General features: G+C 68.6%; 55 protein-coding genes, 2 rRNA genes and 1 riboswitch (2 of these 58 cut by a window edge). Of the genes, 16 read left to right on the top strand and 41 right to left on the bottom strand.

Annotated elements, in window-relative coordinates; genetic code table 11:
• Positions 1–143 carry the beginning of a magnesium transporter gene (gene mgtE / locus LPH33_RS02400; RefSeq protein ID WP_229566919.1) on the bottom strand. It extends 1210 nt beyond the left edge of the window, so the window shows 143 of its 1353 coding nt (coding positions 1–143); it begins with the start codon at positions 141–143; the stop codon falls past the left edge of the window.
• Between the two features lie 86 nt (positions 144–229).
• On the opposite strand from mgtE, the gene LPH33_RS02395 reads away from it, so the two are divergent.
• Positions 230–1102, top strand: a complete 873-nt coding sequence (locus LPH33_RS02395; protein ID WP_064061071.1) for a biotin-dependent carboxyltransferase family protein — start codon at positions 230–232, stop codon at positions 1100–1102.
• A 17-nt stretch (positions 1103–1119) separates the two neighbouring features.
• On the opposite strand, the gene LPH33_RS02390 is transcribed toward LPH33_RS02395, so the two are convergent.
• The 6 genes from LPH33_RS02390 to carD all read right to left on the bottom strand — a co-directional run bounded on the left by LPH33_RS02390 (position 1120) and on the right by carD (position 6311).
• Positions 1120–2163, bottom strand: coding sequence for an alpha/beta hydrolase (locus tag LPH33_RS02390; RefSeq protein WP_006550481.1), 1044 nt, complete (start codon positions 2161–2163; stop codon positions 1120–1122).
• 70 nt (positions 2164–2233) lie between these two features.
• Positions 2234–3202, bottom strand: a complete 969-nt coding sequence (rlmB, locus tag LPH33_RS02385; RefSeq protein ID WP_229566918.1) for a 23S rRNA (guanosine(2251)-2'-O)-methyltransferase RlmB — start codon at positions 3200–3202, stop codon at positions 2234–2236.
• Positions 3202–4596, bottom strand: coding sequence for a cysteine--tRNA ligase (gene cysS / locus LPH33_RS02380; RefSeq protein WP_088899040.1), 1395 nt, complete (start codon positions 4594–4596; stop codon positions 3202–3204). The genes rlmB and cysS overlap by 1 nt, the downstream gene beginning before the upstream one ends.
• 11 nt (positions 4597–4607) lie before the next feature.
• Complete coding sequence (gene ispF / locus LPH33_RS02375) at positions 4608–5084, bottom strand: 2-C-methyl-D-erythritol 2,4-cyclodiphosphate synthase (RefSeq protein WP_026061385.1); 477 nt, start codon at positions 5082–5084, stop codon at positions 4608–4610.
• A 5-nt stretch (positions 5085–5089) separates the two neighbouring features.
• Positions 5090–5797, bottom strand: coding sequence for a 2-C-methyl-D-erythritol 4-phosphate cytidylyltransferase (ispD, locus tag LPH33_RS02370; protein WP_088899041.1), 708 nt, complete (start codon positions 5795–5797; stop codon positions 5090–5092).
• A 25-nt stretch (positions 5798–5822) separates the two neighbouring features.
• A complete protein-coding gene (gene carD, locus LPH33_RS02365) occupies positions 5823–6311 on the bottom strand; it encodes an RNA polymerase-binding transcription factor CarD (protein ID WP_006550486.1) in 489 nt (162 codons plus the stop codon).
• A 276-nt stretch (positions 6312–6587) separates the two neighbouring features.
• On the opposite strand from carD, the gene LPH33_RS02360 reads away from it, so the two are divergent.
• The 3 genes from LPH33_RS02360 to dinB all read left to right on the top strand — a co-directional run bounded on the left by LPH33_RS02360 (position 6588) and on the right by dinB (position 10013).
• The gene (locus LPH33_RS02360; protein ID WP_026061386.1) at positions 6588–7220 is read left to right on the top strand and encodes a hypothetical protein; all 633 of its coding nucleotides are present in this window, start codon (positions 6588–6590) and stop codon (positions 7218–7220) included.
• A 90-nt stretch (positions 7221–7310) separates the two neighbouring features.
• Complete coding sequence (gene radA / locus LPH33_RS02355; RefSeq protein ID WP_229566917.1) at positions 7311–8702, top strand: DNA repair protein RadA; 1392 nt, start codon at positions 7311–7313, stop codon at positions 8700–8702.
• A 57-nt stretch (positions 8703–8759) separates the two neighbouring features.
• A complete protein-coding gene (gene dinB, locus LPH33_RS02350; protein WP_088899044.1) occupies positions 8760–10013 on the top strand; it encodes a DNA polymerase IV in 1254 nt (417 codons plus the stop codon).
• Between the two features lie 27 nt (positions 10014–10040).
• On the opposite strand, the gene LPH33_RS02345 is transcribed toward dinB, so the two are convergent.
• Positions 10041–10604 carry a PaaI family thioesterase gene (locus LPH33_RS02345; protein WP_229566916.1) on the bottom strand — a complete coding sequence of 188 codons (564 nt, stop codon included), beginning with the start codon at positions 10602–10604 and terminating at the stop codon, positions 10041–10043.
• A 94-nt stretch (positions 10605–10698) separates the two neighbouring features.
• Between LPH33_RS02345 and disA the strand changes: the two genes are divergently transcribed.
• Positions 10699–11781 (top strand): DNA integrity scanning diadenylate cyclase DisA, encoded by a 1083-nt coding sequence (disA, locus tag LPH33_RS02340; protein ID WP_060653564.1) that lies wholly within the window; start codon positions 10699–10701, stop codon positions 11779–11781.
• A 24-nt stretch (positions 11782–11805) separates the two neighbouring features.
• On the opposite strand, the gene LPH33_RS02335 is transcribed toward disA, so the two are convergent.
• Both LPH33_RS02335 and LPH33_RS02330 read right to left on the bottom strand, forming a co-directional pair.
• A complete protein-coding gene (locus tag LPH33_RS02335) occupies positions 11806–12543 on the bottom strand; it encodes a hypothetical protein (protein ID WP_016693346.1) in 738 nt (245 codons plus the stop codon).
• Between the two features lie 102 nt (positions 12544–12645).
• Positions 12646–13275 (bottom strand): carbonic anhydrase, encoded by a 630-nt coding sequence (locus tag LPH33_RS02330; RefSeq protein WP_016693347.1) that lies wholly within the window; start codon positions 13273–13275, stop codon positions 12646–12648.
• A 93-nt stretch (positions 13276–13368) separates the two neighbouring features.
• Here LPH33_RS02330 and LPH33_RS02325 point away from each other — a divergent pair, with 93 nt between their 5' ends.
• Positions 13369–14253 (top strand): A/G-specific adenine glycosylase, encoded by an 885-nt coding sequence (locus tag LPH33_RS02325; protein WP_229566915.1) that lies wholly within the window; start codon positions 13369–13371, stop codon positions 14251–14253.
• Here LPH33_RS02325 and LPH33_RS02320 read toward each other — a convergent pair.
• A complete protein-coding gene (locus LPH33_RS02320) occupies positions 14250–15005 on the bottom strand; it encodes an alpha/beta fold hydrolase (protein ID WP_229566914.1) in 756 nt (251 codons plus the stop codon). The two genes, LPH33_RS02325 and LPH33_RS02320, sit on opposite strands and share 4 nt — an antisense overlap.
• A gap of 33 nt (positions 15006–15038) precedes the next feature.
• Here LPH33_RS02320 and LPH33_RS02315 point away from each other — a divergent pair, with 33 nt between their 5' ends.
• Both LPH33_RS02315 and LPH33_RS02310 read left to right on the top strand, forming a co-directional pair.
• Entirely contained in the window at positions 15039–15344 is a 306-nt protein-coding gene (locus LPH33_RS02315; RefSeq protein ID WP_006550495.1) for an antibiotic biosynthesis monooxygenase family protein, read from the top strand.
• Position 15345: 1 nt separating this feature from the next.
• The gene (locus LPH33_RS02310; protein ID WP_229566913.1) at positions 15346–15876 is read left to right on the top strand and encodes a DUF1990 family protein; all 531 of its coding nucleotides are present in this window, start codon (positions 15346–15348) and stop codon (positions 15874–15876) included.
• Here the strand turns inward: LPH33_RS02310 and LPH33_RS02305 are convergent.
• The 3 genes from LPH33_RS02305 to LPH33_RS02295 all read right to left on the bottom strand — a co-directional run bounded on the left by LPH33_RS02305 (position 15866) and on the right by LPH33_RS02295 (position 18470).
• Positions 15866–16552, bottom strand: a complete 687-nt coding sequence (locus LPH33_RS02305) for a DsbA family oxidoreductase (RefSeq protein ID WP_120281270.1) — start codon at positions 16550–16552, stop codon at positions 15866–15868. The two genes, LPH33_RS02310 and LPH33_RS02305, sit on opposite strands and share 11 nt — an antisense overlap.
• Before the next feature lie 61 nt (positions 16553–16613).
• The gene (locus LPH33_RS02300; RefSeq protein ID WP_160876955.1) at positions 16614–17054 is read right to left on the bottom strand and encodes an OsmC family protein; all 441 of its coding nucleotides are present in this window, start codon (positions 17052–17054) and stop codon (positions 16614–16616) included.
• 117 nt (positions 17055–17171) lie between these two features.
• Entirely contained in the window at positions 17172–18470 is a 1299-nt protein-coding gene (locus LPH33_RS02295; protein WP_229566912.1) for an oxygenase MpaB family protein, read from the bottom strand.
• Positions 18471–18590: 120 nt separating this feature from the next.
• Here LPH33_RS02295 and LPH33_RS02290 point away from each other — a divergent pair, with 120 nt between their 5' ends.
• Positions 18591–19217 (top strand): TetR/AcrR family transcriptional regulator, encoded by a 627-nt coding sequence (locus LPH33_RS02290; protein WP_229566911.1) that lies wholly within the window; start codon positions 18591–18593, stop codon positions 19215–19217.
• A gap of 23 nt (positions 19218–19240) precedes the next feature.
• On the opposite strand, the gene LPH33_RS02285 is transcribed toward LPH33_RS02290, so the two are convergent.
• Positions 19241–19885 carry an MBL fold metallo-hydrolase gene (locus LPH33_RS02285; protein WP_229566909.1) on the bottom strand — a complete coding sequence of 215 codons (645 nt, stop codon included), beginning with the start codon at positions 19883–19885 and terminating at the stop codon, positions 19241–19243.
• 137 nt (positions 19886–20022) lie between these two features.
• Here LPH33_RS02285 and LPH33_RS02280 point away from each other — a divergent pair, with 137 nt between their 5' ends.
• A complete protein-coding gene (locus tag LPH33_RS02280) occupies positions 20023–20613 on the top strand; it encodes a TIGR03086 family metal-binding protein (protein WP_229568244.1) in 591 nt (196 codons plus the stop codon).
• Positions 20614–20719: 106 nt separating this feature from the next.
• On the opposite strand, the gene LPH33_RS02275 is transcribed toward LPH33_RS02280, so the two are convergent.
• The 20 genes from LPH33_RS02275 to dacB form a co-directional block, all read right to left on the bottom strand.
• Complete coding sequence (locus LPH33_RS02275; RefSeq protein ID WP_219129870.1) at positions 20720–23263, bottom strand: ATP-dependent Clp protease ATP-binding subunit; 2544 nt, start codon at positions 23261–23263, stop codon at positions 20720–20722.
• 270 nt (positions 23264–23533) lie between these two features.
• Positions 23534–24964 carry a phospholipase D-like domain-containing protein gene (locus tag LPH33_RS02270; protein WP_229566908.1) on the bottom strand — a complete coding sequence of 477 codons (1431 nt, stop codon included), beginning with the start codon at positions 24962–24964 and terminating at the stop codon, positions 23534–23536.
• A gap of 150 nt (positions 24965–25114) precedes the next feature.
• Positions 25115–25474: a histone-like nucleoid-structuring protein Lsr2 gene (locus tag LPH33_RS02265; protein ID WP_006550504.1), complete on the bottom strand. Its 360-nt coding sequence runs from the start codon at positions 25472–25474 to the stop codon at positions 25115–25117.
• Between the two features lie 95 nt (positions 25475–25569).
• On the bottom strand, positions 25570–27036 hold the full coding sequence (gene lysS, locus LPH33_RS02260; protein ID WP_202400301.1) for a lysine--tRNA ligase: 1467 nt from the start codon (positions 27034–27036) through the stop codon (positions 25570–25572).
• Between the two features lie 98 nt (positions 27037–27134).
• Positions 27135–27620 (bottom strand): rhodanese-like domain-containing protein, encoded by a 486-nt coding sequence (locus tag LPH33_RS02255; RefSeq protein WP_160876943.1) that lies wholly within the window; start codon positions 27618–27620, stop codon positions 27135–27137.
• Positions 27621–27713: 93 nt separating this feature from the next.
• Positions 27714–28547, bottom strand: a complete 834-nt coding sequence (locus tag LPH33_RS02250) for a type III pantothenate kinase (RefSeq protein WP_088899059.1) — start codon at positions 28545–28547, stop codon at positions 27714–27716.
• A 2-nt stretch (positions 28548–28549) separates the two neighbouring features.
• A complete protein-coding gene (gene panD / locus LPH33_RS02245) occupies positions 28550–28987 on the bottom strand; it encodes an aspartate 1-decarboxylase (RefSeq protein WP_016692992.1) in 438 nt (145 codons plus the stop codon).
• Positions 28988–29031: 44 nt separating this feature from the next.
• The gene (gene panC, locus LPH33_RS02240; RefSeq protein WP_229566906.1) at positions 29032–29970 is read right to left on the bottom strand and encodes a pantoate--beta-alanine ligase; all 939 of its coding nucleotides are present in this window, start codon (positions 29968–29970) and stop codon (positions 29032–29034) included.
• Entirely contained in the window at positions 29963–30898 is a 936-nt protein-coding gene (locus LPH33_RS02235) for a Rossmann-like and DUF2520 domain-containing protein (protein ID WP_159416839.1), read from the bottom strand. Before LPH33_RS02235 ends, panC begins: the two co-directional genes overlap by 8 nt.
• Before the next feature lie 159 nt (positions 30899–31057).
• Positions 31058–32254: a DUF6779 domain-containing protein gene (locus LPH33_RS02230; protein ID WP_229566904.1), complete on the bottom strand. Its 1197-nt coding sequence runs from the start codon at positions 32252–32254 to the stop codon at positions 31058–31060.
• A gap of 74 nt (positions 32255–32328) precedes the next feature.
• Entirely contained in the window at positions 32329–32805 is a 477-nt protein-coding gene (locus tag LPH33_RS02225; RefSeq protein WP_060653526.1) for a DUF3180 domain-containing protein, read from the bottom strand.
• A gap of 11 nt (positions 32806–32816) precedes the next feature.
• Entirely contained in the window at positions 32817–33341 is a 525-nt protein-coding gene (folK, locus tag LPH33_RS02220) for a 2-amino-4-hydroxy-6-hydroxymethyldihydropteridine diphosphokinase (protein ID WP_229566903.1), read from the bottom strand.
• Entirely contained in the window at positions 33338–33721 is a 384-nt protein-coding gene (gene folB, locus LPH33_RS02215) for a dihydroneopterin aldolase (protein ID WP_016692986.1), read from the bottom strand. The genes folK and folB overlap by 4 nt, the downstream gene beginning before the upstream one ends.
• Positions 33718–34539: a dihydropteroate synthase gene (gene folP / locus LPH33_RS02210; RefSeq protein ID WP_229568242.1), complete on the bottom strand. Its 822-nt coding sequence runs from the start codon at positions 34537–34539 to the stop codon at positions 33718–33720. Before folP ends, folB begins: the two co-directional genes overlap by 4 nt.
• A 32-nt stretch (positions 34540–34571) precedes the next feature.
• Positions 34572–35258, bottom strand: coding sequence for a GTP cyclohydrolase I FolE (gene folE, locus LPH33_RS02205; RefSeq protein WP_202400287.1), 687 nt, complete (start codon positions 35256–35258; stop codon positions 34572–34574).
• A 49-nt stretch (positions 35259–35307) separates the two neighbouring features.
• Entirely contained in the window at positions 35308–37872 is a 2565-nt protein-coding gene (gene ftsH, locus LPH33_RS02200) for an ATP-dependent zinc metalloprotease FtsH (RefSeq protein ID WP_088899064.1), read from the bottom strand.
• 252 nt (positions 37873–38124) lie between these two features.
• Positions 38125–38679 carry a hypoxanthine phosphoribosyltransferase gene (gene hpt, locus LPH33_RS02195; protein WP_016692982.1) on the bottom strand — a complete coding sequence of 185 codons (555 nt, stop codon included), beginning with the start codon at positions 38677–38679 and terminating at the stop codon, positions 38125–38127.
• Positions 38680–38691: 12 nt separating this feature from the next.
• Complete coding sequence (tilS, locus tag LPH33_RS02190; protein WP_088899065.1) at positions 38692–39741, bottom strand: tRNA lysidine(34) synthetase TilS; 1050 nt, start codon at positions 39739–39741, stop codon at positions 38692–38694.
• On the bottom strand, positions 39717–40766 hold the full coding sequence (locus LPH33_RS02185) for a zinc-dependent metalloprotease (RefSeq protein WP_172415018.1): 1050 nt from the start codon (positions 40764–40766) through the stop codon (positions 39717–39719). The genes tilS and LPH33_RS02185 overlap by 25 nt, the downstream gene beginning before the upstream one ends.
• Positions 40763–42106, bottom strand: coding sequence for a D-alanyl-D-alanine carboxypeptidase/D-alanyl-D-alanine-endopeptidase (dacB, locus tag LPH33_RS02180; RefSeq protein WP_016692979.1), 1344 nt, complete (start codon positions 42104–42106; stop codon positions 40763–40765). Before dacB ends, LPH33_RS02185 begins: the two co-directional genes overlap by 4 nt.
• Positions 42107–42368: 262 nt before the next feature.
• Here dacB and LPH33_RS02175 point away from each other — a divergent pair, with 262 nt between their 5' ends.
• The gene (locus LPH33_RS02175) at positions 42369–42860 is read left to right on the top strand and encodes an inorganic diphosphatase (protein WP_229566901.1); all 492 of its coding nucleotides are present in this window, start codon (positions 42369–42371) and stop codon (positions 42858–42860) included.
• Between the two features lie 66 nt (positions 42861–42926).
• On the opposite strand, the gene LPH33_RS02170 is transcribed toward LPH33_RS02175, so the two are convergent.
• Positions 42927–43757 (bottom strand): crotonase/enoyl-CoA hydratase family protein, encoded by an 831-nt coding sequence (locus tag LPH33_RS02170; RefSeq protein ID WP_088899067.1) that lies wholly within the window; start codon positions 43755–43757, stop codon positions 42927–42929.
• A 113-nt stretch (positions 43758–43870) separates the two neighbouring features.
• Here LPH33_RS02170 and LPH33_RS02165 point away from each other — a divergent pair, with 113 nt between their 5' ends.
• Entirely contained in the window at positions 43871–44344 is a 474-nt protein-coding gene (locus LPH33_RS02165) for a YbaK/EbsC family protein (protein WP_088899068.1), read from the top strand.
• Between the two features lie 219 nt (positions 44345–44563).
• Positions 44564–45094, top strand: a complete 531-nt coding sequence (locus LPH33_RS02160) for a winged helix-turn-helix domain-containing protein (RefSeq protein WP_088899069.1) — start codon at positions 44564–44566, stop codon at positions 45092–45094.
• Positions 45095–45156: 62 nt separating this feature from the next.
• Here the strand turns inward: LPH33_RS02160 and LPH33_RS02155 are convergent, their stop codons facing one another.
• The gene (locus LPH33_RS02155; protein WP_229566900.1) at positions 45157–45789 is read right to left on the bottom strand and encodes a hypothetical protein; all 633 of its coding nucleotides are present in this window, start codon (positions 45787–45789) and stop codon (positions 45157–45159) included.
• 208 nt (positions 45790–45997) lie between these two features.
• A complete protein-coding gene (locus LPH33_RS02150; RefSeq protein WP_088899071.1) occupies positions 45998–47311 on the bottom strand; it encodes an aminotransferase class V-fold PLP-dependent enzyme in 1314 nt (437 codons plus the stop codon).
• A 68-nt stretch (positions 47312–47379) separates the two neighbouring features.
• Positions 47380–47497, bottom strand: a riboswitch (SAM riboswitch).
• A gap of 165 nt (positions 47498–47662) precedes the next feature.
• Between LPH33_RS02150 and LPH33_RS02145 the strand changes: the two genes are divergently transcribed.
• A complete protein-coding gene (locus LPH33_RS02145) occupies positions 47663–51568 on the top strand; it encodes a Pls/PosA family non-ribosomal peptide synthetase (RefSeq protein WP_145692868.1) in 3906 nt (1301 codons plus the stop codon).
• Positions 51535–52914 carry a M1 family metallopeptidase gene (locus LPH33_RS02140; protein ID WP_229566898.1) on the top strand — a complete coding sequence of 460 codons (1380 nt, stop codon included), beginning with the start codon at positions 51535–51537 and terminating at the stop codon, positions 52912–52914. The genes LPH33_RS02145 and LPH33_RS02140 overlap by 34 nt, the downstream gene beginning before the upstream one ends.
• Before the next feature lie 12 nt (positions 52915–52926).
• On the opposite strand, the gene LPH33_RS02135 is transcribed toward LPH33_RS02140, so the two are convergent.
• Positions 52927–53172 carry a hypothetical protein gene (locus tag LPH33_RS02135; RefSeq protein WP_088899779.1) on the bottom strand — a complete coding sequence of 82 codons (246 nt, stop codon included), beginning with the start codon at positions 53170–53172 and terminating at the stop codon, positions 52927–52929.
• A gap of 159 nt (positions 53173–53331) precedes the next feature.
• Here LPH33_RS02135 and LPH33_RS02130 point away from each other — a divergent pair, with 159 nt between their 5' ends.
• Positions 53332–54897: an IS1634 family transposase gene (locus tag LPH33_RS02130; protein ID WP_229566897.1), complete on the top strand. Its 1566-nt coding sequence runs from the start codon at positions 53332–53334 to the stop codon at positions 54895–54897.
• Between the two features lie 178 nt (positions 54898–55075).
• On the opposite strand, the gene rrf is transcribed toward LPH33_RS02130, so the two are convergent.
• Both rrf and LPH33_RS02120 read right to left on the bottom strand, forming a co-directional pair.
• A 5S ribosomal RNA gene (gene rrf / locus LPH33_RS02125) occupies positions 55076–55192 on the bottom strand.
• A 106-nt stretch (positions 55193–55298) separates the two neighbouring features.
• Positions 55299–56400: ribosomal RNA gene (locus LPH33_RS02120) — 23S ribosomal RNA — on the bottom strand; it runs 2030 nt beyond the window's last position.

Raw genomic sequence — 56400 nt, 5'->3', positions numbered from 1 at the left:
GTCCGACCGAGCCGTTCGAGCACGTCGACGACCTGTTCGACGCTCAGTTCCGCGACAGCGTCGTGCGCGGCCTGAAGGTCGTCGGCCTCGACGGCCTTCTCGATCAGTCGCGTCGTCGCCGCCCGGACGTCTGCTTCATCCATGATCGTCACCTCCTTCCTCATGATCTTCAACCTAACGCGATCGTTCGGCCGGAGTGCGGACGTGCGATCGAAGCCGGTGAGTGAGAATGAACATCGTGGCGTGGTTCGAGGTGCTCTCCGGCGGAATGCTCACGACGGTCCAGGATCGCGGACGTCCCGGTTACGGTTCCTCGGGCCTCACCCGGTCCGGTGCCGCCGACCGGCGCGCACACGACGCCGCGAACCGGCTCGTGGGGAACCAGCCGGACGCGGCGACACTCGAGGTGACCGGCGGTGGTCTCGCCGTCCGCAGCGTCGGCGAGACGATCGTGGCCGTGACCGGTGCCCGCGCCGACGTGACCGTGTGCGACCGGCCGGTCGGCGACTGGGCGCGCATCACCCTCCGCAACGACGACGTGCTGCGGATCGGCGTCCCGAACGAAGGCCTGCGGATTTACCTCGCGGTACGCGGCGGCATCGACGTGCGGGAGGTACTCGGCAGTAGATCCACCGACATCCTGTCGCACACCGGACCGGCACCCGTTCGCGCCGGCGACAGTCTGCTCGTCGGGGCGATGTCGGGTCACCTGCCCGACGAGGAGCAGTTCCCACCACCACCGCCGATGGACGACCCCGTAGAGATCCGGGTACGGTCCGGCCCGCGCGACGACTGGTTCACGCCCGGATCACTGCGGGCGCTGTTCCACGAGACGTGGACGGTGACACCGGAACTCGACCGGGTGGGTATCAGGTTCCACGGTCCCGGCCGACTGCACCGGGCACGGCACGAGGAGATGCCCAGCGAGGGCATGGTTCCCGGCTCGCTGCAGATACCGCCGGACGGGCATCCGGTGCTGTTCCTCGTCGACCATCCCGTCACGGGCGGCTATCCGGTGGCCGCGGTGGCGGTCGCCGCCGATCTGCCGGTCGCGGCGCAACTGCGTCCCGGACAGCGGGTGCGGTTCGTGCCGGTACGGTGATCGCTGCTGGGTGACCGTCAGGCGCGTGACGGCACGGAGGTGTCGTCCTCGTCGGTCGGGTCGGTAGCCGTCACCCGACGTACGAAGGTGATCGCCTCGTCGAGTGCGTGTGTCGCGGGCGGAGAGATGCCGGGCAGGCTGAGATAGCCGTGCACGGTGTCGGGATAATCGGTCTCCGCGACGTCGCCGCCCTTGGCCCGCAATGCTTCGGCGTATCGAACGGCGTTGTCGCGCAACGGGTCGTGCCCGGCGATCTGGACGAGGGCCGGTACGGCGGCACCGGCGAGCGTGCCGCGCAGGGGAGCCGCGGTCGGCGCATACGGATCGGCTCCGGCCAGATACAGGCGCACGAACGCCCGCATACCGCGGGAGGTGAGCACGGGAGCGTTCGCGAACTGCCGCTCCGACGGGAACTCCTCCTCCATCTCCGTCGCCGGATAGATCAGCACCTGACCGGCCGGCAGCGGACCACCCGAGCGGCCGGCCACGTCGGCGACGACCGCGGCGAGGTTGCCTCCGGCACTGTCACCGGCGACCACGACGCGGGACGGATCACCGTCGAGTTCCGCAGCGTGTGCGACGACCCACCGGAACGCCGCCCAGCAGTCCAGCACCGCTGCGGGATAGGGATGTTCGGGGGCGAGCCGGTAGTCCACCGACACCACGACGCTCGGGGTCCGCGCGGCGGTGTGGCTCGCCCACCACTCGTTCTGCTCCGGATTGCCGAGCACCCACCCGCCGCCGTGGAACAGCAGCACGACCGGCAGCGGACCGCTCGTTCGCGCCGAGGGCCGATAGATCCGCAGACGGGTCCGGACCGGGGAGTCCTCGGGGGCGAGATCGTCGATCACCTCGTGCTCGAGATCGACCCATCGGTCCTCGATCCGCACGCCGGGATGCGTCCGGCCCGAGATCAGCCGTCCGACCGGGGACGACAGGAGCTTCGTGCGCGCAGCACGACGTGCCGGGATCTCGTCGACGGACGCGTCGGCAATGGACTTGTCGGCGAAGCGTTCGAGGAAGGCGAACACCTTCGTACGGAACGGCAGGGATGCGACCACGAGGACAGACTAGGCCCTCGCGACCGCAGCTCGGGCAGTCCCGATCAGACCCGACTGCGGTGCAGTCCGATCAGGCCCGGCGCTGCCGCGCGATGTCGGCGAGAACCACGCCCGCCGCGACGGAGGCGTTGAGCGACTCGACGTCTCCGGCCATCGGGATGGAGATAACGGAGTCGCAGGTCTCCCGCACCAGGCGCGAGAGTCCCTTGCCCTCCGACCCCACGACCACGACGACGGGATCGGTGCCGTCGAAATCGTCGAGGTTGGTGTCGCCACCGGCATCGAGACCGACGACGCGGACACCGCGGGACTGCCAGTCCTTGAGCGTGCGCGTGAGGTTGGTGGCACGCGCGACGGGCAGTCGCGCTGCGGCACCGGCGCTCGTGCGCCATGCCACGGCCGTCACCGACGCCGAACGGCGCTGCGGGATGACCACACCGTGGCCGCCGAAGGCCGCGACCGAACGGATCACCGCGCCGAGATTGCGCGGATCGGAGATGTTGTCGAGGGCCACGAGCAGCGGACGCTCGTGGTTCTCCGCGGCGCGGGCCAGCAGGTCGTCGGGGTGCGCGTAGCGGTACGGCGGCACCTGCAGGCCGATGCCCTGGTGCATCCCGTTCGACGACAGACGGTCGAGTTCGGAACGCGAGACCTCGAGGATCGAGATGCCCATCTCGGCCGAGCGCTGCACGGCTTCCTTGAGCCGCTCGTCGGCCTCGGCGCCGAGGGCGACGTACAGAGCGGTCGCGGGCACACCGGCACGTAGGCACTCGACGACCGGGTTGCGGCCGAGCACCATCTCCGGCCCGTCTTCGGCCTTGCGACCGGCGGCGGGGCGACGACCGCCGCCGCGCGTGTCGGCGGCCTTGGCCGCGGCCCGGGCACGCCGTGCGGCGGGGTGGTAGGGCCGGTCCTCGGCCTTGGGGGTGGCGCCACGCGCTTCGAGGCCGCGTCGCCGCTGTCCGCCGGACCCGACGACCTGACCCTTCTTCGTGCCGCCCTTACGAATAGCGCCGCGACGCTGGGAATTGCCTGCCATCACTGTCCTGCTTTCAGAGACCACTCGGGTCCGTTGGGCGTATCGGTCACTTCGACCCCCGCGGCTGCGAGGCGGTCCCGCACCTCGTCGGCCACCGCCCAGTTCTTCTCGGCCCGGGCGGTCGTGCGGCGTTCGAGATCCGCGCCGACCAGCACGTCGAGTGCCGCGAGTGCGGCCGATCCGGAATCGTCGGTGGAGCACCAGTGCTCGTCGAGCGGGTCGACACCGAGGATGCCGAGCATGCTCCGGACCTGCGCGGCGATCTGCACGGCCGTGTCGAGATCACCGTTGTCGAGCGCCTTGTTGCCCTCGCTGCGCTTGCGGTGGATCTCCGCGAGCGCCTTGGGGACACCGAGATCGTCGTCGAGTGCTTCGGCGAAGCCTTCGGTCCACTCGCCCACGGGCACCTCGCCCGCGCGGTCGCGGGTCTTGAGCACGAACGACTCGAGTCCCCGGTACGCAGCGGCCGCTTCGGCGAGCGCGTCGTCGGAGTATTCGAGCATCGAACGATAGTGGGCGCTGCCGAGGTAGTAGCGCAGTTCCTGCGGACGGACGCGGGCGAGCACGTTGGGGATCGACAGCACGTTGCCGAGCGACTTCGACATCTTCTCGCCGCCCATCGTCACCCAGCCGTTGTGCAGCCAGTAGCGGGCGAAGCCGTCGCCGGCGGCGCGGGACTGGGCCATCTCGTTCTCGTGGTGCGGGAAGACGAGGTCCATGCCTCCGCAGTGGATGTCGAAGGTGCCCCCCAGATAGAAGCCCGCCATCGCGGAGCACTCGAGATGCCAGCCGGGGCGACCGCGTCCCCACGGGGTCGGCCACGACGGCTCGCCGGGCTTCTCGGCCTTCCACAGCGTGAAGTCGCGGGGGTCGCGCTTGCCGAGTCCGGCGCTCTCGCCCTGGTGGACGTCCTCGATGCGGTGTCCGGAGAGGGCGCCGTATTCCGGGTAGCTCAACACGTCGAAGTAGACGTCGCCGTCGGCCGCGTAGGCGTGCCCGGCGTCGATGAGGCGCTGGATGAGTTCGACCATCTGCGTGATGTGGCCGGTCGCGCGGGGTTCCACCGAGGGGGGAAGCACACCGAGCGCGTCGTAGGCGCGGTTGAAGGCCCGTTCGTAGGTCGCGGCCCACTCCCACCACGGACGGCCTGCCTCTGCGGCCTTGCGGAGGATCTTGTCCTCGATGTCTGTGACATTTCTCACAAACAAGACATCGAGACCCTTGGTAGAGAGCCACCGACGGAGCACGTCGAACGCAACGCCGCTGCGTACGTGCCCGATATGGGGTTCGCCTTGGACGGTGGCCCCACACAGGTACACCGAGGCCTGGCCGGGGACCAGCGGTTCGAAATCCCGCACGGCCCGCGATTCGGTGTCGTATAAGCGCAAGGTCACGACCGTCGATCCTACCGCTCGTCCTGCTGCGCCAGGACCAGTGCGGTCGCAACCGCGGCCACACCTTCTCCCCGACCGGTGAGCCCGAGACCGTCCGTGGTGGTCGCCGACACGGAGACCGGACCGCCGAGCGCCTCGGACAGCACCGCCTGTGCCTCCTCGCGCCGCGGCCCGATCTTCGGGCGGTTCCCGATCACCTGCACGGCGGCGTTACCCACCACCCAGCCGGCGTCGGCGAGCAGGCGACGTACCTCGCCGAGCATGGCGACACCGGAGGCGCCGGCCATCTCGGGGCGTCCCGTGCCGAAGACCGATCCGAGATCACCGAGACCGGCGGCCGAGAGCACCGCATCGCACAGCGCGTGCGCAGCGACGTCCCCGTCCGAGTGACCCGCGCACCCGTCGGCGTCCTCGAACAGCAGACCGGCCATCCAGCACGGCCGTCCGGCCTCCACGGGATGTACGTCGGTTCCGATGCCGACACGCACGATGCTCACATCTCCTTCTCGGTGCGGACGCCGGACGCGAGCACGGTCCGTGCCAGCACCAGGTCCAGCGGGGTGGTGATCTTGAAAGCGAGCGGGTCGCCCGCGACGGTGGTGATCCGCTCCCCCAACCGCTCGACGAGTCCCGCGTCGTCGGTCGCGTCGGCCGCGTCCCGGTTGGCTCGCTCGAGCAATTCGACGTCGAATCCCTGCGGGGTCTGCACCGCGCGGAGGGTCGACCGGTCGGGAGTCCCGGTGACGACTCCGTCCTTGTCGACACTCTTGATGGTGTCGACGACGGGCAGGACGGGGATCACCGCGTCGCTGCCGGCCCGCAACGCGTCGACGACCCGGACGAACAGCTCGGCCGGGGTGAGCGCACGCGCGGCGTCGTGGACGAGCACGAACCGCGCGCCCGATGCCGCCGCAAGACCGGCGCGCACCGAGTCGGCGCGTTCGGCGCCACCCGCGACGACGGTGACCCGGTCGGCGAACGACTCGCCGACGAGCCGGTCCGCGGGCGTCGCAGCCAGTTCGGGCGGCGCGACGATCACCACTCGATCGATGACCGCTGAAGCGAGCATCGCCTCGACCGAGCGGTCGAGCATCGTGCGGCCGTCCAGTTCCACGAACGCCTTGGGCAGTGGTTCTCCCAGGCGAACACCGCGGCCGGCCGCCGGAAGGATTCCGACGACCGGCCCGTTGCGATCGCTCATGTGCAGTTTGCCGATGTCTCGCGCGTCAGGAAGCGGCGGCGAGAACCTCGTCGAGCATGGTCTCCGCCTTGACGTCGTCGGTGCCCTCGGCGAGCGCGAGCTCACCGACGAGGATCTGACGTGCCTTGGCGAGCATCCGCTTCTCACCTGCGGACAGGCCGCGGTCCTGCTCCCGGCGCCACAGGTCGCGCACAACTTCTGCGACCTTGTTGACATCGCCGGAGGCCAGCTTCTCGAGGTTGGCCTTGTACCGCCGTGACCAGTTGGTGGGTTCTTCCGTGTGGGGTGCGCGCAGCACCTGGAAAACCTTGTCGAGGCCTTCCTGCCCGACGACGTCGCGCACTCCGACGTACTCCGCGTTCTCTGCAGGTACCCGGACCGTCAGGTCGCCCTGCGCGACTTTCAGAACCAGATATTCCTTCTGCTCACCCTTGATGGTGCGTGTTTCGATTGCTTCGATCAGCGCCGCACCGTGGTGGGGGTATACGACGGTGTCTCCGACCTTGAAAATCATGTGTCCCGTGCCCCTTTCGATTCTCCCAGTTTAACACGTGACCACATCACCCTCCCGTCAACGATGCAGGTCAGGGGCACCGAGCACTGAGCGTAGGGCTTGACAGGCAGTTGCTTCCGTGTATCGGGTGACCTCCGACACACCCGCCCGTGGGCGCCTGTCGATCTCGTCTTCCGCGCGCGAATCCGCACGAGATCCGGCCCCGACGTACACAGCGCACACGGGAACTACTACTCTGCCTAGTGGATTGCGAGCCTTACTCGAGTGGAGGAACCCGTGACTGCTCTCAAAGCGCCGACTCGTCGAGTCGTGACCGCTCTCGCCCTTGCCGCGGGAGCGGCGCTCACGATGTCCGCGTGCAGCGCCGGTCAGATCACCCAGACCTCGACGCAGGTCGCGGCCATCAACGGTTCCAACGTGGACGCCGGCAGCCTCGCGCTGCGCAACGTGCACGTGATCTACCCGAACTCCGAGGAGTACAGCATCGAGCCCGGCGGCACCGCCCAGCTCGGCTTCACGATCGTCAACCTCGACCCGTACGTCGGCGATCAGCTCACCGGTATCTCCACCGATTTCGCAGCCTCCGTCACGGGTGCCCGCCTCGAGGTTCCGCCGCAGTCCTCCGTGGTCGCCGGTGTCTCCGAGGAGAACGCCGCCCTCGTCGAGGAGGTCGACGAGTCGCCGCGTCCGAACAGCACCGAGGAGACCCCCTCCCCCGCGCCGGCCGGCGTCGTCAACAACGTCGAGCTCGTGAACCTCTCCGAAGGTGTCCGCCCGGGTCTGACCATCCCCGTGACCTTCACGTTCGCCGAGGCCGGCGACGTGACCCTGTCCGTGCCGATCGACGCCGGCCCGGAGCTCCCCCGCGACGAGTCGGAGCTCTCGCCGATCGTGGGCGAAGCACACTAGGACTTCCCGCAGAAGGGCCCGGTCGAGCACAGCTCGGCCGGGCCCTTTCGCATCCGCTCCGGTGTCGGTGCGACCGACTATCCTCCGGCCGTGGCAAAGACCAAGACCCTCTACCGCTGTTCCGACTGCTCGCACACCGTCGCGAAGTGGGTCGGGCGCTGTCCCGAATGCGGAACGTGGGGGTCGATGGACGAAGCGCCCGTCCAGCCGGTCGCGGTCGCCTCGCGCTCGGGTACCTCGCTCGCCCGCGCCGGTGCCGCCGCCGTGCTGCCGAGCACCCCGGCCACCCCGCTGTCGCAGATCGACGGCAAGGCCACCCATGCGAAGCCCACGGGCATCCCCGAGCTCGACCGCGTCCTCGGTGGCGGTGTCGTCCCCGGTTCGGTCGTCCTGCTCGCCGGCGAACCCGGTGTCGGCAAGTCCACCCTGCTCCTCGAGGTGGTGCACCGCTGGGCGTTGCGCGGCGAAACCGATCGCGCGCTCTATGTCACCGGCGAGGAGTCGGCCGGTCAGGTGCGTCTGCGCGCCGACCGCACCGGCGCCGTGCACGACCGTGTGTATCTCGCCGCCGAGAACGACCTCGCGACGATCTTCGGGCACGTCGAGCAGGTCAGGCCCACGCTGCTGGTCGTCGACTCCGTCCAGACGATGCTCGCCGCCGACGTCGACGGTGTCACCGGCGGTGTCACGCAGGTCCGCGCGGTCACCAGCGCCCTGACCTCCCTCGCGAAATCCAGTGGCATCCCGGTGCTGCTCATCGGCCACGTCACCAAGGACGGCGCGGTCGCCGGTCCGCGTTCCCTCGAGCACCTCGTCGACGTGGTGCTGCACTTCGAGGGCGACAAGCACTCCACGCTGCGCATGGTGCGCGGGGTGAAGAACCGGTTCGGGGCCGCCGACGAGGTGGGCTGCTTCGAACTCGCCGAGGACGGGATCGTCGGCGTCAGCGACCCGTCGGGGTTGTTCCTGCAGCACCGCGACGAGGCCGTACCCGGCACCGCCGTCACGGTCACGATGGACGGCAAACGCCCGCTCCTCGGCGAGGTCCAGGCGCTCGTGGTGCCCACCCACAATCCGTCACCGCGACGCGCCGTGAGCGGCCTCGACTCCGCGCGGGTGGCGATGGTGCTCGCCGTGCTCGAGCGTCGCTGCGGCCTCGGCCGGCTCGGCAACTGCGACGTCTACGCCTCCACCGTCGGCGGTATGCGGATCACCGATCCGTCCGCCGACCTCGCGCTCGCACTCGCCGTCGCCTCGGCCGTGCGCGACCAGCCCGTCCCGGCCGGCACCGTGCTGCTCGGCGAGGTCGGTCTCGCCGGGGAGGTCCGTCGTGTCGTCGGCGCGGGTCGCCGACTCGCGGAGGCGAACCGACTCGGGTTCGACCGCGGGGTGGTTCCGCGCGATGTCGAGGGTGTCCCGAAGGGCATGAAGAAGTTCGAGGTGTCCAACGTGGCGCAGGCACTGTCGACGCTCACGCGCTGACCTGCGGACATGTCGGCAGCGCCGATCTGCCGAGATGTCGGCGGTCGGTGCGAACATGTGTTCGTGTCCGATGCGACGGTGCTGCACGCCGATCTCGACGCGTTCTACGCGTCGGTGGAGCAGCGCGACGATCCGTGGCTGCGCGGCAAACCCATCGTCGTGGGTGGGGGTGTCGTGCTCGCGGCGAGTTACGAGGCCAAGGCCCACGGCATCGTCACTGCGATGTCGGGCCGGGCCGCCCGCGCACTGTGCCCGGGACTGATCACGGTGCCTCCCCGCATGGAGGCCTATGCGCAGGCCTCGCGCGATGTGTTCGCGATCTTCGACCGCACCACACCGATCGTGGAGGGGATCTCCATCGACGAGGCGTTCCTCGACGTCTCCGGTCTCGGGCGCATCGCCGGCAGACCCGTCGACATCGCCGCACGTCTGCGCCGCACGGTCGCCGAGGAGGTGGGGCTGCCGATCACCGTCGGTGTCGCGCGCACCAAGTTCCTCGCCAAGGTCGCGAGCGGGGTGGCCAAGCCCGACGGCCTGCTCCTCGTCCCTCCGCACGCCGAACTCGAGTTCCTCCATCCGTTGCCGGTGGAGCGATTGTGGGGCGTCGGCAAGGTGACGGCGGCGAAGTTGCACGCGCACGGTCTGCGGACCGTGGCCGACGTCGCCGCCCACTCCGAATCCGATCTCGTCTCGCTGCTCGGACGCGCGGCGGGACGCCACCTGCACGCCCTGGCGATCGGCCACGATCCGCGTCCGGTCCGTCATCGGCGGCGCAGTTCGATGGGCGCGCAGCACGCCCTCGGCCGCGGACCGCACAGCATCGAGTCGGTCGGCGAGACGCTGCAGTTGCTCGTCGACCGTGTGTGCCGGCGGATGCGCCGGGCCGAGCGTCTCGGCCGCACGGTGGTCCTGCGGATGCGCTTCGCCGACTACACCCGCGCGACCCGCTCCCACACCTTGCCCGGTGCCACCGCACGCACCGACCTGTTGTCGGCGGCGGCGCGCGACCTGCTCGAACAGACCCGGCCGCTCATCGCCGAGCGCGGCCTCACCCTCATCGGGATCGCGGTGACGAATCTCGTCGGCGAAGGCGTCGAACAACTCGAGCTGCCGTTCGACGAACCGGTCGACGCTGCCGCGGACCGTGGCGGCGACACGCGAACTCACCGCGCGGTCGACCGGCATGCGCTCGATGCGGTCCTGGACGATCTGCATTCCCGCTACGGCGCGGGCGCGGTCACCTCGGCCGCGTTGCTCGGACGCGACCACCGGCCGGGGGTTCCGCTGCTCCCCGACGGGCCGGAAACCTGAACGAGACAGGCCCGATCCGCAGAAATGTCAGACAGCGGAGATGTCGTGTTCGTTCTGCGGGAGGCCGTCGGCGTAGTCGCGGCCCTTCGCGAAGTGCTCGTGTCCGACGACGACGAACAGCCCGACCGACGACGCCACGACGACGTCCGGGTCGGCCAGGGGACCGTCGACGATGCGCGCCTCCGCGCTGGTGTAGACCTTGCGCCGCACCGTGCCGTCGACGCGGGCGCGGAACTCGAGCACCGAGCCCAGCGGGATGGGACGGGCGAAATCCGTCTCGAAGTGCCCGGTGACGACGGCGGTCCGCAGGGCGGCGTTGCACGCCATTCCCTGCACTTCGTCGAAGGCCGTCATGAGGATGCCGCCGTGGATGAATCCCGGTCCGCCCTGGTAGCGGGTGGCGACGTCGAGACGGCCGAGCACCTCGAGACCCTCGCCGATCGTGAATTCCATCGCGAGGCCGTGGGGCTGGTCGTCACCACAACCGAAGCATTTGTTCCAGTGCTGCGGTACCGGTGCACCCGGGCCGGGATGATCTTCCGGCAGTTCGGGAACGACGAGGTCGTCGGGCAGAGTCCAGGTGCTGCGCATAAGCAAGTAATGTAGTTGCGCGGTCGGGGGCGCCGATCCGGGAGTCCGCGCATTGTGACGACGACCGCAGACCGCACAGGGGAAGGAAGTCCAGATGACCGAGTCGGCGCCGGCATCGACGCTGAGCGACACCATCGCTCGTCTGGCGCCCGGCACCGCGCTACGCGACGGTCTCGAACGCATCCTCCGCGGCCGGACGGGCGGCCTGATCGTCCTCGGTTTCGACGACAAGGTCGCCGAGCTGTGCGACGGCGGTTTCGAACTCGACGTCGAGTTCGCCCCCACCCGGCTCCGGGAGCTGTCGAAGATGGACGGCGCCGTGGTCGTGTCCACCGACGGTTCGCGCATCGTGCGCGCCAACGTGCAGCTCGTGCCCGATCCGAGTATCCCCACCGTGGAGTCCGGCACCCGGCACCGCGCCGCGGAACGCACCGCGATCCAGACCGGATATCCGGTGGTCTCGGTCAGCCAGTCGATGAGCATCGTCAGTGTGTACGTCGACGGTCGCCGCCACGTCATCAACGACTCCGCGACCATCCTGTCCCGGGCCAACCAGGCCGTCGCGACACTCGAGCGCTACAAGGCCCGCCTCGACGAGGTGACCCGGCAGTTGTCCGTGGTCGAGATCGAGGACATCGTCACCCTGCGCGATGCGCTCACCGTGGCGCAGCGGCTCGAGATGATGCACCGCCTGTCCGTGGAGATCGAGCAGGACGTGCTCGAACTCGGGACCGACGGTCGCCAGCTGGCCCTCCAGCTCGAGGAACTCGTCGGCGACAACCAGCTCGCCCGGCAGCTCATCGTGCGCGACTATCTGGCGGGTGAGCACGTCCCCACCCAGCAGGAGGTCGAGCAGGCGCTCGAGCGTCTCGCGCACCTGACCGACGTCGATCTGCTCGATCTGACGAGCCTCGCCCGCGCCTTCGGCTATTCGGGCACCATCGAGGCCCTCGACACCTCGATGAGTCCCCGCGGTTATCGCGTGCTCCATCGGGTGCCGCGCCTGCAGACCCGGCAGATCAACCGGCTCGTGGGTGCGTTCGGCACGCTGCAGGGTCTGCTCGCCGCCACCGCGGCCGATCTCCAGGCGGTCGACGGGGTCGGCGCCCTGTGGGCCCGGTACATCCGCGAGGGACTGTCACGCCTCGCCGAGGCCGCCATCAACCATTACGACTGAACCGCGACCCGCCGAGCAGCAGGGTCAGGGCGTGATGTTGAACGGCTCGGGCACGCTGCGCAGGCCGCCGAGCTGCCCGACCACCGTGTACGCGCCGGGACCGACCGGTTCGCGCGGCGCCTGGCAGCCGGGCTCGGAGGTCGTCGCCGACCACTTGACGGAATAGGCCGCCTGGTCGCCCGGATCGAGCGACCGGATGTCGGCGGTCGATTCGGGGAAGCAGTCGGTGTTCGCCCAGAGCCGCTCGTTGCCGTCGAGGCTGTAGACGAGGACCTGCTGCAGGCCCGCACCGAGGTCGCGTTCGCACGGCGACGTGCCGATGTTGGTGATGACGATCGTGAAATCGGGTTCGGAACCGACCCGGTAGTTCGGTTCGTCCGACGTCACCCGCACGGCGAGCGACTGATCGGAGCACTGCCCCGGGGGAACCGGAGCAGCGGAGGTGGTGGTCGTGGACGAGTCGTCGTCCGCGTCCTCCGCGGCCGAACCCCCGGCACCACGCGACCCGGACGAAGCCGAGGCCTCCCCGCTCCGAGTGGTGCTCGCGGACGCCGCGTCGGCGGACGCATCGGCCGCCGTCGTGGTGGCGGAGGTCGACACTTCCGCTGCTGCGGGTTCGGGATTCTGGTCGGGGTCGTCGCCGCCGGTCAGTGCCACTACGAGCCAGATGACCAGAGCCAGCACGACCACCGAGACTCCGATCGCGAGAACGCGTCGTCGCCAGTAGATCTCGGGGGGCAGAGGACCGGTCGGTTCAAGCACGCCCCCCACGGTATGTGCCGCGGGCTGCGCACGGCTACATCGCCGTCGGCGTGTCGCTGTGACCTGCGGTCACATCGTTGTGACCGGCAGGTGCACTCGTCTTCAGTTGTCGGAGACCTCGCCGATGTCGCCGAAGTGGCCGCGCAGGCTCACCTTGCCGTCGTCGAGCTTGTAGGTGACGCCCACGATGGCGCAGCGGCCGTCGGCGATGCGGTCGGCGATGATCCGCGAACGATCCGTGAGCAACTTGCCCGTCTCGACGACGTGCCGACCCTCGAGTTCGTCGACGGTGGACAGGCCCTCGGCCCGGCCCATGAGGATCGACGGAGCGACACGCTCGACGAGGCTGCGGATGTGCCCACCCGGCACCGTGCCCTTGTCGAGGGCGTCGATGGTCGCCGCAACGGCACCACAGCTGTCGTGGCCGAGGATGACGATGAGCGGGACGTTGAGGATCTCGACGGCGTACTCGATGGAACCGAGGACGGAGCTGTCGATGACATGGCCCGCGGTGCGGACCACGAACATGTCGCCGAGCCCCTGATCGAAGATGATCTCTGCGGCGACGCGGGAGTCTCCGCAACCGAACAGCACAGCGGTGGGATGCTGACCGTTGACGAGTTCGGCGCGACGGTCGATTCCCTGGCTCGGGTGCAGCGGGGTGTCGCTGACGAAACGATGATTACCCTCGGTCAGGGCTTTCCAGGCGGAGATGGGATTGGAGTTCGGCATGCGTACATTATTCACCTGCGCGCATGTCCGATTTCGTTCGACATCTCCTCAGCGGATCCCGACACCCGACCTTGTGACCGGAGGAGACCCGAGATGTCCGTGGACGCACCGTCGTTGCTGCGCTGGTATGCCGCCGAGGCGCGGGGCCTGCCGTGGCGCCGCGACGGGGTGACGGGCTGGCAGATCCTCATGTCCGAGGTCATGTTGCAGCAGACGCCGGTCGCCCGGGTCGCCCCGATCTGGGAGGAGTGGGTGCGGCGCTGGCCCGTGCCGTCCGCGATGGCCGCGTCGAGTCAGGCCGAGGTGTTGCGGGCGTGGGGCAAGCTCGGTTATCCGCGCCGCGCGCTGCGCCTGCACGAGTGCGCCGGCGTACTCGCCGCCGAGCACGACGATCGGGTTCCCGAGGACGTCGACGTCCTGCTGACCCTGCCCGGCGTCGGCGCGTACACCGCGCGAGCGGTGGCGTGCTTCGCGTACGGACAGCGTGTGCCGGTGGTGGACACGAACGTACGGCGGGTCGTCGCCCGCGCCGTCCACGGCCGGGCGGAGCCGGGAAACCCCTCGACCACACGGGATCTCGCCGATGTCGAGGCGATCCTTCCGCGTCAGCGTGCTCGTGCGGCGACCTTCTCCGCGGCACTGATGGAACTCGGCGCGACCGTGTGCACCGCCCGCACACCCGATTGCGGGCGCTGCCCGCTGCCCGAGTGCGCATGGGTGCAGGCCGGGCGACCCGCCCACGACGGACCGCCCCGGAAGGTGCAGAAGTTCGCCGGCACCGACCGGCAGGTGCGAGGACGATTGATGGCGGTACTGCGCGAGAGCAGCGTCCCTGTGGAGCGACCCGTTCTCGACAGCGTGTGGACCACGGATCCGGGCCAGCGCGACCGCGCCCTGCATTCGCTGCTCGTGGACGGTCTCGTCGAGCAGACCGACGACGGCCGCTTCGCGCTCGCCGGCGAGGGATCGACCTCCTAGAGTCGGCTCGCCGAGAACTCGTGCGCGGTGAGGAAACGCTCCACGGCGGCGCGGAACTCGTCGGGCCGGTCGTCGTGCACGAGATGCCCGGCGCCGTCGACGAGGACGTGGTCGGTGCCGGGTCGCGTCGCCATCTGCCGCATCTGCCCCTCTGGGGTGATGGTGAACTCGCCTTCGAGCAGCAGCGCGGGCACGCGGATCGAGTTCCACTCGTCCCAGAAGTGCCGCGACCCCCACTCTTCCGAGATGTCGCGGAAGGTCTCGACGTCGCCGTGCAGATACCAGCCGTCGTCGCGGCGGACGAACGAGTCGAGGAAGTAGCGACCCGCGACGGGCCCGAAGAAGTCGAACACCGCGTCCTCGGTGGAGAACGGTTGCGGCCACTGCGCGATCATCGCCGCCCAGTTCGCGGCCGTGCGTCCCCGGAAGTCGGGCGCCATGTCCTCGAGAACCAGCGCGGTGACCCGTTCGGGATGGGCGGCGGCGAAGCACCACGCGTGCAGGGCGCCCATCGAATGCCCGATCACGACGAGTGGTTCGGTGATCTCGGCGAGCTGGGCTGCGAGATCGGCGACGAACGCCTCGGTGGTGAGTTCGTCGGGAGCGGGACGACCGTGACCGGCGGCGTCGAAGGTGTACACGTGCCCGTGTCCGCGCAACCACGGCACGTGACGACGCCACGTGCGGGCGCTGCCCATGAGGCCGTGCAACAGCAGGATGGGTCGTCCGGTTCCGCCCTCGTCGTGCAACACAATCGACCAAGTTAGCGGAGTAGGCTCTCGCGCATGGCAGTCGTGAAGATCAACGCAATCGAAGTTCCCGAAGGCGCCGGCCCCGAGCTGGAGAAGCGATTCGCCAATCGGGCGCACACCGTCGACAACTCCCCCGGCTTCCTGGGTTTCCAGCTGCTCCGCCCCACCGCCGGCGAGAACCGGTACTTCGTGGTGACGCAGTGGGAGTCCGAGGAGGACTTCGCCGCGTGGCGCGACGGCGACGCACGTGCCGCCCACGCGGGTGAGGCGAAGAAGCCCGTCGCGACCGGCGCCTCGCTCCTCGAGTTCGAGGTCGTCCTCGACGTCAAGAAGTCCTGAGATGTCCGCGTCCGGCGGGTCCGGGCGTGAGTTCACCTATCCGGAGGTGGGAGCGAGTCTGCGTGCCTTCCGGGGCGAGGCGCCGCTCCCCTCCGGTTATCGGCACCTGAAGGTCGAGAGCGAACTGGGCAGCGGCGACACCGTGTTCGAGGTCGCCGCTGCCCGGTTGTTCTCGTGGGACATGCATCGCGGCGCGGGCATGCGGATCCCGGCCGGTACACCTCTCGCAGTACCCGGCGTCGAAGTGGATCTGGGCTTCGGTCTCGGACCGGTGCGCGCGTCGGCGCGGTGCCGCGTGATCGAGATCGTCGACACCGCGGACGTACGCGGGTTCACCTACGGCACACTCCCCGGTCATCCCGCCAGCGGCGAGGAGACCTTCGTCGTCGAGCGCACCGCGGACGGGCGGGTGCGGGGAACGGTGCTCGCGTTCTCCCGCCCCGCCCGCTGGTACACGAAGCTGGCCGGTCCCGTCGGGCACCTGCTCCAGCAACAGATCGCGCGACGTTATCTCGCGGCACTCACAGCTTGACCGTCACGTCGTCGACGGCCTTGCGCAGGAACTGACGGAAGACGTCCACCGGCTGCGCACCCGACACCGCGACGGCGCGGTTGGCCACGAAGAACGGCACCCCCTGCACGCCGATCCGTCGCGCGTCGAAGAGATCGGCGGTCACGGCGTCGGCCGCGGCCTCACCGGCGGGATCGTCGCCGTCGAGGGCCGCGCGCGTCGACTCCGGATCGAGCCCGACCTCGGTGGCGACCTTCACGAGGACATCCACATCGTCGACCACCTCGCCGTCGACGAAATGCGCACGGAACAACGCCTCGAGGACCTCGTCGCGCTTGTCGCCGGCCAGATGCGCGAGCCGGTGCGCATCGAACGTGTTGGCGGCGACGACGTTGTCGAAGTCGATCTCGAGTCCCACGTCGGCAGCGGTGTCCGAGACCTGGGCGAACATCTGCCTGACCTGCTCGGCCGGCATCCCCTTCATCGCGACGAGCGCCTCGATCTCGGGGACCCGTCGCCCGACCGGTGTGTCGGGCGAGAGCTGGTACGACCTCCAGGTGACCTCGATCCGGTCGCGATCGTCGAAGGACTCGAGCGCCTCCGCGAAGCGCCGCTTGCCGATGTAGCACCAGGGGCAGGCGATGTCGGACCAGATCTCGATGTGGGCTGTGGGGAGAAGTACGTCGGGCATGCTCATATTCGGGTACAATCCGCCCCTGACGTGCTCTGTTCCCGGGCCGATCGGTCCACGGACCCGGTCAGCCCTCGAGGGCGGCGTCCAGGGAGATCTCGACGCCGGTGAGTGCCTTGCTCACGGGGCATCCCGCCTTCGCGTCCTCTGCGGCCTTGACGAAGCCGTCGGCGTCGAGGCCGTCGACCTCACCCCGCACCTTCAGTTCGATTCCGGTGAGCCGGAATCCGCCCGCCGGGTCGGGCCCCAGCGAGACGTCGGCGGTGACCTCGAGGCTCTGCGGTGTGCCGCCCGCCTCCGCGATCAGTGCGGACAACTGCATCGCGTAGCACGACGAATGCGCGGCGGCGACGAGCTCCTCGGGGCTGGTGGTGCCGTCCGCGTTCTCCGCCGAGCGTTTCGGGAACGACACGTCGAACGTGCCGCGGCCCGAGCTGGTGAGCTCCACCTGACCGGAGCCCTTCTGCAGATCCCCGTTCCATGCGGTCCGTGCGGTACGAGTGGGCATGACCTCTCCTTCTCTGCGTGCGACAGCTCTGCATGCGACAGTTCCTTCACGAACCACACTTGCAGAGTCGCGATGGTGGCGAGGGCTGTTCGCGCCAGAGCGTTCCCGATGTCCGGATCAGGCCGATCGCGCCCGGAGTTCGCGGTCGCGCTCGCGGATCGACTGCACGGCTCCGTCCCGTTCGTAGGGCCGTACCTCGAGCCGCCGCTTCACCTCGGCGATCTCCCGCATGCGCTCGGCGTGACCCCGCCGGGCGGCGCGTCCGGCACCACCGGGCACCAGAACACTCAGGCGGTCGCGTAGGAGGTTGCGCGCGAACCACCCCGGGTACAGCGCCGCCATCGGGCTCAGTCGCGGAACACCCACGGCGTCGGCGTATCCGGAGCCCAGCGACAGGCGCGCCAGGTCGGCGTGGAAGTGGTAGTGCGCCCAGCTCCTGATGCGGTTCGCCGCACCCGGGCCGTCGACTCCGTAGATGCGGGGAACGGCCTTCAGCGCGGCCTCGGTGAGAGCGGCGGACGAGTCGTCGGGGTCGACCTCCGACCAGACCGCCAGCCAGATCAGACGCAGGAGCTCGTCGAAGGACGTGACCTGCAGTTCCGCCGTCACGCCCATGGTGTGGGCGACGTAGCGGTAGAGGTGGACGATCGCGTCGCGCTCACGTCGCGAGTACCAGTGCCCGGCCGCCATGACGGCGAGGGCCACCCCGGCGATCGGGATCATCGTCACGCAGTAGTGCAACTGGTTCACGGGCCGGCCGTGCGTGTCGGTGTTCCAGTCGTCGACCCGATCGATCCCGGCACGGATGTAGGCGTGCACGACGCGGACGCGGGCGGTGTTCTTCGTCCCCGCTCCGAAGCGCTCCATTCCACCGGGCGCCGTGCAGTCCATCGACCACGAGACCGTCTCGACGATCCGACCCGCGGCGCGCTTCGCGAGGTCGCCACCGCGCAGCAGCACGTCGTTGACGCGCGGGGAGACGTAGCTGGCCGGGAAGGCGATGGCGGTGGTGAACGCCATGAGGGTGCTCATCGGCATCCGCGCGATCGCCCGCGCGGCGAGATCGAGCTTGTCGTAGTCGACCCAGAACGGCACGTCGTCGAGGGTGGCGATGAACGCTGCCACCTCGGGTGCGGGATCGTCCACGGTCTCGATGCCGTGTTCGAGCGCCTGCTCGAACTGCGTGCGGATGCGGAGCCGGTCGCGGCGCATCGCGGCGACCAGATCGTCGGCCACGGGATCGCAGGTGTGCGCGAACTTGGCGAACGCCCGGGCCTGGGCCCGGGTGGGTCGCACCGAGTCGCCGGCGAGCAACGACATCGCCAGACGCGGGCCGCCCTCTCGCAGGATCGGCTTCGGTGCGAGTCGATCGGTTCGGTCGTGCAGGTGGGCAGTCGACGGGGCATCGATCGTCACGTTTCCTCCTCGTCCGGATGTCGGGGACCGACTATGACAAGGATTCCACAATTAGTAAACACTTGATTCCGGAATCGGTCGATTCCGGAAGGTCGGTCGTGTTGTGCCACACTCGACGATGTGTCCGAGCCCGAAGCCACCCGCGCATATCGCGGCGTCGCGCCGGCCGATCGGCGCGCCGAACGGCGCACGCGTCTCCAGAACGCGGTGATCGACGTCGTCGCCGACGAGGGCTGGTCGGCGGCGACGGTACGGAAGGTCGCGGCCACCGCGGGAGTCGGCCCGCGCTTCTTCTACGAGAGCTTCACCGACATGACCGACCTCGTCACCACCGCCTACGACGAGCTCGGCGCGACCCTGCTCGAACGCGCTGTCGACGCCATCGCGGCGGCCCCCGACGAGCTGCACGCCAAGGCGCGCGCCGCGGTGGGAGCGATCGTCGGCGCCGTCGAACGCAATCCCCAGCAGGGCCGCTTCCTCATCTCCGACGCGCCCCCGCTCGCCGAGCGGAAGAGCGCGTTCATCCGGTCCACCGCCGACGAACTCGCCAAGCAGAGCGACGCGGTGGGCACCCGCCTCGACTCCCGGCAGGCAGAACTGTGCGCGGTGGTCGTCATGGCCGGTGCCGTCGAGCTCGTCCGCGGCTGGCTCGACGGCACGCTCGACATCCGCCCCGACGAACTCACCGAGATCGTCGCCAGCACCCTGTCGACACTCACCGCGCACATGCCGACCATCGGCAGATGAGCCGGTCCGGGCAAGCGCCCGGCTCAGCCCTGCACGACGGCCGACAACCCGGTCAGCGCCCGGTCGATGTGGGCGGGCCATTCCCGGGGGTCGATCCGGTGCACGCCCGACTCCCCCGCGAACGCACCCGAGATCACCACATCGGGTTCCGTCGTCGCCAACAGGCGCAGACTGTCGGCGAGCGCACGGGCGTCGCTCATCCCCTCGATGTAGCCGGCCCGCCACGTCCCCGAAGCACCGCGGTACAGCGTGTCGCCGGTGAACAGGTAGCGGGCTCCGTCCGCGCCGGGCACCAGATAGCAGATGCTGCCCACCGTGTGCCCGGGCGTCGGAACGATCTCCACCCCGTTGTCGTCCACATGACGTTCCGTCAGCGGGACGTCGATGCGGGCGTGCCGGCCGACCATGTCGGTCTCCGCCGCTGCCGCGTGGAGTCTCGATCCGAAGCGCTCGGCGATCCTGTCGAGCATCGGGCCGGCCTCGTCCTGGTGGGACAGGTACTGGTCGGTGATCCCCCCGAGGCGGTCCAGTTCGTCGAAATCGGCCTCACCCGCGACCGAGTAGAAGAGCACGTTGTTCTTCCCGGTCCACAGATAGGCGTGCGTCCTCAGCCCCGGGAACGGGTTGTCCTCCTGCGTCTCCCACAGATCGGGCAGTACTTTCCGCATCGCGATACCTCCTGGTCGTCGTCCGGTCACCACCACCGTGCAACCTCGAGCCGACTGGAGGTCAAGTGCGGAAGGACGAGTCCGGAAATCCTCGGGTGGAGCGGCAGGCACAGGCGCAGCATGGAGCGGTGACCACGATGCAGCAGGATCCACGCCCACTCGTCCGCGCGGCCCTGGACCGCGCACGCCGGATCGTCGGTGGTGTCTCGATCGAGCACCTCGCCGCTCCCACCCCGTGTCCCGAGTTCGACGTCCGCACACTTATCGGCCACCTCACTGCGACCCTCGAACGGAGCGCGGCCATCGGTTCCGGGCGCGATCCCCGCACCGTCCCGGAATTCCTCACCTCCGAGAACGACGACTGGCCGGCCGTGCTCGATGCCGCGGCCGACCGCTTCTGGCAGGTGTGGGACGACGACGCCCTCCTGGACAAGCCCGTCACCGCCCCCTGGGGTACTTTTCCCGGCCGGGTCGCGCTGTTCATGGAGCTCGACGAACTGCTCGTGCACGGCTGGGACATCGCCGTCGCCACCGGACAGGATGCGGAGGCCGACCCGGCACTCGCGGAGGCAGCCCTCGAGATCATGAAGATCACCCTGCCCGAATCACCTCGCGAGGGATTTCCCTTCGGTCCACCGGTCACGCCCGCGCCGGACGCCGGCCCGACCGAGCGTCTCGTGAACTGGGTGGGGCGCGCCGGCGCCCCCTGGTCCGGTCGACGAGGCTGAACGTACAGCGAGAGGGGCGACACCCTTCCGGGTGTCGCCCCTCTCGTGTGAACCGTTGTCCGGTGTGAACCGGCCGAGCTGCCGGCCGGTGCGAACCGGCGAACGCTTATCCGGCTTCGGACTCGCCCTCGCTGGACTTGGCCAGCGCGACCGCCGGGGTGTCCGGAACCTCGGCCGGCTTCTCGCTCGGCGTGAACGTGAACTTCGCGTTCTCGCCGGCGCCCTCGCCGTCCCAGCCCTCGACGTCGACCAGGACGATCTGGCCTGCGCCGATCTCGCCGAACAGGATCTTCTCGGAGAGCTGATCCTCGATCTCGCGCTGGATCGTGCGACGCAGCGGACGTGCGCCGAGCACCGGGTCGAAGCCGCGCTTGGCGAGCAGCGACTTCGCCTTCTCGGTGAGCTCGATACCCATGTCCTTGTTCTTCAGCTGCGTCTCCACACGTCCGACCATGAGGTCGACCATCTGGATGATCTGCTCCTGCGTGAGCTGGTGGAAGACGATGATGTCGTCGATACGGTTGAGGAACTCGGGCCGGAAGTGCTTCTTCAGCTCGTCGTGGACCTTGTTCTTCATCCGCTCGTAGTTCGACTGCTCGCCCGTTCCGGCCGAGAAGCCGAGCCCGACGGCCTTCGAGATGTCGGCGGTGCCCAGGTTCGACGTGAAGATCAGCACGGTGTTCTTGAAGTCGACCGTGCGGCCCTGACCGTCGGTGAGGCGACCGTCCTCGAGGACCTGCAGGAGGGTGTTGTAGATCTCCTGATGGGCCTTCTCGATCTCGTCGAACAGAACCACGGAGAACGGCTTGCGGCGCACCTTCTCGGTGAGCTGGCCGCCCTCTTCGTATCCGACGTAGCCGGGAGGCGCACCGAACAGGCGCGACGCGGTGAAGCGGTCGTGGAACTCGCCCATGTCGATCTGGATGAGCGCGTCGTCCTCGCCGAACAGGAAGTTCGCGAGCGCCTTGGACAGCTCCGTCTTACCCACACCGGACGGGCCGGCGAAGATGAACGAACCGGACGGACGCTTCGGGTCCTTCAGGCCGGCACGCGTACGACGGATCGCCTTGGCGACGGCCTTGACGGCGTCCTCCTGGCCGATGATCCGCTTGTGCAGCTCGTCCTCCATGCGGAGCAGACGCGTGGTCTCCTCCTCGGTGAGCTTGAACACCGGGATACCGGTCCAGTTGGCGAGGACCTCGGCGATCTGCTCCTCGTCGACCTCGGCGATGACGTCGAGATCGCCCGCACGCCACTGCTTCTCGCGCTCGGCACGCTGCGCGACGAGCTGCTTCTCCTTGTCGCGCAGGCTCGCGGCCTTCTCGAAGTCCTGCGCGTCGATCGCCGATTCCTTCTCGCGACGGGCGTCGGCGATCTTGTCGTCGAACTCGCGCAGGTCCGGCGGCGCGGTCATGCGACGGATGCGCATGCGTGCACCGGCCTCGTCGATGAGGTCGATCGCCTTGTCCGGCAGGAAGCGGTCGTTGATGTAGCGGTCGGCGAGAGTGGCCGACGCGACGAGCGCCTTGTCGGTGATCGAGACGCGGTGGTGCGCCTCGTAGCGGTCGCGCAGACCCTTGAGGATCTCGATGGTGTGCTCCACCGTCGGCTCCCCGACCTGCACCGGCTGGAAGCGGCGCTCGAGAGCGGCGTCCTTCTCGATGTACTTGCGGTACTCGTCGAGGGTCGTCGCACCGATTGTCTGCAGCTCACCGCGGGCGAGCTTGGGCTTGAGGATCGACGCGGCGTCGATCGCGCCCTCGGCAGCACCGGCACCGACGAGCGTGTGCAGCTCGTCGATGAACAGGATGATGTCGCCGCGGCTGTTGATCTCCTTGAGGACCTTCTTCAGGCGTTCCTCGAAATCACCGCGGTAACGGCTGCCGGCGACGAGCGAGCCCAGGTCGAGCGTGTAGAGCTGCTTGTCCTTGAGGGTCTCGGGGACCTCACCGTTGACGATGGCCTGCGCGAGGCCCTCGACGACGGCGGTCTTGCCGACACCCGGCTCGCCGATGAGCACCGGATTGTTCTTCGTACGACGCGACAGCACCTGCATGACGCGCTCGATCTCCTTCGCCCGGCCGATGACCGGGTCGAGCTTGCCCTCGAGAGCTGCCTGCGTGAGGTTGCGGCCGAACTGGTCCAGGACGAGCGACGTGGACGGAGTGCCGGTCTCGCCACGGCTCGTGCCGGATTCTGCGGGCTCCTTGCCCTGGTAACCGGACAGCAGCTGGATGACCTGCTGACGCACCCGGTTGAGGTCGGCGCCGAGCTTGACGAGCACCTGCGCCGCCACGCCCTCACCCTCGCGGATGAGACCGAGCAGGATGTGTTCGGTACCGATGTAGTTGTGTCCGAGCTGGAGCGCTTCGCGAAGGCTCAGCTCGAGGACCTTCTTGGCACGAGGAGTGAAGGGAATGTGCCCCGAGGGCGCCTGCTGACCCTGGCCGATGATCTCTTCGACCTGGCTGCGCACACCTTCGAGGGAGATACCCAACGACTCGAGCGACTTCGCCGCCACACCCTCACCCTCGTGGATGAGGCCGAGGAGGATGTGCTCCGTGCCGATGTAGTTGTGGTTGAGCATCCTGGCCTCTTCTTGAGCCAGGACAACGACGCGCCGCGCGCGATCGGTGAACCTTTCGAACATCGCACTCCCTCACACTCTCCGGCCGCCGGTCCGGTACGCCGATCGTCCCGCACCCTGCTGCCGCTCTTAAGCTCCGGCACTCGAGTCGTTCGTCGGAACCTTTCAGAGGTTCCAAGCTCCCACTCCACACTCTAGTGGTCGTGGTATCGACTCGCTTTCCCTCTACCCTTCGGAAGGCGGCGAGAAAACCCGGTTTCAGAAGTTAACGCTGCACGTGGCGGATACGTTTCCGCAAGCTGTACGCCACAAGCGAACAGCGGCAGTGGAAGATCAACGGGCGAAGAATCGCTCGATCCTGCGTCCGAGGCTCCGCGAGGCGCGTTCGGGATCGGCCAGAGCACTTTCTGCGAGGACACTGTCCTCGTCCGACACGGTACCCGGTTCGAACGGCCGCAGCGAACGTCCCGGGCCACGCAACCGTTCGATGGTGGAGATGAGCGAGCCGCCGTCCTTCGTGGCCTCGGCGATCGCTTCGGGATCGACGTCGAGGTGTTCCGCCACCAGGATGTTGCGCAGCTCGACGGCCGCGCGGCCGACCGCGTCCCCGGGTTCGGCGGCTTCGATCGCCAGGTCGCATTCGGTGTCGAAGCCCATCGAACGATTGTTCAGGTTCGACGACCCGATCCGCAGCAGCGTCTCGTCCATCACGACGACCTTCGCGTGCACGTAGATCGGCTCACCGCCGGCGGTGACGGGATAGTAAGCGGCGAAACGACCGTGCACGTCGGCCTCCCACAGCATGTGCAGCAGGGCACGCCGGGCACCGTCCATCGCCTTGCGTTCGAGCCAGCCCTCGGCGTTGCGCGGGATCACCACGACGATCTCGGGGCCGTCCGGTTCCTGCAGTCGTTCGGCGAGCGCGTCCGCGATCCTGCGCGAGGCGAGGTACTGGCTCTCGAGGTAGAGGGTGTGCCGGGCCTTCTCGATCACCGACAGATACAGCGCCTCGATCTCGTGGACACCGTCCTTCCCGTCGTAGGCGGGCAACGTGCGAGCGATACCGACGTCCACACCGTGGAGGGTGGGCTCGAGATCGTCGGGCCAGATGGGTTCCGGCTCCGGCACGGGATCGAGTTCCTCGCCCGTGGCCGCCTTCCACCGGGCGCGGGCCTGGTCGCCGAGGGCCCGCGCGGCGTCACCGTCGACGGCGGTCGTCACGTCGTGCCACGGTCCGTAGCGTTTACCGCTCGGCTCCCGGCGGTATTTGCTCCGGTCCGGATGATCCGGGGTGTCCCAGCGATCGACGGTCATATCGATACCGCCGCAGAAAGCGATGCTGTCGTCGACGACGAGAATTTTCTGATGATGCGCCGCGCCCACAGGATGCGCCCCGTCGATTTCGAAGTGCAGGCGTGGGTCGGTGAGCCAATCGAGCACGAACACCGGCGTCATTCCACGCGCCAGTGCACTGAACGCACCGATGTTCCACTTGAGCAGATAAATATCGAGACCGGGGCGCCGCTCGGGGAGCCATTCGAGGAATTCACCGAGTTTGTTCGGTCCCTCGAGAGTTGCACCTTCGGGTTCGAACTTGATGCGGGTGTCGAAATCCCACCCGATCAGCATGATGCGCTTTTCCGCCCGGAGCATCGCCGCCTTGGCGTGACGGAAATAGTCGGCGGCGTCGACTATGCAGGTCAGCCTCTCCGCTCGCGCGATTCGCCAGCAGGTGGAACCCGGTTCGAGCACGGTCTCGGCCATGAGCGGATGCTACTCCCCGAGCGCATCGTGCCGGGTCGTCCATACCATCGGGTGGTGTGACGGGCGCCACTGTGCCACAACCGAACCCGTCCACCGACGACTGTGGGGCGCCGTCCACGGATGGACGACGCCCCACGGACGAGGATTCCGTCAGTGCGCCTTGTTGTACGCCTCGACGATCTCCGCAGAGATTCGGCCACGCGCCGAAACCGGCAGATCGTTGTTCCGTGCCCATTCACGGATAGCGGCCGTCTGCTCGCGACCCGCACTTCCGGATCCGCTCTTGCGCGCAGCCGGCGCAGTTCCGGCCGCGGTCTTGCTCCGCTTACGGCCGCCGACCTTGCGAGCGTGTTCGATCCAGAATTCCAACTGCTCGCGCAGCCGTGCCGCATTGTCCTCGGAAAGGTCGATCTCGTACGTCACTCCGTCGAGACCGAACTCCACCGATTCGTCCGCCGCCGATTCCTGATCCACATCGTCGATCAGGGTGACAGTGACTTTCTTCGCCATGTGGTGCAAATCCTCTCGCATGCGCTTCCCCCCGCGGGACGGGCACCACACTACCCGCCGATTAACGCATCGCAATATGGAGCGGCGAAATCCGATTAACGGGTGTTCGGTCGGACAATCGGGAACAGGATTGTTTCGCGGATTCCCAGACCGGTAAGTGCCATCAGCAGACGGTCGATTCCCATTCCGGTACCGGTGGTCGGCGGCATTCCCTGTTCCATCGCGGCGAGGAAATCCTCGTCCAGGGCCATCGCCTCGTCGTCACCTTCCGAGGCCAGTCGCGCTTGGTCGACGAAACGCTCGCGCTGGATCACCGGATCGACGAGTTCCGAGTAACCCGTGGCGAGTTCGAAACCGCGGACGTACAGATCCCATTTCTCGGTGACCCCGCGCACCGTGCGGTGATCGCGTGTCAGCGGCGACGTCTCGACGGGGAAATCACGCACGAAGGTCGGCTCGTGCAGCTGGTCGCCGCACATGTGCTCCCAGAGTTCCTCGACGAGCTTGCCGTGGCCCCAGCCCTTGCCCTCGGGAATCTCCAGACCGACGCGATCCGCAAGCGCGGTCAATTCCTCGAGGGTGGTGTCGGGGGTCACGTCCGTGCCGATCGCCTCGGACAGCGAGGGATACATTTCGAGAGTTTTCCATTCACCCCCGAGGTCGTATTCCGTACCGTCGGCGAGCGTCACCACATGGCTGCCGAAGACCGCGAACGCGACCTCCTGGATGATCTCGCGGATCATCCGCGCCGAATCGTCGTAGGTGCCGTACGCCTCGTACGTTTCGAGCATCGAGAATTCCGGCGAGTGCGTCGAGTCGGCACCCTCGTTACGGAAATTGCGGTTGATCTCGAAGACCTTCTCGATACCGCCGACCACGCAGCGCTTGAGGAACAGTTCCGGCGCGATACGCAGGTACAGGTCGATGTCGAGCGCGTTCGAGTGCGTCACGAACGGGCGGGCCGCCGCACCGCCGTGCAGGGTCTGCAGCATGGGCGTCTCGACCTCGAGGAAGCCGCGGCGCTCGAGCGCGTTGCGCAGCTCGCGCACCACCGCGACACGCATGCGTGCGTTGCGACGTGCTTCGGGACGCACGATGAGGTCGACGTAGCGCTGACGCACCCGCGCCTCTTCGTTCATCTCCTTGTGCGCGACGGGCAGCGGACGCAGCGCCTTCGATGCCATGGTCCACGAGTCGGCCATGACGCTGAGCTCACCGCGACGGGAGCTGATGACCTCGCCGTGCACGAACACGATGTCGCCGAGGTCGACCTCGGACTTCCAGGCGGCGAGCGCCTCCTCGCCGACGCCGGCGAGGCTGAGCATGACCTGCAGCTGGGTGCCGTCGCCCTCCTGCAGCGTCGCGAAGCACAGCTTGCCGGTGTTGCGCGAGAACATCACGCGGCCGGCGACGCCCACGACGGTGCCGGTGGCGGTGTCGGGTTCGAGGTCGGGATACTCGGCGCGGATCTCCGCAAGCGTATGGGTGCGCGGGATCTCGACGGGATAGGCGTCCGAACCCTGTGCCAGGAGCCGTTCGCGCTTCTCGCGGCGGACCCGCATCTGCTCGGGGGTGTCGTCGGGCTGCTGAACGGTGGCATCACTCACGGGTAACCAGACTATCGGACACCCGGGGTCGTCAATCCTGCAGATGCGCGCTTTCAGTGAGCGGTGACCCGCGCCACGTCCTGCGCGACGTGCTGGGCCTCGGCGACTGCGCCGACCAGGCGGGCCGCGCGGATGGCGTCGTAGCCTCCGGCGAGGTGGGTGACCCGGCGCAGACCCTGCGCGTGCAGTTCGGTGACCACACCGTGCGAGCTCGCGCCGTCGGACGAGACGAGGATCCATTCGACGTCGCGGTCGACGGCGAGGGCGAGACGGCCCGGGCCGCTCGGATCGAGCCGCTCGGCGACGAGATCGGCGGAGATGGCCAGCGCGCCGGGAAGTGTTCCCTGAGCGGCACGTTCGGCGTTCGAGCGGATGTCGACGACGACGGCGCCGCGGGCGACCGCTGCGGCCAGTTCGGTGGGGTACGTGCGCTCGACGGCGAGCCGGTGGAAGGCGACCGGAGCAGTGGTGGCAACCGTGGAAGCGGCAACCGGAGCAGCGGTGGAAACAGAAGTGGTGGAAAGAAGCGCAGCGCGCATGAGAGAACTCCCAGGAAAGTGTTATCGGTCGAGGCGGCGGTCAGCCTCGACAACACTCCTGGGTGCTCATGCAACGGATCACGAGGAACATCTTTACACAGAATGACGCTCAGCGGAACCCGCAGTTCCGCGTGCCGCTCGTCTCGCCTGGTTCCGCTCGTACACCAGACGCAGCCCCTCGAGGGTCAGATCCGGCTCGTGATGCTCGAGGGTGCGCGACTCCGGCATGATCAGCGGCGCACTGTCGCCGGTGCCGATGACGGCCACGTCGTCGCCGTCGAAGCCGGGCACCTCGGCGCAGATCCGCCGCACGATGCCGTCGACCATCCCGGCGAACCCGAAGACGGCCCCGGACTGCATGCACTCGACGGTGTTCTTACCCAGAACACCTCGGGGACGGAGCAATTCGACCTTCCGCAGCGCCGCCGACCGCGACGCCAGCGCATCCATCGAGATCTCCACACCCGGAGCGATGGAACCGCCGAGGAACTCCCCCTTGCCCGACACGACGTCGACGCACGTGGACGTTCCGAAATCCACGACGATGCACGGGGATCCGTAGAAGTGGTAGGCCGCCAGACTGTTGACGATGCGGTCGGCGCCGACCTCCTTCGGATTGTCCACCAGCAGCGGCACTCCCGTGCGCACGCCCGGCTCCACCACGACGTGCGGCACCGACGACCAGTAGCGGTCGAGCATGACGCGCAGCTCGCGCAGCACCGACGGCACGGTCGACAGGGCCGCCACCCCGGTGACCTGCTCGGCGGATTCACCGAGCAGACCGCGGAACAGCAGGGCGATCTCATCGGCGGTCATCCTGGGGTCGGTACGGACGCGCCAGTCGCGCAGCAGCCGCGCGTGCGAGCCGCTGCCCGCGAACACCCCCAGGACGATGTTGGTGTTGCGGACGTCGACGGTGAGGAGCACCTCTAGACCAGGGACGGCGAGTCGAGGGTCGACAGCATGCGCGGCGTGATCAGGCCCGAGCCCTCGGGAGCGTGGGCGGGGTCGTTGCCGAGCTCGACCTGACGGTTGTCGGCGTCGACGAACACCACGCGCGGGTCGTAGTCCTTGCACTCCTGCTCGTTCATCACGCCGTAGGCGATGAGGATGACGAGATCGCCGGGGCTGACGAGACGTGCTGCGGCGCCGTTGATCCCGATGATGCCCGATCCACGCTCACCGGCGATGACGTACGTCTCGAGCCGGGCGCCGTTGTCGATGTCGACGATGCAGACCTGCTCGCCCTCGAGCAGATCCGCGGCATCCATCAGATCCTGGTCGACGGTCACCGAACCGACATAGTGCAGATCCGCGTGGGTGACCGTGGCGCGGTGGATCTTCGACTTCATCATGGTGCGGAACATGCTCGTCCTCGGTTTCTTTCTCGTTTCCGAATTCGATCGGTGGGTCAGCGGTTCGTCAGGTTGTCTTCGGCGCCGGGATCGACCGGGCCGGTGGCGCGTTCGAGGAAGCCGGTGCCGACGGCGACCCCGACGTTGTCGATGAGGCGGGTGGAGCCGAGTCGTGCGGCGACGAGCAGTCGGCCGTCACCGCGTTCGGGTGCCGGCCCCAGATCGGCGCCGCGCACCTCGAGATAGTCCACCTCGATCTGCGGGCTCTGCGCGAGCACGTCGCGTGCCGTGGACAGGATCGCCTCGGCTCCGCCCGCTGCGGCATGTGCGCCGGCGACGAGCGCCGCAGACAGCGTGGTCGCGATCTCGCGCTGCTCGGGGTCGAGATAGCGGTTGCGGGAGGACAGTGCGAGCCCGTCCTGTTCGCGCACGGTGGGAACGCCGAGGATGCGGATGTCGAGATTCAGGTCGGCGACCATCTGACGGATCAGGGTGAGCTGCTGGTAGTCCTTCTCACCGAAGAACGCGGTGTTGGGACCGACGATGTTGAACAGCTTCGCGACGACCGTCAGCATCCCCGCGAAATGGCCGGGGCGCGAAGCACCTTCGAGCTCCGACCCGAGCGGACCCGGGTGGATCGTTGTGCGCGGGCCCTGCGGGTACATCGCCGAGACCGTCGGCACGAAGGCGAGTTCGACGCCCGCTTCGCGGAGCAGTTCGAGGTCGGCGTCGAGAGTGCGCGGGTAGGCGTCGAGGTCCTCGTTCTTCCCGAACTGCAGCGGGTTGACGAAGATCGACACGACCACGACGGCACCGGTGAGCTTGGCCTGGCGCACGAGTTCGAGGTGACCGGTGTGCAGCGCACCCATCGTCGGCACGAGTGCGACGGTGCGGCCGACGCCGCGCAGAGCCCGGGTGACCTTGGCCAGGCCTGCGGGATCGTGATGAACGGTCAGTTCACCTCGCACGTATCCGCGCTGTCCTGCTTCACTCACCGTATTCAGCTCCTTCGAGAATTGCCATCAGTTCCGGCTTCGACCCGGTCCGTTGCGCCGATCGCAGCGACAGCGCGCGGTACCCGGCGGCGATCTGCGGGTCGACGGCCTCGAGCGCACGCAGGTGCGCGGCCACGGCGTCGGCATCGCCGCGCGCGACCGGCCCGGTGAGGGCCGAGGGCCCGCGCCGCAGCACGTTGTCGAGCGCTGCGGAGAGCAACGGCTGCAACACCCGCTCGGCGACTCCACCGGGGGCGTCGTCGACGAGTTGCTGGCCGAGCAGCTCCTCCCCCTGCAGGGCGCTGCGCAGTGCCTCGACGGCGTCGGCGACCAGCGTGACCAGGTGGTTGCTGCCGTGCGCGAGTGCGGCGTGGTAGGTCGTGCGCATGGACTCGGGGACGCGGACCGGCTCGCCGCCGATCTCGAGGACGAGGGACTGCGCGATGGCGTAGCCGATCTCGTCGGCGGCCGTGATGCCGAAGCACGCGGAGGAGAGCCGGTCGATGTCCTCGTCGTGGCCGGTGAAGGTCATCGCGGGATGGATCGCGAGCGGCACGGCGCCCTGCTCGGTCAGCGGCTCGAGGATCGCGGTGCCGTGGGCACCGGAGACGTGGACGACGATCGTGCCGGCGGCGACCGAACCGGTGGCTGCGAGGCCCTTGACCAGGGACGACAGTTCGGTGTCGGGAACGGCGAGAAGAAGGAGATTACAGCGGCCGGCGACCTCGTCGACCGGCAGGATCTGCGAATCCGGCAGGCGGGTGGCGGCACGGTGCCGCGAGACGTCGGAGACGGCCGAGCAGGCCACGACGACATGACCGACGCGTTCGAAAGCTGCACCGAGTGCAGTGCCGACCCGTCCGGCGGACACGATTCCTACCGACAGGCGCGCAGGCGCGGGTGCGTTGGTGATCCCGAAGGAATTCACGGGAGTCCTCTCGTTCGTTCCAGTCCCGCTCAGCGGGTACCGGACGTTCCGCTCGACAATAGCGCGCGCTTTCCGGGGCTCGCCACGGTCGAGCCGAGTGATCTGCGCCTCATCGACCGAGGTGGGGCAGGCGCGACCTGCCGCGCGACCGTCCCGTGATCAGCGCTCGGCCGACAACGACGCCAGGATCTCCGCGACCGTCCGGCCCTCACCGTTGGCGCGACGGCGCCGGGAGCGACGTCCGGACGATTCGTCGTCGTCCTCGTCGTCCTCCTCGGTCGTTTCCGCAGCTCCATCGGCCTTCGCGGCGGTGTCCTTCCCCTCCGCGGGGTCGTCGCCCTTCGACTTCGCTCCGGCCTCGTCTGCGTCCGTTTGCGGGTCGGGATCGGATCCGGACTCGTGCTTGCCGGGCTTCTGCGGCTCCGGCTTCCCGTCCGCCGTCTTCTCGGCGCTCGCGACCTTCGCGTCTCCGGTCTTCGGGTCCCCGGTCTTCGTGGCCCCGGTCTTCGGGTCCCCCGTCTTCGTGTCTCCGGCCTTCGGGTCCACGGCCTTCGGGTCCTCGACTTCCGCGTCCTCGATCTCGGCGTCCTCGACGTCCGGTCCTGCGGTCGCCTTTCCAGCCGTCACCTTCTCGGTCGCAGCCTTCTCGACCGTTCCCTTCCCGGTCGCCGTCTTCCCGGTCGCCGTCTTCCCGGTCACAGCCTCGGCCTTCGCCTGCTTCTCGGTTCGCGGTTCTTCGACATCACCCTTTCCGGGTGTCTTCTCCGACGCCTTCGCCGCGCGCATGGCCGCCTCGACCGATTCGGTCTCCGCGGTGACCGGCTCGTCGTCGGGGGAAGCGAAGGCCGGCCCCGACGGGCGCGGAGCGGACACCCGCGCCGCCTCGCTCAGTTCACGCAGCTTCTCCGCCTGGCCTTCGAGGGCGACGACGTCGTCGGGCAACCGGCCGTCGAACAACATCTCGAGCGTGCGACGCAGGGTGGCCAGTTCGGTGCGCAGGGCCGCCATCTCACCGGCGTCGAGCTTCAGGTCGGCGCGGACCTTCGCCTCGACGCTCAGCTCGTACTCGCGTCGCGCCGCGATCTCCCTCTGCAACTGCAACTCGTAGACCGTCTTCAGGTCGTCGGCCTTCGCCCGATCGAGCGCCGATTCGCGGCGGTACTTGTTCATCGCGATGGCTCCGACGGTCGCGGCCCACAGGGCGACGACCACCGCGACGCGCAGCAACTGCACGCTCTCACTGAAGATCAACAGCAGCGAGGCGATCATCGCCAGAGCGAGCAGACCGGCCACGATCATCGAGCCGGTACTGCGCCACGGACGGCGATTCCTGTCTGGTCGCGCCGAGGTTGCCATGACCATCAGGGTACTTGGATGGGTCCACCGATCGGAGCCGGACGACACGCCCTGGCCCACCGCGAAATCCGAGGTCAGAGCGCCGGTTCGTTCGGTTCGTCGGGATCTTCCGGTGTCCGGCAACAGTATTCGAGCCACAGTGCGGCCGCCGCCAGTGCGATACCGGCGAGGGCTCCGACGAGCACACCCGAGGTGTCGTCGGTCGCGGCCTGCACGACTCCGCGCTGCGGCACGAGATACAGCAGGAAGCCGACCCACACTCCGGCGCTCGCGGCACCCACCAGTGCGGACGCCTTGGCGAGCGCGACCGCCCGGGCCGCGGTGATGGGATGGAGCCTGCCTGGGCCCTCACCGATCTCGTGCTTGCCGACCCGCGACCGGATCATGAACGCCAGGATCACCTCGATGATCGCGACGGGATACAGCGAGGCTCCCGCGTAGACGGGGATGGGCGGCAGCGAGCCGTACATCGTGCGGACGAGCAGCCACGCGACGATCGCTGCCAGCACGGCCAGCGCCAGCAGATCTCGGATCCGGGTCTGTTTCAGCACTCGCTGCGTCCCTAGGTCGTCGGCCCGGTCAGCGTCAGGTCGGTGCGATGCACACCCTCACGTTCGGCGGCGTCGAGTTCGCCGAGCCACTCGCCGATGCCCAGCCGCCGGCCGTCGGCGGAGAGGACCGCTTCGGGTTCGACGTCGAGCCACGGGACGAGCACGAACGCCCGCTGGTGTGCGCGCGGATGCGGCAGGATCAACTCCGGATCGTCGCTGCGCACCTCACCGTCGCCGTTGTCGCAGGTCACGACGTCGACGTCGAGGCTGCGCGGACCCCAGCGCCGGATCCGGACGCGTTCGGCGGCCTCCTCGAGCTCCTGACCGAACCGCAGCCAGTCGCGCGGACCGAAGGCGGCGTCCTCCGCGACGACGACGGCGTTGAGGAAGTCCTCCTGCTCGACGCCGCCCCACGGTGCCGTCGAGTACACCGCCGAGACGGCGACGGCCCGCTCACCCAATGCGTCGACGACCGACCGCAGATGCGCGAGCCGGTCGCCGATGTTCGATCCGATGGACAGCACGGCACGGCTCATGAGGCGCTCCCGGTCGCGTCGCTGCGGGAGCGGTCGATCACCACGGCGACGTCGCCGAAGGTCAGCGGGATCGGTGCCGACGGCTTGTGGAGCGTGACCTCCACCCGGGAGACACGCGGGTCGGTGAGCACCTCGTCGGCGATCTCCCCGGCGACCGTCTCGATGAGATCGCGACCCGGACCGGCGATGATCGCCGCAGCACGCTCGGCGAGTTCGCCGTAGTGCAGCGTGTCGGTCAGCTCGTCGGACGCCGCGGCCGGCGCGAGATCGAGCCACACGACGATGTCGACGACGAAGTCCTGGCCGTCCCGCTTCTCGTGCTCGAAGACGCCGTGGTTGCCGCGGACCGTCAGTCCCCGGAGTTCGATGCGGTCGCTCACGCGTGCACTCCTTCCGCGCTGCCGCGCTGCCAGGCACGCACCACCGCGAGCGCGTCGCGGGATGCCTGCACATCGTGGACGCGTACGCCCCACGCGCCGTGGGTGGCGGCGAGCGCCGAGACGACCGCCGTGGCGACCTCGCGGCCCGCGGGCGACCGGACCGTGCCGTCCGGCGCCGCGAGCAACGCACCGAGGAAACGCTTCCGGGACGCCCCGATGAGCACCGGGAAACCCAGTTCGGTGAGCTCGGGCAGGCGCTGCAGCAACTGCCAGTTGTGGTCGGGTTCCTTCACGAATCCCAGACCGGGATCGAGCACGATCTTCTCGGAGTCCACGCCTGCGGCCACCGCGATGTCGACCTGCGTGAGCAGCTCGTCGCGGACCTCGCGGACGACGTCGTCGTAGTGCGTCGAACCGCCCGCGTGGACGAACTCGCCGAGGGGACGCCAGTGCATGAGGATCCACGGCACCCCGGCCTCGGCGACCACCGCGGCCATGTCGGCGTCGGCCCGCCCACCCGAGACGTCGTTGATCATCGTCACTCCGGCCTCCACGGCCGCTTCGGCGACCGAGGCGCGCATCGTGTCGACACTCGTGGGGATGCCCGCCTCCGACAGGGCCGCGATGACCGGCGCCACGCGGGACGCCTCGACCTCCGGGTCGACGCGCACGGCCCCGGGCCGGGTGGACTCGCCACCCACGTCGACGATGTCGACGCCGAGCTCGCGCAGCTCGAAGCCGCGGGCTATCGCGGTCTCGCGGTCCAGATAGCGACCGCCGTCGGAGAAGGAATCACTCGTGACGTTCAGTACGCCCATCACGACGGGCCACTGTTCGGCAGGAAAGACGGTCACCGGCGCAGGATCAGGTCCAGGGCCTCGGCACGCGACGCCGAACTGGTCTGGAACAACCCGCGCACGGCGGAGGTGGTGGTGCTGGCGCCGGGCTTGCGGATGCCACGCATCGCCATGCACAGGTGCTCGGCCTCGACCACGACGATCACGCCGCGCGGCTGCAGCTTGCGCATCATGGCATCGGCGATCTGGCTGGTGAGGCGCTCCTGGACCTGCGGACGCTTGGCGTAGAGGTCGACGACACGCGCCAGCTTCGACAGACCCGTCACGCGGCCCGTCGGGCCCGGGATGTATCCGACGTGGGCGACCCCGTGGAACGACACGAGGTGGTGCTCGCACGTCGAGTACATCGGGATGTCGCGCACGAGGACGAGTTCCTGATGGCCTTCGTCGAAGGTCGTGTCGAGGACCTCGTCCGGGTCCGTGAACAGTCCCCCGAACACCTCACGGTAGGCACGGGCCACCCGGGCGGGGGTGTCGCGCAGGCCCTCGCGGTCCGGATCCTCACCCACTGCGATCAGCAGTTCGCGCACGGCCGCTTCGGCTCGGGCCTGATCGAACGTGCGTCCCGCGTCCACGCTCAACTCGTGGGTCGTCACATCCTCCGGGTCGGAACCCGTATCCGACTTCAGGTGGTTCACCGACACCCGCTCGCCCTCCACTCTTCGCTCACTCGTCTCCATCGGAACCGACGGTCCCGATGTGCGCCCGGTACCGACTCACCGACACGGATCAGTGCCGGCCGGCCGGGCCTTCCCACCGCTGTGTGGGAGGGGGCTCGGGAGCGCCGTAACCATCGCGCGGTTGCGAGTCTCCCACGTGGTTGTCACCGCGGTGCGCATCTCCCGCACCGTTGTCGCCGGAGTCCGACGGACGGTCGGCGTCCTGCGACTCCTGCGGACGCCCGAAACTCTGCGTTTCCTGAGGCTGTCCGTAGCCGGGCTGTCCGTAGCCCTGGGGGTTCTGGCCCTGCGGATACCCGTAACCCTGCGGTTGTCCCGAGCCCTGCTGCCCGTGACCCTGCTGTTCCTGCGGGGTCTGCTCGCGCGGCGGCCAGCCGGGAGCCGACCATCCGGCGGGAGCGCCGTAGTCGGGCCGCGTCGCGTGCCGCGGACCACCGGGGTACGGAGCCGCCGGCTGGAAGCCCGGAAGCGGCTCGGAGGCCGGGACCGGCTGCGACTGCGGCTGGGGCTGTGCCTGTGTGTGGGGCTGTGCCTGCGTCTGGGGCTGGGGGTAGCCGTTCGCCGGCTGGTACTGCGGCTGTGCGCCGGGCTGATAACCGGCGGGAGCGGGCACCTCACCCTGACCCGGATACTGCGGGTGCTGATGTGCCGGCTTCGTCAGCGACGGCGGTTCCGGCGGCCACGGCTCGCCGCGCTCGGCCGCGAGCTCGGCGGGCGTCTTGATCGGCGGCTTGTCGGACGGGACCCGGTCACCGAAATCGTTGAAGGTCGTGATCCGCGGACGCTTCTTCACGTCGGCCAGGATCCTGTCGAGGTCCTTGCGGGTCAGCGTCTCGTGCTCGAGCAGCTCGCCTGCCAGCACGTCGAGGGCGTCGCGGTACTCGTTGAGGATCGCCCACGCCTCGGTGTGCGCGGCCTCGATGAGGTTGCGGACCTCTTCGTCGATCTCGCGTGCCACCTCGTGCGAGTAGTCGGACTGCACGCCCATCGACCGGCCGAGGAAGGGATCGCCCTGCTCCTGGCCGTAGCGGACGGCGCCGAGCCTCGCGCTCATGCCGTACTCGGTGACCATCGCGCGCGCGATCTTCGTGGCCTGGTCGATGTCGGACGAGGCGCCGGTGGTGGGCTCGCGGAAGACGAGCTCCTCTGCGGCACGACCACCCATCGCCATGACGAGGCGCGCGATCATCTCCGAACGCGTCATCAGGCCCTTGTCGTCCTCGGGCACCGTCATCGCGTGACCACCGGTGCGGCCGCGGGCGAGGATGGTGACCTTGTACACCGGCTCGATGTCGGGCATCGCCCACGCGGCGAGGGTGTGACCACCCTCGTGGTAGGCCGTGATCTTCTTCTCGTGCTCGCTGATGATGCGGCTCTTGCGGCGGGGACCGCCGATGACGCGGTCGACCGATTCCTCGAGGATCGTCTCGGTGATCACCGTGCCGTTCTCACGGGCGGTGAGCAGGGCGGCCTCGTTGACGACGTTCGCGAGGTCGGCGCCGGACATGCCCACCGTGCGCTTGGCGAGCGCACCGAGATCCGCGTTGGGATCGATCGGCTTGCCCTTCGAGTGCACGGCGAGGATCGCCCGGCGACCGGCGAGGTCGGGGTTCGTGACCGGGATCTGACGGTCGAAACGGCCGGGACGCAGCAGCGCCGGGTCGAGGATGTCGGGACGGTTCGTCGCGGCCATCACGATGATGCCGGAGCGGTCGCCGAAGCCGTCCATCTCGACGAGCAGCTGGTTGAGGGTCTGCTCGCGCTCGTCGTGACCACCGCCGAGGCCGGCGCCGCGCTGGCGGCCGACCGCGTCGATCTCGTCGACGAAGATGATGCAGGGGGCGTTCTGCTTGGCCTGCTCGAACAGGTCGCGCACGCGGGAGGCGCCGACACCGACGAACATCTCGACGAAGTCCGAACCGGAGATCGTGAAGAACGGGACGCCCGCTTCGCCGGCGACGGCACGTGCGAGGAGGGTCTTACCGGTGCCGGGCGGGCCGTAGAGCAGCACGCCCTTGGGGATCTTCGCGCCGAGCGCCTGGTAGCGCGCCGGGTTCTGCAGGAAGTCCTTGATCTCGTAGAGCTCCTCGACGGCCTCGTTGGCGCCGGCGACATCGGCGAAGGTCGTCTTGGGCATGTCCTTCGACAGCTGCTTGGCCTTCGACTTGCCGAAGCCCATCATGCCGCCGCGACCACCGCCCTGCATGCGGCTCATCACGAAGAAGAACACGCCGAGCAGGATGATCATCGGCAGGACGAACAGGAGGATCGACGTCAGCCAGCTCTCCTGGGTGACGCTCGTGTCGTACTTCTGCGCGCCCGACGCGGCGACGAGGTCGAAGATCTGCTCGGAGGCCGACGCGGGGTACTTCGCGATGATCTCGGTGCTGCCCTCGGTCGCGTCGTTGCCGTTCTCGAGCCACAACCGGACCTGCTGCTCGCGGTCGTCGATGCGGGCTTCGCTGACGTTCTGCGATTCGAGTTGGGACACCGCGACGGACGTGTCCACCTGGGTGAAACCGCGCGTGTCGTCGCCGAAGTAACTGAAGGCGTAGATCACCAGCAGAATGCCGGCGACGATCGCCAGATTACGGAACACTGTCTTGCGGTTCATACAGGTTCGGCCCGAGCGGCCGGTCCTTTCGATCGAGTTCGTCGGGGTCTCGCAGTCGCGGCGCTTCGCGCCCGGGGTGGCCGCATGCCGCGACGGTCACTGACCAGGCAACGCAAGGTTACCGCGTAGCAACGAGCGGTCGCCCCGGCACCGGCCGGAGCCGACACCGGGAAGACGTCGTAATCGACAACGATCGGGACGGAACCGGAGTTCCCCGGGCCGGGGGACCTCACGACCCGGCTCGCCCGGAGGTCAGCTGCTGTAGACCTTGGGATCCAGCGTGCCGATGTAGGGCAGGTCGCGGTAGCGCTCGTCGTAGTCGAGTCCGTAGCCGACGACGAACTCGTCCGGGATGTCGAATCCGACGTCCTTGACCTCGACGTCGATCTTCACGGCCTCCGGCTTGCGCAGCAGCGTGACGACCTCGAGCGACGCGGGGTTGCGCGTCGAGAGGTTCTTGAGCAGCCACGACAGCGTCAGACCCGAGTCGATGATGTCCTCGACGATGAGGACGTGGCGGCCGGCGATGTCCTTGTCGAGGTCCTTGAGGATGCGCACGACACCCGAGGACGACGTCGACGACCCGTACGAGCTGACGGCCATGAACTCCATCTGCGTCGGGATCGGCAGAGCGCGCGCGAAGTCGGTCATGAAGAAGATGGCGCCCTTGAGCACCCCGATGAGCAGCAGATCGCCTTCCGGCGCACCCACCGGGTAACGCTCGGCGATCGACTGCGCCAGCTCTGCGGTCCGCTCCTTGATCTGCTCTTCGGAGATCAGCACCGACGCTATGTCGTTCTCGTACACCGGGGTCCTTCCCTACCTTCTGCTGCCGGTCGCCCGGACCTTCGCCCGGTCGACGTACTCCACGGCAAGCGTGCCACGCCGACGCGACACCACCAACCTCGTCCCCGTCCGCGGGCCCCGCCCGACCGCGACCGGCCCCTGTCCGCGCCACGCCACTACCAGGTCGTCGACCGCCCGCAGCATCGTCTCGTTCGGCGTGACGGTGTGATCGATCAGCCACGATCGGAGGGCTCTGCGTCGCACCGCGGCGGGAGCCGCCGCGAGCGTGTCGGTGTCGAGCAGGTCGTCCTCGCGCCGCGCTGTCGCGAGCAGGTCGCCGGCCCAGACATCGAGGGCGTGGCCGTCGTCCTGCAGTTGCCCGGCCGTGCGTGCGAGGGCTTCGGCGACGCCCCCACCGAGCACGTCCTCGAGCAGCGGCAGTACCTCGCGGCGCAGACGCACGCGCGTGAACCGGTCGTCGGTGTTGTGCGGATCCTCGTACGGGCGGTAGCCGAGTTCGTCGCACGCCCGGCGGGTCGTGTCGCGGCGCACGCCGAGCAGCGGACGGCCCCACGGCGGGTCGAAGGGTGCCATCCCCCGGATCGAACGCAGACCCGAGCCGCGGCCGAGACCGAGCAGCACCGTCTCGGCCTGGTCGTCGAGGGTGTGCCCGAGCAGCACGGGCCGTCCGTCGCGGTTCTCGTCGAGAGCCCGGTAGCGGGCCGCGCGCGCGGCGGCCTCGAGGCCTCCCCCACCGGTGACGTCCACACCGACCACCGTGACGGTCGCGCAGCCGCGGGCCCGGGCGAACTCCGCGGCCCGCGCGGCGACGACCTCGGAACCGGACTGGAGGCGATGATCGACGACGACGGCGTGCACCGCCTCGGTCTCCGCGACGGCGGCGGCGGTCAGGGCGGCGGAATCGGCCCCGCCCGACAACGCGACGGTCACCGCGTCGGCCGGGTGCGCGCCCAGCCAGGCCCGCACGGCGAGGCGCACCTCGTGGATCGCCGGGGCCTCGGGCAGCAGCGGACGATCGGTCGACGGTGAAGCCACGATCAGCTCAGCACCCGCGCGATCCACGCGTCGGGATGGTCGATCTCCGTCAGGGTGGGCAGGGCGTCCGGACCGGACCACACCGCGTTGAAGTCGTCCATGCCGACCTTCGCGACGACGGCGTCGACGAACTTCTTGCCGTGCACGTACTGGGCCATCTTGGCGTCCATGCCGAGGACGAGCCGGATGAGGCGATGCACCGGGCTGCTGTTGCGGTGCCGCCGGTTGTCGAACGCCCGCCGGATCCGCGCGACCGACGGGACCACGGCGGGGCCGACACCGTCCATCACGTGATCGGCGTGCCCTTCGAGGAGTGTTCCGAGGGCGAGGATCCGGTCGAACGACTCGCGCTGCGATTGTGCCTGCAGCGCCCGTACGACTCCGAGCATGCCGCGCTCCGACATCGGCTTGTCGCCGGGAGTGCGCAGGTCCTTCACCGCCGACACCACGCGGGTCGCGACGTCGCCCATCGGTTCCTCGACCGCGGTGGCGAGGTCGGCGGCGGCCTCGCGCATCAGCTCGGCCATCCACGGTGCCTGCGCGAACTGCACGCGGTGGGTCACCTCGTGCAGGCACACCCACAGCCGGAAGTCGGCGGGCGGCACCTTCAGCGCGCGTTCGACCGCGACGACGTTGGGCGCGACGAGCAGCAGCGAACGGGAGAACGGGTCGTACTGGCCGAGCACCGCGGACGACAGGTAGGCGAGCATGGCGCCGGCCTGCGCACCCGCCGGTTTACCCACCCAGCGGCGGGAGGAGCCGGCCGGATCCTCGCCCGAGGTCGCGGTGAGGTCGGCCATCGACGCCGCGGCCGCACACACCCAGCCCGGCCGGTCGACGACCTGCGCGGGCGGCGGCTCGGTTCCGTCGTCGAGACGCGTGTGCTCGCGCACCGGTCCCTCGGCGCGCGCGGCGGCCGAGAACAACTCGTCCTGCACCGCGTCGCGGGTGTACCGCGACATCGCGGGCTCGGAGCGGGTGAGGCGCACGCCGACCCCGGCCGCGAACGACCAGTCGATCGCGTCGCCGAGTGCCCGCTCCTTGCCGGTCATCGGCAACCGCACTCGCGGAGTACCGACGCCACGGCGTCGAGGGCGGGCCGGGCCTCGCTCGGGGACCTGCCGTTGGAGAGCAACGCGAACGACAGCACGCGGCCGTCGGAGTCGACGACGTATCCGGTGAGTCCGTTGACCTCGGTCAGCGTGCCGGTCTTCGCCCGCACCCATCCGGCGCCGGCACGGGTCGTGGTGCCGTAGCGATCGGCGAGCGTGCCGGTCGCTCCGGCGACGGGAAGATAGTCGAGCATGGGCCGCAGCTCCGTCCTGTTCGGTCCGGCCGCCTCCGAGATCACGCGATCGAGCGTGCGAGCGGGGATCCGGTTCTCGACCGAGAGCCCGCTGACGTCGCGCAACGTCACTCCGGTGACGTCCAGACCCGCTTGCTGCAGGGTACCGGTCACAGCCTTCGTCGTGCCCTCGAACGAGTGCTCGTTGCCGGTCGCGACCGCGACCTCCCGTCCGACGGTCTCCGCGAGGACGTTGTCGGATCGGCGCAGCATCTGGCCGAGGCGGACGGTGAGCGGCGCCGACTGCACCGATGCCATGGGCGCCGCGCCCGGCGAGGCCGACCCGGGCGCGACCCGCGCCGGGTCGGCACCGAGCGCCGTCGCCAGTGCACGACCGGCGTCCAGAGCGGGCGTCGCGCTGCGGGGCGATTCGTCCTCGAGCGGCCGCAACCGGCCGCCGTCGAGCATCACGGGTTCGATGGGCGCGACGTAGCCGTCGCCGACGTCCTGCGGGAACCAGCCCGGGGCGAGCGGATCTCCGCTGTACAGGCTCGTGTCGACGAGGACGGTCTCGACCGTCGCGCCGCTGCGCCGGATCTGTTCGGCGAGGTCGGCGATGCGAGGGCCGCCCGGGTAGAAGCTCTCCTGTCCGGGCGGCATCGCCGAGAGGGTGGGGTCGCCGCCGGCGATGAGGACGATCTCCCCCGGCTTCGAACCCTCGACGACGCGCGTGGTGATCCGATGGTCGGAGGGCAGCACGAGCATGGCGGCCGCGGCGGTGAGGATCTTCGTCGTGGAGGCCGGGATCAGCGCGCGATCGGCGTCCTTCGACCACAGCACAGTGCCGGTCGTGGGGTCGGTGATCGACCCGGCGAAGTCACCGAGGCCGGGATTGTTCACAACCGGATCGAGTGCCGCCGCCAGCGAGGTCGGGTCGGGCGTCGGAGCGTCGGGCGAGACCGCGGCGACCGCGGGGGTCGCGATCACCGGTGCCGGTGCGGGGAGCACGACCGCGCCGGCGGACGCCCGCACGTCGTAGATCGCGAAGGCCCCGCCGACGACGAGAGCGAGGAAACCCGCTCCCCAGATCCCGAAGAGGATCTTCATGTTCCGTCGTCGCCTGGTTGCCAGTGAACCCTGCTTCTTGTTGCCGCCCTGCCCCGTCAACACGCCTCCGCTGCATCCTGCACACACTGGTCGACCAGCTACCCGCACTTCCCGCTGCCGGCCGCATACTGCTGTGACGCACTCGGGGCCCCGGTACCTGCACCTCCAGCCTAGCGCCGCGACCGTTATCCTCTCTGCGGACCATCACCGCAGATACGGATGTCGTATCCGCCGGAAAAACACCGACGAAGTGAGGCAAGGCGTGGAGTTCGAGGTCACCATCGAGATCCCCAAGGGACAGCGGAACAAGTACGAGGTCGATCACGAGACCGGACGCGTCAAGCTCGATCGTTACCTGTACACCTCGTTCGGCTACCCGGCCGATTACGGCTACATCGAGAACACCCTCGGTGAGGACGGCGATCCGCTCGACTGCATGGTCCTGCTGCCCGAGTCGGTCTTCCCCGGCGTGATCGTCGAGGCCCGCCCCGTCGGCATGTTCAAGATGGTCGACGAGGCCGGTGGCGACGACAAGATCCTGGCCGTCCCGGCCGGCGACCCGCGGTGGGATCACGTCCAGGACATCAGCGACGTCTCGCAGTTCGAACTCGACGCCATCAAGCACTTCTTCGTGCACTACAAGGACCTCGAGCCGGGCAAGCACGTCGAGGCCGCCGACTGGGTCGGTCTCGCCGAGGCCGAGGCCGAGGTGACCGCGTCGGTCGAGCGCCTGAAGAACAACGGCGGGCACTGACACAGAGCCTGCAAATACGGATCCCCCGGACGATGCGATCGTCCGGGGGATCCGTCGTATGCGGGCCTACTCGCCCTTGAACTGCGGCGGGCGCTTCTCGAAGACGGCGGTGATCGCCTCGGTGAGGTCCTCCGACGGCAGGAACGCCGCGTTCCACGCCGCGACGTAGCGGAGGCTGTCGTCGACCTGCGGCGAGCGCGTGTGGTCGAGGACGTTCTTGATGCCCTGGACGACGAGCGGCGGGTTGGCGGCGATCTCCGCGGCGGTCGCGTGGGCCGCGGCCAGCACCGCGTCGGCGTCGGCGTGGACGTCGTTGACGAGACCGATCTTCTCGGCGCGGGCGGCGTCGATGTCCTTGCCCGTGAGCGCGAGCTCGCGGACGTGACCGTCGCCGATGATGAGCGGGAGCCGGGCGAGGGTGCCGACATCGGCGACCATTCCGACCTTGACCTCGCGGACGCTGAACTTCGCATCGGCGCTCGCGTAGCGGATGTCGGCGGCGGAGATGAGGTCGACCGCTCCGCCGATGCACCAGCCCTGGACCGCGGCGACGACCGGCTTGCGGCAGTCGGCGACGGCCGTGATGGCCGCCTGCATGCTCTTGATCAGCGTGTGGAAGTCCGTGCGCGGCTTCGCGAGCGCCTTGCCGGAGACGACGGCGCCGAGGCTGCCGCCCATGGCGACGAGGTCGAGGCCGTAGGAGAAGTTCCGGCCGGAACCGGCGAGGACGACGGCGCGGACCTCGGGGTCGGCGTCGAGCTCACCGAAGAGGACGGGCAGTTCCGCCCAGAAGTCGGGACCCATGGCGTTGCCCTTGCCGGGGCCGATGAGCGTGACCTGTGCGACGTGATCCTTGCGTTCGACGGTGAACGCTTTCCAGGGCGAGTGATCGGACATTACTGAAGAGTAACTTGTGGATCTTCGTTTCGCACCGACCGCACCCCACGACACGACGACGATGCGTCCTCGGAACCGCGCCCATAGCGCGGCGATTTTCCTACTCTTGATCCATGACCAGGTCGCTGCATCCGAATGCCCACCGCGTCTCGGACACGCTCATCGCCCGCGGCCATCACGGTCTGATCGTCCAGCAGCCGGAGACCGTGCACACCGCCGAGCAGGCCGCCGCCGCGGTGGGTGTGGAGGTGGGCGCGATCGTGAAGTCGCTCGTCTTCCTGCTCGACGACGACCCGATCCTGCTGCTGGTGTCCGGCGCGCACCGCGTGTCGGTCGAACGGACCGGCGAGCGGCTCGGCGGCGAGCTCGTGCCGGCCTCCCCCGATCTGGTCACGGAGGTCACCGGCCAGCCGCTCGGTGGCGTCGCACCACTCGGTCATCCCACGAACCTGCCCACCTACATCGACCGTGCGCTGCAGCACTACCCGGATCTGTGGGCGTCGGGCGGATGCCCGAACACACTGTTCCGGACCGTCTATTCGGAGCTCATGCGCATCACCGCGGCGATCGACGTCGACGTCGACTGAGACCGCCCACCTACCGGTACCGCCGGCATCTCCACCCGGGTACACTCTCCGTCGTGACAGTCCGAGCGTGGAGCCGCAGGCATGTCGACCTGTGCCGTACCCGCTCGTGCCTCTGTGCGTTCTGAGATCCGCACCATCCCTTCCTCTTTCCCGGCGCCGCACTACTGCGGGTAGTCGCCTGTCCGGCGCCGTTCACCTTCCGACCAGCGGAGCCCTTCCATGACCACGTCCTCCATCGAGAACCCGCCCGGCAGCTCGGTCGATGCACCCGAACTCGTTCTCATCGTGCAGATCTCGGACACGAACGCCGGGTCGGCGGGCGACCTCGCCGCCCTCGCCGACGCCCTGCGGGAGACCGCGCTCGATCTGCTCCCGGGTGCGCGCACCCACACCCTCCTCAGCCCCGGCCCGACCCCTCTGGTGATCGATCTGCCGGCCCGCGGGCTGGTGCTCGACAATCAGCGGGTCGAGTTGAGTCACAGCGAATTCGAGATTCTTGCGCACCTGGTTCGCCGGCCCCGCGTCGTGGTGTCCCGCGCGGCACTGAGGCCGCTCGGCGCCGGCTATTCCGAGAACGACGACTTCGACACCGACCGGGGCAACCGCAGTGTCGACGTCCATGTCTCCCGGATCCGTTCCAAGCTGGGACGTTTCGGCAACATCATCACCACTGTCCGCGGGTCGGGCTACCGGTTCGATCCCGATCCGCGCATGCACGTCGTCGAAGCACTCGACCGCCGCACGGCGTGAACGCATGCGAAGGAGGGGCAGGAGTCGAAACTCCTGCCCCTCCTTCGTGATACGGATATATGTCAGGAAGCGCGCACGGATGCCTGGGCACCTTCACCGAACCGGCGCAGGACCTCGACGACGGTCGGTGAGACCTCGATGAGGCCGCGCGACTCCAGCCACGGCAGCGTTCCGTCGACGAGATGCTCGACGGTGAACGGCGCGGCGAGCGGGATCAGCGTGACGCCGTCGGCGACCTGCACGGCGTGGATGTCGGCGATCAGCCCGGCGAGACCGTGGGGCGTTCCGACGTAGGACAGCGTGGCGGCCTCCCCGCGAGTGGATTCCGGACGGGTACGCCGAGTGCGCGCGGTGCGGGCATCGGACGCGAGGATGACCTCGACGTCGACGAGCACCGTGACCGAATCGGGATCGCGGCCCTCCTCGGCGGCCTCCGCACGGATGCGGTCGCGCAGTTTCCCGGCCTCACGCAGGTCGGCGGCACGCACCCGCACGACGTTGGATACATCGGCGCTGAGGTCGAGCGGCGGGTCGCCGGCACGTCCCAGGGTCAGGTCGGCCCAGTAGTCGGGCCCGGAGTGACCGGTGAGTTCGACGGCGACACGCAACGGCCGGATCGCGGCGGACTCGACGACGGCCGGGTCTGCGGTGGCCGGATCTGCGGATACAGGGGTGACGGTGGATGCGACGGACATGGGATGCCTCTCGGTACGGGCCGCGGAGCGGCACGGAGGGATCGGCCTGTGAGCCGGAAGACTGTGAGGGAGAAGACCTTCAGTCCGGACAGATTCCCGATGCCGTACGGCAGAGGTCGACATGGCGACGGCACCAGCGTGCCGCGGCGATCGTCCTCGTCCGTTCCATGCGAATTACCCTACTGATCCTATGGGGAATTGTCGACCGCTAGACGCACGGAGATGCGTCGCCGTCGGTCGCTCCGAGACCGGGGCGCGTCTCCGGCGAGGGGTTCCACACACCGTCGGTCTTCGCGTGCACCCACGTCGGTCCGTTCTCGACCAGCGACCGGAGCGCTCCGAGGAGCCGCTCGACGTCGTCGGACGAGCTGCCGAGTCCGAGCGACGCCCGGACGGCTCCGCCGGCGCGACCGACCCGTGCGAGCAGCGGGTGGGCGCAGAAACGTCCGTCACGGACGCCGATGCCGTGCTCGGCGGACAGATAGGAGGCGACGTGGCCGGGCTCGTAGCCGTCGACCGTGAAGGTGACGATCCCCACGCTGTCGGCCGAATCGTTCCACAGCCGAAGCACTTCCACACCGTCGATGGTCTGCAGACCGTCGACGAGCTGGGCGCACAGGGCCTCCTCGTGACGGGTCACCGCGTCGGAGTCGAAACCGGCGAGCGCATCGCACGCGGCGGCAAGAGCAGCGACACCGAGCACGTTGGGGGTGCCGGCCTCGTGACGCGCAGGGGCGCAGGCCCATTCGGTGTGATCGAGGCGCACCTCGCGCACCGCGCCGCCACCGGCGAGATACGGCTCGGCGGCGTCGAGCCAGTCGCGGCGGCCGACGAGCGCTCCCGCACCGAACGGCGCGTACAGCTTGTGGCCGGAGAAGGCGAGGTAGTCCACGCCGAGCTCGGCGAGATCGACACGGCGGTGGGGCACGAGCTGCGCACCGTCGACGAGGATCCGGGCACCGGAAGCGTGTGCGAGCTCGGCGAGTTCGGCGATCGGCAGGACCTCACCGGTGACGTTGGAAGCACCGGTGACGGCGAGCAGGGCCGCGGGGGCGCGCTGGAGTTCGACCGCGAGGCGCCACACCGTCTCCGACACAGTGTCTGCGGCCTCGACGATGCGAGAGTTCTTCCAGGGCAGCAGATTCGCGTGGTGCTCGATGTCGAGCACCACGACATCGCCGGGCACCGCGCTCGCGAGCAGGTTCAGCGAATCGGTGGTGTTGCGCGTGAAGACGACGACCTGGTCGTCGGCCGCGCCGACGAAGCGCGACACGGAGGTGCGGGCGTCCTCGTAGGCGGTGGTGCTGATCCGCGAGGCGTAGCCGGCGCCGCGGTGCACGCTCGCGTAGAAGGGCAGCAGCTCGGTGATGCGGTCGGTGACGGCGGACAGCGCCGGTGCGCTCGCCGCGTAGTCGAAGTTCGCGTAGGTGCAGGTACCACCCTGGACGAGCGGAACCTGCACGTCACAGCCGGAAACGGTGGCGAACGGAGCGACGCAGGTGGCGGTGGCTACAGCAGTCATGACAAATCCCTCGTGTACTCGGGGACCCGCCGGTGACGCCTACGACGGAGAATTCTCGTCGCCGACGGAGTCCGCGCTTGCCGTGTCCGGTAGTGGATTCACGGCCCGGTCGTCACCCGGAGCACCCCACCGCGGTTGGAGGGTTGCCGACCAGCTAGCCGGGGCTTGACGCTGGTACTCATGACCTGGCGAAGAGAATGGCAGGACGACCGTGCCGTGTCAACCCCGCACCGCCCCGTGTCGCCCGGCTCCGCACGAGGACGACACGCGTTCTGCGCGCCGAACGTTCACCTGTCGTCCACCCGGACGTGAGATAACCGGAAGATCCATCGAGCAGAAGGACCCGCGGAGTTGCCAGCCATATCCTCGACCCCCGTCGGCCGGTCCCCCATCCCGGACGAGTTCCTCCGCGCGTCGCACGCCCCACCCGCCCGCACCCTCGTCGACCTGCTGCGGAGCACCGCCGAAGCACATCCCGACGCCCCCGCGATCGACGACGGCTCGACGGTCCTCGAATACGCCGAACTGGTCGAGGCGGTGATCGCCGGTGCGTACGCGCTGAACGACGCCGGCGTCGGGGCCGGCGACCGGGTCGGGGTGCGCATGACCTCCGGGCGCAGCGACCTGTATGTGACGATTCTCTCCATTCTCGCCGCAGGCGCCGCGTACGTCCCCGTCGACGCCGACGATCCCGACGAGCGGGCCGAACTCGTGTTCTCGGAAGCGCAGGTCACCGCCATCGTCACCGACGAGGGCATCGGACCGGGCACGGCACCGCCGTCGGGCACCCCGGCCGTGCGGGGCCCGAACGTCGACGACGACGCGTGGATCATCTTCACCTCCGGTTCGACCGGAACACCGAAGGGTGTCGCCGTCACCCACCGCAACGCGGCGGCCTTCGTCGACGCGGAAGCGCGGATGTTCTGCCAGGGGGCGCCGCTCGGCCCCGGCGACCGCGTCCTGGCCGGACTGTCCGTGGCGTTCGACGCCTCGTGCGAGGAGATGTGGCTCGCGTGGCGGCACGGCGCCTGCCTGGTTCCGGCGCCCCGCGCGCTCGTCCGCTCCGGCATGGACCTCGGGCCGTGGCTCGTCTCCCGCAACATCAACGTCGTCTCCACGGTGCCCACCCTCGCGGCGATGTGGCCGGCCGAAGCCCTCGAAGCGGTGCGTCTGCTCATCTTCGGCGGCGAGGCCTGCCCACCCGATCTCGTCGAACGTCTCGCCGTTCCGGGACGCGAGGTGTGGAACACCTACGGCCCCACCGAGGCGACGGTCGTGGCCTGCGCGTCGCTGATGGACGGCACCGGACCGGTCCGCATCGGCCTGCCCCTCGACGGATGGGATCTCGCCGTCGTGGACGCCGACGGCAACCCCGTCGAGGAGGGCGCGTCCGGTGAACTCGTCATCGGCGGTGTCGGTCTCGCTCGCTACCTCGATTCGGCGAAGGACGCCGAGAAGTACGCTCCCATGCCCACTCTGGGCTGGGACCGCGCCTACCGCAGCGGTGATCTCGTGACGCTCGACCGCGCCGGCCTGCTGTTCCAGGGGCGCGCCGACGACCAGGTCAAGATCGGTGGCCGCCGCATCGAGCTCGGCGAGGTCGACAACGCACTGCAGAACCTGCCCGGCGTGGCAGGCGGTGCGTGCGCGGTCCGCAGGACGGCCGCGGGGCATTCGATCCTCGTGGGATACATCGCCTCCACCGATCCGGACTTCGACATCGCCTCGGCCCACGACCTGCTGTCCGAACAGCTCCCCGCCGCGCTCGTCCCGCGCCTCGCGCTCGTCGACGAACTCCCCACCCGCACGTCCGGCAAGGTCGACCGCAACGCTCTGCCGTGGCCGTTGCCGGGCGCCGATGCCGACTCGGTGGAAGCACTCGGTCTCGATCCCACCGCCGAATGGGTCGCCGAACTGTGGACCGACATCCTCGGCGCCCGGATCGAGGGCGTCGACGACGACTTCTTCGAACTCGGCGGTGGTTCCCTCGCGGCGGCGCAACTCGTCACGGCGCTGCGGAGCCGGTATCCGGAGATGACGGTCGCGGAACTGTACGACCACCCGAGGCTCGGATCGCTCGCCGTCTATCTCGACGAACTCGCGCCGACGGAAGCGGCGACCCCGCGCGAGGTGACCCCGGTGCCGCGACTCGCGCAGCTCGGTCAGATCGCGGTGACCGCCGTCGTCACCACCCTCACCGGACTGCAGTGGGTGACCTGGCTGGCGATCCTGAACAACCTCGTCGCGCTCGTCGTGGACGTGCCGTGGACCGTCACCCTGTCGTGGTGGTGGGTCACGCTCGGTGTCCTGCTGTTCCTCACGCCCGTCGGGCGCATGGCGATCTCCGTCGCGGGTTCACGTCTGCTGCTGCGCGGCATGAAGCCCGGAAGCTACCCCCGCGGTGGGAGCGTCCACCTCCGGCTGTGGACGGCCCTGCGACTGTCCGAGGCCGTGGGCGCCGTGAACATCTCGAGCGCTCCCTGGATGCGGCAGTACGCGCGGGCGCTCGGAGCGAAGGTGGGCCGCGACGTCGACCTGCACAGTCTTCCGCCCGTCACCGGTCTCCTCGAACTCGGCGACGGGTGTGCCGTCGAGCCGGAGGTGGACCTCGGCGGCTACTGGGTGGACGGCGACGTCGTCCACATCGGAAGCATCCGGATCGGTGCCGGCGCCACGGTGGGCGCCCGATCGTTCCTGGCCCCCGGCGCACGGATCGGCAAGAACGCCGAAGTGGAGGCCGGATCCGCGGTGTTCGGCCGCGTGAAGGCCGGGCAGAACTGGTCCGGCTCCCCCGCCCGCAAGGCCGGCAAGGCCGACCGGCCGTGGCCCGCCGCGACACCGCCGCGGGGCAGCAGGTGGGTGCCGGTCTACGCCCTGTCGTCGATCCTGCTCGGCGGCCTGCCCGTCGTCTCGATCGCCGCCGGGGTCGCGCTTCTCGTGTGGTGGGTGCACGACACCCCCACCGTCTCCGATGCCGTGGTGCACTCGCTGGCGATGCTGCCCGTCGCGGCGCTGCTGACGATGTTCGTCTTCGCCCTGCTCACCCTGACGGCGGTGCGGTTGCTCGCCGTCGGGATGACGGAGGGCTGGCATCCCGTGCGCAGCCGCGTGGGCTGGCAGGTGTGGTTCACCGAGCGCCTCATGGACTCCTCGCGCACCTTCCTGTTCCCGCTCTACGCGTCGATGCTCACCCCGATCTGGCTCCGGTTGCTCGGCGCCGACATCGGCAAGGACGTCGAGGCGTCGACCGTGCTGATGGTTCCCAAGTTCACGAAGGTCGCCGACGGAGCGTTCCTCGCCGACGACACGATGGTCGCCTCCTACGAACTCGGCGGCGGGTGGCTGTACATCTCGCATGCGAAGGTCGGCAAGCGTGCCTTCCTCGGCAACTCGGGCATGGCGGCGCCGGGTCGGCGGGTCCCGAAGCACGGACTCGTCGCGGTGCTCTCCGCCGCCCCGGAGAAGGCGAAGTCCGGTTCGTCGTGGCTGGGCAGTCCCCCGGTGCGCCTGCGGCGCGCGAGCGGCGACAGCGACGCGAGTCGCACCTTCGAACCGCCGCTGAAACTGAAGATCGCACGGGGCGCGGTGGAGACCTTCCGGCTCGTGCCCATGGTCGTCACCTACGGCATCGGGCTCGGTGTGCTCTTCGCCCTCAACACCCTCGCCGCGCACCTGGGTTATCTCGCCGCTGCGCTGCTGGGCGGTCTCGTGCTCATGGTGGCCGGAGCCGTGGCGTGCCTCGTGACCGTGATCGCGAAATGGCTCGTCGTCGGTCGGATCGGCCGCGTCGAGCATCCGCTGTGGAGTTCGTTCGTGTGGCGCAACGAGGTCTCCGACACCTTCGTCGAAACCGTGGCGGCACCGTGGTTCGCCCGGGCCGCGGCGGGCACCGCCGTGATGAACCTGTGGCTGCGCGCGCTGGGGTCGCGGATCGGCCGCGGTGTGTGGTGCGAGAGCTACTGGTTGCCCGAGGCCGACCTGGTGTCGCTGGGCGACGGTGCGACCGTCGAACGCGGTTGCGTTGTACAGACCCACCTGTTCCATGATCGGATCATGTCCATGGACACCGTGACCCTCGGCGCCGGCGCCACGCTCGGCCCCCAATGCGTCGCGTTGCCCGCCTCGGGCATCGGCGACGGTGCCACCGTCGGCCCCGCCTCACTGGTGATGCGCGGCGACGTCGTCCCGCCGTCCACTCGCTGGCAGGGCAATCCGATCACGCCGTGGACCACACCGAACGACTGGTCGCCGCGGTGAAGCCCATCAAGGCCGCCAAGCCCGTCGCGCCGGTCGCCGCCGACCGCCCGCTCGACCCCTATCTGCCCGAGAGCGGGAACCGCGGCTACCGGGTCTCCCGCTACGAACTCGAACTCACCTACAAGGTCGTGTCCAACCGGCTCGACGGCCGAGCGAAGATCATCGCCACGACGACGGACGTGCGCGCCAAGTACTCACTCGATCTCGCGCAGTCGATGCGGGTCGCGAAGGTGACCGTCAACGGGCGACGTCCCGCCAAGTTCGCGCATCGCGGTGGCAAGCTCACCGTCACCCCCGCCGAGAAACTCCCCGCCGGGGCGGTCCTCGTCTTCGGTGTGCAGTACTCGGGCACGCCCGCCCCGCTGCGCACGATGTGGGGTGAGGTCGGCTGGGAGGAACTCGACGAGGGGTCGCTCGTCGCGAGCCAGCCCAACGGCGCACCCACCTGGTTCCCCTGCGACGACCATCCCGGTTCGAAGGCCACCTACCGTATCGCCGTCACCACCGACGCTCCGTTCGTCGCGATCGCGAACGGCACGCTCGTGCACAAGACCACGAAGGCGAGCCGCACCACCCGGGTGTACGAGCAACCCGAACCGATGGCGACCTATCTCGCCACGGTCCAGACCGGCCACTACGAGATACGCACCCTCGCAACGGAACCCGTACCGCAATACGGCATCCACCCGCCTCGCCTGCGCGCGGAGTTCGATCGGGACTTCGCTCGCCAGACCGAGATGCTCGAGTTGTTCACGCGCCTGTTCGGCCCGTATCCGTTCGCGCACTACACCGCTCTGGTGACCGACGACGACCTCGAGATCCCCCTCGAGGCGCAGGGATTGTCGATCTTCGGCGCGAACTTCTGTGACGGCACCGGCCGCGAGGAACGGCTCGTCGCACACGAATTGGCGCACCAGTGGTTCGGCAACAGCCTCACGTTGAACCGCTGGTGCGACATCTGGCTCCACGAAGGATTCGCGTGCTACGCGGAATGGTTGTGGTCGGAGAACTCGGGTGGCAGGTCGGCGCACGCGCACGCACTCGACGCCCACCGGGGACTGGCCCGCAAGCCGCAGGACATCCTGCTCGAGGATCCGGGCCCGAAGGACATGTTCGACGACCGAATCTACAAGCGCGGGGCACTGACCCTGCACGCCCTGCACACGCAACTCGGCGACGAGCCGTTCTTCACCCTCCTGCGGACGTGGACCGCGGAACACCGGCACGGCAACGTGACGACGGCACAGTTCAAGGATCTCGCCGCGCGTTTCTCGGACGTCTCGCTCCGGCCGCTGTGGGAGGCGTGGTTGAGCACACGAGAGCTCCCTCCGGCACCGACAGCCTGACGCGACGCCGGCTCAGGGCAGATCCACCTGCGACGCGAGCCACCGGCCGTCGACGAGTTCCATCGTCATGACCACACGGCTGCGGTCGAGTCGCGGTTCGGGGACGAGGGTGTTCGTGACGCTCTGGTCGACGAACAACAGGACCTCGACCTTCGTCGTCGTCGCGTACCTCATGCCCGACTCCACCACGACACCCTCCGAACGTGCCTGGTTGTCGATCAGCACCTGTTCGAGTTGTGCGCTCGACTCGGCGTACATCTGGGATGGGCACCGGTCGCGGGGGATGGGAATCCGGAGGGGGATCCGACCTGACTTGCACAAGTTGAGGAGGATTCCCGGGTTCTCCGAGCGTTTCCGCTGGTAGCGGGATCGCGGGTTGTCGATTTGGGGCACTAAACGGTCGGTAGGATCTGGCGGGTGGCGGCGTACATTCGCAAGGTTCGGACCGCGTCGGGGGCGACGGCGGTGCAGATCGCGGTCAAGCAGGGCGGTCGCCGGACGATCGTCGAGCATGTCGGTTCGGCCCACACCGACAGCGAGTTGGCCGCGTTGATGCAGCTCGCCCGCGGCAAGCTCCACGCCGGCCAGGAAGAACTCGACCTGGGACTGGATGTGCCCGGCAACTCCGGGAAGGGACCGTCGCTGATCACCGCGAAGCGTTCGCGCTGGCTGGTCGAGGCGGTCGAGACCGCCTGGTACCGGCTCGGGTTCGACGTCATTGACGACGAGGCTTTCTTCCAGTTGGTCCTTGCCCGGATCGTGGAGCCGACCTCGATGAGTGACACGGCCAGGGTGGTCGGCGAGATCGGCCTGACCCCGGTTCACCGCAACACCTACGCGAGTGCATTGAAACGATGTGCCACAAGTGATTACCGGGATCGGGTCGCGACGCGATGTTTCGAGCATGCCGCGGCGACCGGGGGTCTGTCCCTGGTGCTCTACGACGTGACCACCCTGTATTTCGAGGCGGAGAAAGAAGACGATCTCCGCAAGGTCGGGTACTCGAAAGAACGCCGGGTCGACCCGCAGATCGTCGTCGGCCTGCTCGTGGACCGGACCGGTTTCCCACTGGAGATCGGCTGCTTCGAAGGTAACAAGGCCGAAACCCACACAATCGTGCCCATCATCCGCCAGTTCCAGGCCCGACACGACATCGCCGGAGTCGAGATGGTCGTCGCCGCCGACGCCGGCATGCTCTCCGCCGGTAACCTCGCAGATCTCGACGGCGTCGGCCTGAAGTTCATCGTCGGGTCTCGGGTCACCAAGGCCCCGGCGGATCTGGCCAACCATTTTCATTGGAATGGAGACGTTTTCGTCGATGGGCAGATCATCGACACCGTCACGCCCCGCCACGCCCGCAGCGTAGTCAACACGGCGAAAAGACGCGCCGAACCGATCTGGGATCCGGTTCGGCATCCCACCTCGTGGCGGGCGGTCTGGCAGTACTCGAAACGCCGTGCTGTCCGCGACAACCAAACGCTCAACGCTCAGGAAGCCCGCGCACGGGCGGTCGTCGATGGTGGCAAGGCACCGAAATCGACCCGGTTCGTCAAGACCACTACCAGTGGCCGCACCGTCGATGAGGCGAGCATCGAGCGGGCCCGATCACTCATCGGCCTGAAGGGATACGTGACCAACATCCCGGTCACACTCATGGAGCCGGGCGAGGTGATCGGCAAGTACCACGACCTCTGGCATGTCGAGCAGTCGTTTCGCATGTCGAAAACCGACCTGCGGGCACGGCCGATGTTCCACCACACCCGCGACGCGATCGAAGCCCACCTCACGGTCGTCTTCACCGCACTCGCGATCGCCCGCTACCTGCAGGCCGAGACCGGGACTTCGCTTCGTTCCCTGGTCCGGACCCTGCGTCCGCTCCAGGAAATCACCATCACCATCGCCGGCTACCCCCACACCGCTACCGACCCCCTCGACCCGGACGCGGTCCGCATCCTCACCGCGCTGGGTCTACCGACTCGGTGATCGGAGCGGGGCACTAAATCTGTGCAAGTCAGGACACTTGTCGCCGGCTCGATCCGTCCCACAACTCCGAGCATAGGTCGGACGGATGTCCGCATACGAGAAAAGGGGACCCGCGAAAGCGGGTCCCCTCCTCAAAGCCGAAGACCCCCAACAATGTTGGGGGTCTTCGGTAACGGGTGTTCGGCGGTGTCCTACTCTCCCACACCCTGTCGAGTGCAGTACCATCGGCGCAGACAGGCTTAGCTTCCGGGTTCGGAATGGGACCGGGCGTTTCCCTGTCGCTATGGCCGCCGTAACTCTATGAAACATTTACGCATCAGGAGTATCGAAAACCCGTGTCGGGCTTCGATATCTGATGTGTGTGTTGTTTCAGATACCGCACAGTGGACGCGTAACATCTTCGTGGTAAGTCCTCGGCCTATTAGTACCGGTCACCTCCACCCATTGCTGGGCTTCCAGTTCCGGCCTATCAACCCGGTGGTCTGCCGGGGGCCTTACCCCCTCGAGGGGGTGAGAAACCTCATCTTGGAACAGGCTTCCCGCTTAGATGCTTTCAGCGGTTATCCCTTCCGAACGTAGCCAACCAGCCATGCCCCTGGCGGGACAACTGGCACACCAGAGGTTCGTCCGTCCCGGTCCTCTCGTACTAGGGACAGCCTTCCTCAAGTTTCTAACGCGCGCGGCGGATAGAGACCGAACTGTCTCACGACGTTCTAAACCCAGCTCGCGTGCCGCTTTAATGGGCGAACAGCCCAACCCTTGGGACCTACTCCAGCCCCAGGATGCGACGAGCCGACATCGAGGTGCCAAACCATCCCGTCGATATGGACTCTTGGGGAAGATCAGCCTGTTATCCCCGGGGTACCTTTTATCCGTTGAGCGACACCGCTTCCACATGCCGGTGCCGGATCACTAGTCCCGACTTTCGTCCCTGCTCGACCTGTCAGTCTCACAGTCAAGCTCCCTTGTGCACTTGCACTCGACACCTGATTGCCAACCAGGCTGAGGGAACCTTTGGGCGCCTCCGTTACATTTTGGGAGGCAACCGCCCCAGTTAAACTACCCACCAGGCACTGTCCCTGAACCAGATCATGGTCCGAGGTTAGAGGTCCAATACGATCAGAGTGGTATTTCAACAACGACTCCACAACCACTGGCGTGGCCGCTTCACAGTCTCCCACCTATCCTACACAAACCGAACCGAACACCAATACCAAGCTATAGTGAAGGTCCCGGGGTCTTTTCGTCCTGCCGCGCGTAACGAGCATCTTTACTCGTAATGCAATTTCGCCGAGTCTGTGGTCGAGACAGCAGAGAAGTCGTTACGCCATTCGTGCAGGTCGGAACTTACCCGACAAGGAATTTCGCTACCTTAGGATGGTTATAGTTACCACCGCCGTTTACTGGGGCTTAAATTCTCAGCTTCGCCACCGAAATGGCTAACCGGTCCTCTTAACCTTCCAGCACCGGGCAGGCGTCAGTCCGTATACATCGTCTTACGAC

Source organism: Rhodococcus sp. RDE2, from assembly GCF_020885655.1.
Lineage (GTDB): Bacteria > Actinomycetota > Actinomycetes > Mycobacteriales > Mycobacteriaceae > Rhodococcus > Rhodococcus pyridinivorans.
Note: the sequence above shows the minus strand (reverse complement) of the source record. Positions and strands in the feature narration are given on the sequence as shown.

Bases quoted from the DNA above. Each gene is read 5' to 3' on its own strand.
- LPH33_RS02395 (WP_064061071.1), top strand. From the start codon at position 230: ATGAACATCGTGGCGTGGTTCGAGGTGCTCTCCGGCGGAATGCTCACG.
- rlmB (WP_229566918.1), bottom strand. From the start codon at position 3,202: ATGGCAGGCAATTCCCAGCGTCGCGGCGCTATTCGTAAGGGCGGCACG.
- ispD (WP_088899041.1), bottom strand. From the start codon at position 5,797: ATGAGCGATCGCAACGGGCCGGTCGTCGGAATCCTTCCGGCGGCCGGC.
- carD (WP_006550486.1), bottom strand. From the start codon at position 6,311: ATGATTTTCAAGGTCGGAGACACCGTCGTATACCCCCACCACGGTGCG.
- LPH33_RS02345 (WP_229566916.1), bottom strand. From the start codon at position 10,604: ATGCGCAGCACCTGGACTCTGCCCGACGACCTCGTCGTTCCCGAACTG.
- disA (WP_060653564.1), top strand. From the start codon at position 10,699: ATGACCGAGTCGGCGCCGGCATCGACGCTGAGCGACACCATCGCTCGT.
- LPH33_RS02330 (WP_016693347.1), bottom strand. From the start codon at position 13,275: ATGCCGAACTCCAATCCCATCTCCGCCTGGAAAGCCCTGACCGAGGGT.
- LPH33_RS02325 (WP_229566915.1), top strand. From the start codon at position 13,369: ATGTCCGTGGACGCACCGTCGTTGCTGCGCTGGTATGCCGCCGAGGCG.
- LPH33_RS02315 (WP_006550495.1), top strand. From the start codon at position 15,039: ATGGCAGTCGTGAAGATCAACGCAATCGAAGTTCCCGAAGGCGCCGGC.
- LPH33_RS02310 (WP_229566913.1), top strand. From the start codon at position 15,346: ATGTCCGCGTCCGGCGGGTCCGGGCGTGAGTTCACCTATCCGGAGGTG.
- LPH33_RS02305 (WP_120281270.1), bottom strand. From the start codon at position 16,552: ATGAGCATGCCCGACGTACTTCTCCCCACAGCCCACATCGAGATCTGG.
- LPH33_RS02300 (WP_160876955.1), bottom strand. From the start codon at position 17,054: ATGCCCACTCGTACCGCACGGACCGCATGGAACGGGGATCTGCAGAAG.
- LPH33_RS02285 (WP_229566909.1), bottom strand. From the start codon at position 19,885: ATGCGGAAAGTACTGCCCGATCTGTGGGAGACGCAGGAGGACAACCCG.
- LPH33_RS02280 (WP_229568244.1), top strand. From the start codon at position 20,023: ATGCAGCAGGATCCACGCCCACTCGTCCGCGCGGCCCTGGACCGCGCA.
- LPH33_RS02275 (WP_219129870.1), bottom strand. From the start codon at position 23,263: ATGTTCGAAAGGTTCACCGATCGCGCGCGGCGCGTCGTTGTCCTGGCT.
- LPH33_RS02270 (WP_229566908.1), bottom strand. From the start codon at position 24,964: ATGGCCGAGACCGTGCTCGAACCGGGTTCCACCTGCTGGCGAATCGCG.
- LPH33_RS02265 (WP_006550504.1), bottom strand. From the start codon at position 25,474: ATGGCGAAGAAAGTCACTGTCACCCTGATCGACGATGTGGATCAGGAA.
- lysS (WP_202400301.1), bottom strand. From the start codon at position 27,036: ATGCGGGTCCGCCGCGAGAAGCGCGAACGGCTCCTGGCACAGGGTTCG.
- LPH33_RS02255 (WP_160876943.1), bottom strand. From the start codon at position 27,620: ATGCGCGCTGCGCTTCTTTCCACCACTTCTGTTTCCACCGCTGCTCCG.
- panD (WP_016692992.1), bottom strand. From the start codon at position 28,987: ATGTTCCGCACCATGATGAAGTCGAAGATCCACCGCGCCACGGTCACC.
- LPH33_RS02230 (WP_229566904.1), bottom strand. From the start codon at position 32,254: ATGGCAACCTCGGCGCGACCAGACAGGAATCGCCGTCCGTGGCGCAGT.
- folK (WP_229566903.1), bottom strand. From the start codon at position 33,341: ATGAGCCGTGCCGTGCTGTCCATCGGATCGAACATCGGCGACCGGCTC.
- folP (WP_229568242.1), bottom strand. From the start codon at position 34,539: ATGGGCGTACTGAACGTCACGAGTGATTCCTTCTCCGACGGCGGTCGC.
- folE (WP_202400287.1), bottom strand. From the start codon at position 35,258: ATGGAGACGAGTGAGCGAAGAGTGGAGGGCGAGCGGGTGTCGGTGAAC.
- ftsH (WP_088899064.1), bottom strand. From the start codon at position 37,872: ATGAACCGCAAGACAGTGTTCCGTAATCTGGCGATCGTCGCCGGCATT.
- LPH33_RS02185 (WP_172415018.1), bottom strand. From the start codon at position 40,766: ATGACCGGCAAGGAGCGGGCACTCGGCGACGCGATCGACTGGTCGTTC.
- dacB (WP_016692979.1), bottom strand. From the start codon at position 42,106: ATGAAGATCCTCTTCGGGATCTGGGGAGCGGGTTTCCTCGCTCTCGTC.
- LPH33_RS02170 (WP_088899067.1), bottom strand. From the start codon at position 43,757: ATGTCCGATCACTCGCCCTGGAAAGCGTTCACCGTCGAACGCAAGGAT.
- LPH33_RS02165 (WP_088899068.1), top strand. From the start codon at position 43,871: ATGACCAGGTCGCTGCATCCGAATGCCCACCGCGTCTCGGACACGCTC.
- LPH33_RS02160 (WP_088899069.1), top strand. From the start codon at position 44,564: ATGACCACGTCCTCCATCGAGAACCCGCCCGGCAGCTCGGTCGATGCA.
- LPH33_RS02155 (WP_229566900.1), bottom strand. From the start codon at position 45,789: ATGTCCGTCGCATCCACCGTCACCCCTGTATCCGCAGATCCGGCCACC.
- LPH33_RS02150 (WP_088899071.1), bottom strand. From the start codon at position 47,311: ATGACTGCTGTAGCCACCGCCACCTGCGTCGCTCCGTTCGCCACCGTT.
- LPH33_RS02135 (WP_088899779.1), bottom strand. From the start codon at position 53,172: ATGTACGCCGAGTCGAGCGCACAACTCGAACAGGTGCTGATCGACAAC.